This window comes from Agrilactobacillus composti DSM 18527 = JCM 14202 (assembly GCF_001436375.1).
In the GTDB taxonomy this organism is placed as follows: domain Bacteria; phylum Bacillota; class Bacilli; order Lactobacillales; family Lactobacillaceae; genus Agrilactobacillus; species Agrilactobacillus composti.
The window spans coordinates 1-50514 of the sequence record NZ_AZGA01000018.1; the positions used below are offsets into that span (position 1 = coordinate 1).

The 50514-nt window shown below is 45.2% G+C and carries 53 protein-coding genes; 26 read left to right on the forward strand and 27 right to left on the reverse strand.

The features are described from left to right. The first annotated feature begins 188 nt into the window (after positions 1 to 188). Positions 189 to 1493: an RNA-guided endonuclease IscB gene (iscB, locus tag FC83_RS04960; protein WP_035451875.1), complete on the forward strand. Its 1305-nt coding sequence runs from the start codon at positions 189 to 191 to the stop codon at positions 1491 to 1493. Positions 1494 to 1622: 129 nt separating this feature from the next. On the opposite strand, the gene FC83_RS04965 is transcribed toward iscB (FC83_RS04960), so the two are convergent. The 3 genes from FC83_RS04965 to FC83_RS04975 form a co-directional block, all read right to left on the reverse strand. Further along, complete coding sequence (locus tag FC83_RS04965; RefSeq protein ID WP_035451874.1) at positions 1623 to 2498, reverse strand: diacylglycerol/lipid kinase family protein; 876 nt, start codon at positions 2496 to 2498, stop codon at positions 1623 to 1625. A gap of 121 nt (positions 2499 to 2619) precedes the next feature. Next, entirely contained in the window at positions 2620 to 4218 is a 1599-nt protein-coding gene (locus tag FC83_RS04970; protein ID WP_057002465.1) for a hypothetical protein, read from the reverse strand. Beyond that, the gene (locus FC83_RS04975) at positions 4211 to 4975 is read right to left on the reverse strand and encodes an ABC transporter ATP-binding protein (RefSeq protein WP_057002466.1); all 765 of its coding nucleotides are present in this window, start codon (positions 4973 to 4975) and stop codon (positions 4211 to 4213) included. The genes FC83_RS04970 and FC83_RS04975 overlap by 8 nt, the downstream gene beginning before the upstream one ends. Before the next feature lie 491 nt (positions 4976 to 5466). Here FC83_RS04975 and FC83_RS04980 point away from each other — a divergent pair, with 491 nt between their 5' ends. The 3 genes from FC83_RS04980 (at position 5467) to FC83_RS04990 (ending at position 8635) form a co-directional block, all read left to right on the forward strand. Further along, positions 5467 to 6330: a homoserine O-acetyltransferase/O-succinyltransferase family protein gene (locus FC83_RS04980; RefSeq protein WP_052004546.1), complete on the forward strand. Its 864-nt coding sequence runs from the start codon at positions 5467 to 5469 to the stop codon at positions 6328 to 6330. Further along, positions 6305 to 7582: an O-acetylhomoserine aminocarboxypropyltransferase/cysteine synthase family protein gene (locus tag FC83_RS04985; RefSeq protein WP_035451873.1), complete on the forward strand. Its 1278-nt coding sequence runs from the start codon at positions 6305 to 6307 to the stop codon at positions 7580 to 7582. Before FC83_RS04980 ends, FC83_RS04985 begins: the two co-directional genes overlap by 26 nt. Positions 7583 to 7807: 225 nt before the next feature. Next, complete coding sequence (locus FC83_RS04990; RefSeq protein ID WP_035451872.1) at positions 7808 to 8635, forward strand: ZIP family metal transporter; 828 nt, start codon at positions 7808 to 7810, stop codon at positions 8633 to 8635. A gap of 60 nt (positions 8636 to 8695) precedes the next feature. Here the strand turns inward: FC83_RS04990 and FC83_RS04995 are convergent, their stop codons facing one another. Both FC83_RS04995 and FC83_RS05000 read right to left on the reverse strand, forming a co-directional pair. Further along, positions 8696 to 9268, reverse strand: a complete 573-nt coding sequence (locus FC83_RS04995; protein WP_035451871.1) for a sugar O-acetyltransferase — start codon at positions 9266 to 9268, stop codon at positions 8696 to 8698. Between the two features lie 226 nt (positions 9269 to 9494). Further along, positions 9495 to 10043: a biotin transporter BioY gene (locus FC83_RS05000; protein WP_035451870.1), complete on the reverse strand. Its 549-nt coding sequence runs from the start codon at positions 10041 to 10043 to the stop codon at positions 9495 to 9497. A 164-nt stretch (positions 10044 to 10207) separates the two neighbouring features. Between FC83_RS05000 and FC83_RS05005 the strand changes: the two genes are divergently transcribed. After that, positions 10208 to 11176: a biotin--[acetyl-CoA-carboxylase] ligase gene (locus FC83_RS05005; protein ID WP_057002467.1), complete on the forward strand. Its 969-nt coding sequence runs from the start codon at positions 10208 to 10210 to the stop codon at positions 11174 to 11176. 147 nt (positions 11177 to 11323) lie between these two features. Here FC83_RS05005 and iscB (FC83_RS05010) read toward each other — a convergent pair whose 3' ends face one another. The 11 genes from iscB (FC83_RS05010) to dnaA all read right to left on the reverse strand — a co-directional run bounded on the left by iscB (FC83_RS05010) (position 11324) and on the right by dnaA (position 23960). Next, a complete protein-coding gene (gene iscB / locus FC83_RS05010) occupies positions 11324 to 12628 on the reverse strand; it encodes an RNA-guided endonuclease IscB (RefSeq protein ID WP_035451869.1) in 1305 nt (434 codons plus the stop codon). Positions 12629 to 12938: 310 nt separating this feature from the next. Next, positions 12939 to 13196: a helix-turn-helix domain-containing protein gene (locus FC83_RS05015; RefSeq protein WP_035451868.1), complete on the reverse strand. Its 258-nt coding sequence runs from the start codon at positions 13194 to 13196 to the stop codon at positions 12939 to 12941. A 262-nt stretch (positions 13197 to 13458) separates the two neighbouring features. Beyond that, a complete protein-coding gene (gene rpsR / locus FC83_RS05020; RefSeq protein ID WP_035451867.1) occupies positions 13459 to 13692 on the reverse strand; it encodes a 30S ribosomal protein S18 in 234 nt (77 codons plus the stop codon). Positions 13693 to 13783: 91 nt separating this feature from the next. Next, positions 13784 to 14329, reverse strand: coding sequence for a single-stranded DNA-binding protein (gene ssb / locus FC83_RS05025; RefSeq protein WP_035451866.1), 546 nt, complete (start codon positions 14327 to 14329; stop codon positions 13784 to 13786). Between the two features lie 34 nt (positions 14330 to 14363). After that, positions 14364 to 14657 (reverse strand): 30S ribosomal protein S6, encoded by a 294-nt coding sequence (gene rpsF / locus FC83_RS05030; protein WP_035451865.1) that lies wholly within the window; start codon positions 14655 to 14657, stop codon positions 14364 to 14366. Between the two features lie 238 nt (positions 14658 to 14895). Continuing rightward, positions 14896 to 17526, reverse strand: coding sequence for a DNA gyrase subunit A (gene gyrA / locus FC83_RS05035; RefSeq protein ID WP_057002468.1), 2631 nt, complete (start codon positions 17524 to 17526; stop codon positions 14896 to 14898). 29 nt (positions 17527 to 17555) lie between these two features. Next, positions 17556 to 19589 (reverse strand): DNA topoisomerase (ATP-hydrolyzing) subunit B, encoded by a 2034-nt coding sequence (gyrB, locus tag FC83_RS05040; protein WP_082622564.1) that lies wholly within the window; start codon positions 19587 to 19589, stop codon positions 17556 to 17558. 16 nt (positions 19590 to 19605) lie between these two features. After that, positions 19606 to 20721: a DNA replication/repair protein RecF gene (gene recF, locus FC83_RS05045; RefSeq protein WP_035451864.1), complete on the reverse strand. Its 1116-nt coding sequence runs from the start codon at positions 20719 to 20721 to the stop codon at positions 19606 to 19608. Between the two features lies 1 nt (position 20722). Further along, positions 20723 to 20944 (reverse strand): S4 domain-containing protein YaaA, encoded by a 222-nt coding sequence (gene yaaA / locus FC83_RS05050; protein WP_420805621.1) that lies wholly within the window; start codon positions 20942 to 20944, stop codon positions 20723 to 20725. Between the two features lie 338 nt (positions 20945 to 21282). Continuing rightward, positions 21283 to 22422 (reverse strand): DNA polymerase III subunit beta, encoded by a 1140-nt coding sequence (gene dnaN / locus FC83_RS05055; RefSeq protein WP_057002469.1) that lies wholly within the window; start codon positions 22420 to 22422, stop codon positions 21283 to 21285. Between the two features lie 176 nt (positions 22423 to 22598). Further along, positions 22599 to 23960 (reverse strand): chromosomal replication initiator protein DnaA, encoded by a 1362-nt coding sequence (gene dnaA, locus FC83_RS05060; protein WP_035451896.1) that lies wholly within the window; start codon positions 23958 to 23960, stop codon positions 22599 to 22601. Positions 23961 to 24493: 533 nt separating this feature from the next. Between dnaA and rpmH the strand changes: the two genes are divergently transcribed. The 14 genes from rpmH to FC83_RS05120 all read left to right on the forward strand — a co-directional run bounded on the left by rpmH (position 24494) and on the right by FC83_RS05120 (position 35548). Next, positions 24494 to 24634, forward strand: coding sequence for a 50S ribosomal protein L34 (gene rpmH / locus FC83_RS16850; RefSeq protein WP_081763026.1), 141 nt, complete (start codon positions 24494 to 24496; stop codon positions 24632 to 24634). A gap of 99 nt (positions 24635 to 24733) precedes the next feature. Beyond that, complete coding sequence (gene rnpA, locus FC83_RS05065) at positions 24734 to 25099, forward strand: ribonuclease P protein component (protein WP_035451862.1); 366 nt, start codon at positions 24734 to 24736, stop codon at positions 25097 to 25099. 38 nt (positions 25100 to 25137) lie between these two features. Further along, positions 25138 to 25980, forward strand: a complete 843-nt coding sequence (yidC, locus tag FC83_RS05070; protein WP_035451861.1) for a membrane protein insertase YidC — start codon at positions 25138 to 25140, stop codon at positions 25978 to 25980. A 31-nt stretch (positions 25981 to 26011) separates the two neighbouring features. Beyond that, positions 26012 to 26860 (forward strand): RNA-binding cell elongation regulator Jag/EloR, encoded by an 849-nt coding sequence (jag, locus tag FC83_RS05075; protein WP_057002470.1) that lies wholly within the window; start codon positions 26012 to 26014, stop codon positions 26858 to 26860. Between the two features lie 144 nt (positions 26861 to 27004). Then, positions 27005 to 28396: a tRNA uridine-5-carboxymethylaminomethyl(34) synthesis GTPase MnmE gene (mnmE, locus tag FC83_RS05080; protein WP_035451859.1), complete on the forward strand. Its 1392-nt coding sequence runs from the start codon at positions 27005 to 27007 to the stop codon at positions 28394 to 28396. 17 nt (positions 28397 to 28413) lie between these two features. Further along, positions 28414 to 30321, forward strand: a complete 1908-nt coding sequence (mnmG, locus tag FC83_RS05085; protein WP_057002471.1) for a tRNA uridine-5-carboxymethylaminomethyl(34) synthesis enzyme MnmG — start codon at positions 28414 to 28416, stop codon at positions 30319 to 30321. Between the two features lie 211 nt (positions 30322 to 30532). Next, a complete protein-coding gene (locus FC83_RS05090) occupies positions 30533 to 31003 on the forward strand; it encodes a helix-turn-helix domain-containing protein (RefSeq protein ID WP_057002472.1) in 471 nt (156 codons plus the stop codon). Then, the gene (locus tag FC83_RS05095; RefSeq protein ID WP_035451858.1) at positions 30993 to 31730 is read left to right on the forward strand and encodes an ABC transporter ATP-binding protein; all 738 of its coding nucleotides are present in this window, start codon (positions 30993 to 30995) and stop codon (positions 31728 to 31730) included. The genes FC83_RS05090 and FC83_RS05095 overlap by 11 nt, the downstream gene beginning before the upstream one ends. Then, positions 31714 to 32349 (forward strand): ABC-2 transporter permease, encoded by a 636-nt coding sequence (locus tag FC83_RS05100; protein ID WP_035451857.1) that lies wholly within the window; start codon positions 31714 to 31716, stop codon positions 32347 to 32349. The genes FC83_RS05095 and FC83_RS05100 overlap by 17 nt, the downstream gene beginning before the upstream one ends. An 84-nt stretch (positions 32350 to 32433) precedes the next feature. Next, complete coding sequence (locus tag FC83_RS17020) at positions 32434 to 32610, forward strand: hypothetical protein (RefSeq protein WP_156405566.1); 177 nt, start codon at positions 32434 to 32436, stop codon at positions 32608 to 32610. 98 nt (positions 32611 to 32708) lie between these two features. Continuing rightward, positions 32709 to 33026, forward strand: a complete 318-nt coding sequence (locus tag FC83_RS05105) for a hypothetical protein (protein ID WP_035451856.1) — start codon at positions 32709 to 32711, stop codon at positions 33024 to 33026. Between the two features lie 268 nt (positions 33027 to 33294). Beyond that, complete coding sequence (gene tnpA / locus FC83_RS05110) at positions 33295 to 33738, forward strand: IS200/IS605 family transposase (RefSeq protein ID WP_035451893.1); 444 nt, start codon at positions 33295 to 33297, stop codon at positions 33736 to 33738. A 10-nt stretch (positions 33739 to 33748) separates the two neighbouring features. Next, positions 33749 to 34927, forward strand: a complete 1179-nt coding sequence (locus tag FC83_RS05115; protein WP_057002473.1) for an RNA-guided endonuclease TnpB family protein — start codon at positions 33749 to 33751, stop codon at positions 34925 to 34927. A 264-nt stretch (positions 34928 to 35191) separates the two neighbouring features. Continuing rightward, positions 35192 to 35548 (forward strand): hypothetical protein, encoded by a 357-nt coding sequence (locus tag FC83_RS05120; protein ID WP_035451855.1) that lies wholly within the window; start codon positions 35192 to 35194, stop codon positions 35546 to 35548. A 130-nt stretch (positions 35549 to 35678) separates the two neighbouring features. Here FC83_RS05120 and FC83_RS05125 read toward each other — a convergent pair whose 3' ends face one another. Beyond that, positions 35679 to 36269 carry a DJ-1/PfpI family protein gene (locus FC83_RS05125; RefSeq protein WP_035451854.1) on the reverse strand — a complete coding sequence of 197 codons (591 nt, stop codon included), beginning with the start codon at positions 36267 to 36269 and terminating at the stop codon, positions 35679 to 35681. Positions 36270 to 36379: 110 nt separating this feature from the next. After that, positions 36380 to 36892 (reverse strand): isochorismatase family protein, encoded by a 513-nt coding sequence (locus FC83_RS05130; RefSeq protein ID WP_035451853.1) that lies wholly within the window; start codon positions 36890 to 36892, stop codon positions 36380 to 36382. Between the two features lie 222 nt (positions 36893 to 37114). On the opposite strand from FC83_RS05130, the gene FC83_RS05135 reads away from it, so the two are divergent. Next, positions 37115 to 37888, forward strand: a complete 774-nt coding sequence (locus FC83_RS05135; protein ID WP_035451852.1) for a TraX family protein — start codon at positions 37115 to 37117, stop codon at positions 37886 to 37888. 123 nt (positions 37889 to 38011) lie between these two features. Here the strand turns inward: FC83_RS05135 and FC83_RS05140 are convergent, their stop codons facing one another. The 4 genes from FC83_RS05140 to FC83_RS05155 form a co-directional block, all read right to left on the reverse strand. Then, the gene (locus FC83_RS05140; RefSeq protein WP_057002474.1) at positions 38012 to 38911 is read right to left on the reverse strand and encodes a quinone oxidoreductase family protein; all 900 of its coding nucleotides are present in this window, start codon (positions 38909 to 38911) and stop codon (positions 38012 to 38014) included. 1 nt (position 38912) lies between these two features. Then, entirely contained in the window at positions 38913 to 39347 is a 435-nt protein-coding gene (locus FC83_RS05145; protein ID WP_035451849.1) for a hypothetical protein, read from the reverse strand. A gap of 76 nt (positions 39348 to 39423) precedes the next feature. Further along, positions 39424 to 40245 (reverse strand): helix-turn-helix domain-containing protein, encoded by an 822-nt coding sequence (locus FC83_RS05150; protein ID WP_057002475.1) that lies wholly within the window; start codon positions 40243 to 40245, stop codon positions 39424 to 39426. A gap of 115 nt (positions 40246 to 40360) precedes the next feature. Further along, a complete protein-coding gene (locus FC83_RS05155; protein WP_052004542.1) occupies positions 40361 to 40741 on the reverse strand; it encodes a winged helix-turn-helix transcriptional regulator in 381 nt (126 codons plus the stop codon). Between the two features lie 184 nt (positions 40742 to 40925). On the opposite strand from FC83_RS05155, the gene FC83_RS05160 reads away from it, so the two are divergent. Together FC83_RS05160 and FC83_RS05165 are read left to right on the forward strand one after the other, a co-directional pair. Continuing rightward, complete coding sequence (locus tag FC83_RS05160; RefSeq protein ID WP_057002481.1) at positions 40926 to 41942, forward strand: zinc-binding alcohol dehydrogenase family protein; 1017 nt, start codon at positions 40926 to 40928, stop codon at positions 41940 to 41942. A gap of 127 nt (positions 41943 to 42069) precedes the next feature. Further along, complete coding sequence (locus FC83_RS05165; protein ID WP_035451848.1) at positions 42070 to 42261, forward strand: hypothetical protein; 192 nt, start codon at positions 42070 to 42072, stop codon at positions 42259 to 42261. 686 nt (positions 42262 to 42947) lie between these two features. Here the strand turns inward: FC83_RS05165 and FC83_RS05170 are convergent. Continuing rightward, positions 42948 to 43469 carry a sigma-70 family RNA polymerase sigma factor gene (locus tag FC83_RS05170; protein ID WP_057002476.1) on the reverse strand — a complete coding sequence of 174 codons (522 nt, stop codon included), beginning with the start codon at positions 43467 to 43469 and terminating at the stop codon, positions 42948 to 42950. A gap of 180 nt (positions 43470 to 43649) precedes the next feature. Beyond that, a complete protein-coding gene (locus FC83_RS05175; protein WP_156405567.1) occupies positions 43650 to 44447 on the reverse strand; it encodes a hypothetical protein in 798 nt (265 codons plus the stop codon). Between the two features lie 207 nt (positions 44448 to 44654). On the opposite strand from FC83_RS05175, the gene FC83_RS05180 reads away from it, so the two are divergent. Further along, positions 44655 to 45389: a hypothetical protein gene (locus tag FC83_RS05180; protein ID WP_035451846.1), complete on the forward strand. Its 735-nt coding sequence runs from the start codon at positions 44655 to 44657 to the stop codon at positions 45387 to 45389. A gap of 188 nt (positions 45390 to 45577) precedes the next feature. Here the strand turns inward: FC83_RS05180 and FC83_RS05185 are convergent, their stop codons facing one another. Then, a complete protein-coding gene (locus tag FC83_RS05185; RefSeq protein WP_057002478.1) occupies positions 45578 to 45934 on the reverse strand; it encodes a hypothetical protein in 357 nt (118 codons plus the stop codon). Between the two features lie 548 nt (positions 45935 to 46482). Here FC83_RS05185 and FC83_RS05190 point away from each other — a divergent pair. The 3 genes from FC83_RS05190 (at position 46483) to FC83_RS05200 (ending at position 49205) form a co-directional block, all read left to right on the forward strand. Then, on the forward strand, positions 46483 to 46902 hold the full coding sequence (locus FC83_RS05190) for a phage holin, LLH family (RefSeq protein WP_035451844.1): 420 nt from the start codon (positions 46483 to 46485) through the stop codon (positions 46900 to 46902). A gap of 8 nt (positions 46903 to 46910) precedes the next feature. Beyond that, positions 46911 to 47492 carry a GH25 family lysozyme gene (locus FC83_RS05195; protein ID WP_161633785.1) on the forward strand — a complete coding sequence of 194 codons (582 nt, stop codon included), beginning with the start codon at positions 46911 to 46913 and terminating at the stop codon, positions 47490 to 47492. A 231-nt stretch (positions 47493 to 47723) separates the two neighbouring features. Next, positions 47724 to 49205, forward strand: coding sequence for a polysaccharide deacetylase family protein (locus tag FC83_RS05200; RefSeq protein WP_035451843.1), 1482 nt, complete (start codon positions 47724 to 47726; stop codon positions 49203 to 49205). Positions 49206 to 49478: 273 nt separating this feature from the next. Here the strand turns inward: FC83_RS05200 and FC83_RS05205 are convergent, their stop codons facing one another. Together FC83_RS05205 and FC83_RS17185 are read right to left on the reverse strand one after the other, a co-directional pair. Next, on the reverse strand, positions 49479 to 50147 hold the full coding sequence (locus tag FC83_RS05205; protein WP_035451842.1) for a hypothetical protein: 669 nt from the start codon (positions 50145 to 50147) through the stop codon (positions 49479 to 49481). A 28-nt stretch (positions 50148 to 50175) separates the two neighbouring features. Further along, a partial coding sequence (locus FC83_RS17185) for a hypothetical protein (protein WP_162260643.1) occupies positions 50176 to 50514 on the reverse strand: 339 nt, incomplete at its 5' end.

Genomic DNA, 50514 nt, shown 5'->3' on the forward strand with positions numbered 1-50514 from the left:
TGTGCGGGCACTGTAAACAGTCCTAAGGTCAATGGGACCGTCAACCCGTGAGAAAATCACTGCTAGTCATTGGTTAAGCCTTGATAACATTGTCGAAGGGTAACCTCACGAACTCAAGTCCGATGAACTTGACGCCGTGGTCAGGTCTGTTATACCTGACAGAGAATTATTCATCGAAGGAGGGCATCATGCAAAATCGCGTATTTGTCATCAATCGTCAGGGCGAGCCACTGATGCCCTGCAAACAACAAAAATGTCGTAAATTATTACAGGGTGGTAGGGCCAAAGTTATCAAGAAAGAACCATTCACCATCCAATTGCTCTTTGGCTCAACTGGTTATAAACAACCTATCTCAATTGGTGTAGATTCTGGACAGCATCATATCGGTCTGGCTGTCACTTCTCAGGATAAAGTTTTATTCCAAGGAGAAGTCAGCCTGCGCCAAGATGTGAAAAAATTATTGGATACCCGACGAAGTTATCGGCGTGGTCGCCGGAATCGTAACACCAGATATCGGCCGCCCCGTTTCTTGAATCGGGCCAAGCCAGCGGGCTGGCTACCGCCATCGGTTGCCAACAAAGTCCAACACAACATCAACTGGATTCAGCGAATTCAAGCGGTCCTGCCTAAAGCAGAACTGCATATCGAAGTGGGCAAGTTCGACATGGCAAAGATGGTCCAGCCGGGAATAACCGGCTTGGGCTATCAGCAAGGCGACTTATATGGTTATGAGACTACAAAGCAATATGTCTTAGACCGGGATAACTATACCTGCCAGATCTGCCGGGGCAAGAACAAAGACCCAAAGCTCAAGATCCATCACATCATCTACCGGTCAAATGGCGGTACGAACCAAGTGAGCAACCTACTCACAGTCTGTGCCAGCTGTCATACCCAAGCCAATCATCAGCCCGGGGGCAAGCTTTTTGTCTTGCAAGCTAAGAAATTTCAAAGTCATCGTTCTTTAAAGGGCGCCACCTTCATGAATATCCTGCGCCGCCGGTTGTTTACCGCCTTTCCAGAGGCAAAGTTTCAGTATGGGGCCCAGACAACGTTAGACCGGGCCAAATTAGACTTACCAAAAGCGCATTACAATGACGCTGTAACTATCAGCGGCATCCAAAAAATCGCGCAACGGCCCACAGCTGTGGTGATGTTTCACCAGTTCCGCAAAAAGAAACGCTCTCTGCATGAAGCCACTGCCCGTAAAGGTCGTAAAACACCCAACCGAGCCAGCAAACGGAATGCCAAAAACACGAAAGCTGTCAGCGGGTTTCACCTCAATGACTATGTGCAATTACCTGATGGGCAAAAGGGGAATATCAGCGGGTTCAGTGGCAAAACAAAGTGTTTTGTGAAGGCGGGTGATGGCCACTACCTGGCCATAAGTTCCAAATATAAACACATCAGTCTAAGCAAGCTTAAAGTGATCCGGCACCAAAATAATTGGAACGTGACTGAGATAAAAGCTATGACTTATGAAATGGCGTGATTTAACTTTCTGCGAAAGTTAAGGCTATCCCTCCCCTGACTGAAGTCAAGGGGATTCCCGCCCATTCTCATTGAAAAGTGTAGATTGAACGTATCATAAAAGACGACCATGATGGTCGCCTTTTTTTGGTTATGGTTTCGGTGTAATCACCCGTAAGAATGCCGGATGCCACTGTAATTGGACTGGTAATTTGGGGCCAGCGTCGCCGTCGATACGGACTTCAACAGCTTGCTGATTTAAAGCAGACAACGTTAATTTTTCTGTGGCAAAGGCAGTGGTCCCCTTGAGGCGACTAAACTTACCAGAAAACAGATAGTAAACATAGGCGGGTATTTTTAAGACGGCAAAATTATGCAAGATTGCCACCGCAAAACCAGGCACGTTAGCTTGTAAATATTGGCGGCCCCCCACGTAATTGGTGGTGGTGATCAGACAAGACCAGACTTTGTAAGCGGCGTTATGTTGCGGGCTTTTGAACTGGATTGGATAAGAATGCCCCGTGAATAATCCCTTTAAACCCTTAAATACATAAATAATCGGCCCAAAACGGCGCTTTTCATCTTGACGGACGTTATTGGAGATATCTGCCAAAATACCAAAGACCAGGGAGCTGACCACCGCTTGATCATTGCAGGAACCGATGCCCACGTTTTGGACAGAACCGGTGCTGATATTGGCAATAGCCCGTTTAACATCCAAAGGAATACCCAATGATTTGGCAAAATTATTGATGGTACCATTGGGAATAATCGCCAACTGCGGCGTCGCCTTAGTCTGCAATAACGCCGTTACGGCTAGATTCAAGGAACCATCCCCGCCAATGCAGATCAGCCGTTCAGCGCTGGCTAGCTTCGCTTTCAGCAGTTTTAAAGCCGCCTCAGGCGTATCGGTATTAATGTCTTCATAATCTAAGCCCTGTTGCCGTAGATGGGCATGCACCAGCTCCGCCGTGTGGGCGGCTTGGCCATCCCCAGCTTTATCATTGTAAAAGACCAATTGTTTCACGTGAAACACCACCTTTTTATGAGATGGTTTTAGCATAACAGCTGGATTTAATTTAACGCAAGTCACAAGCGCAATCCGGTTCCTGGCTTGGCTTTAGTAGTCATTAACTTAATAACAGCTGTTATTTCAACTTTGCCCAAAAGGTCCACTGATAATGATGAATCAAAAAGAACGTGACGGCCACTAGTAAAATCACAAAAATTACATTAATGGCTAAAACGGCGAAGTTAAAGGTCATGGCAATGGCATAAAGGGCAATGATGATCCCCCCACCGAATACTTCCCCGGCTAATAAGAACATCACTGCAAAGTTCCCGCCGCTGCGGTTAAACAATTGGCTGATGTTGGTCCAATTCAATACCAAATTGCGATAGTCCCGGTAGAAGTAAAAGAGGCTCCCTAAGTAATTGCCCAGAGTCAAACCGGCTAATAACGCCAGGATCAAAGCCCAATTCAGATGGGCTACAAAGCCAATAACCACGCCGACAACTAGTAATAACGCCTCCTGTAACGCCGTTGCAAACTTAAATTTCAAACCCAAATACGTCCGCTGGGAGATGGGTAAGCTCTTAATGAAATTATAGTTGTCCCCGTCTAAAGAAATAATATTGGCCACAATGGCTGATTGATTCAAGGTCATTTGGGATAATACGATGCCAGTCAAAAACAGCACCCCCAAATATTTAGGTCCCAACTGGGATAAATTCAAGTTGCCGTTAATAGCAAAACTGAATAAAAAGATCCCGGGCATCAGTAAAGTGGCCACCAGGACTTGGCCCATCAAGGTGGCGTTTTTCAATAGACCCATATTGTAATGCAGTAATTGTTGGGTGAAATTTCGAGAAGCATGGGGGCCAGCTTGCCGATGTTTTTTAGCCGGCGCGGCCATGGTGTTCAATTCGGTGCGATACATCCGGGGAATGATTTGGGTTTTAATAAGGAAGAAGCCCAGGACGATCAACGCTAAAATCCCAATAATCCCACCGATGGCACTGTAAGATAACGGGTGAACTAAAATCTGGTGTAACGGTAAGAAAACGCCGATGACGGTTTGATCCACCAATTTCTTACCAGCATATATCGCATTTTGCCGGGAATTCACATACATGATCCCCACCACCATAGCAATCATGGTGATGCCAATCATCAAGAAGGTGAACATTTTACGATGGCGGTTAAAGGTCTTGGTTTGAGTCAGGCCAAAAACAAACAGACTGCAGACTAAGAAAATTAGCACAAAGAATAGGAGGAATAAAATCAAACCGATGATCACAGCGAGAATCATATTATAGCCGGAGCGGATAGCTGTCACCACGAATAACGCCAATAACGGTAGAATGAACGGTAAAACGGTGATGGCTACTGCCGTGAACTTCGCGGTGAAAACGGTGCTCTGACTGAATGGCAGGGGTAAATAATCCTTGAGATCTTTACTTTCGTAAAAAACGTTATTGATGGTGGTGACACTTTGGGCTAAGGCCATAATGGTAAAAATTGTCACATAGCTGGTGAAAAAACCTGGATATTTGGGGAAATCAATGGCCAGCATCATCCCCCCATAAATCACAATGAACAACACCCCTGTCAGGACATAATTCATTAAGAGGGATTTGACGATTTGATTGGAATCTTTATCCTTTTGGCGCTGCTTTTGGGTGGCCTGGGGATTGACGTAGAGCATATTGACACGAATCAACGTCCAAAGTTGCCCTTTATTCATCGTCATCACCTGCAATCGCATTGATCTGCTGGGCATCAGCTTGGCGGCCGGCCATCTTCAGGTAAATGGTCTCTAGGGATTCATTAGGTTCAGTGGCCAATAGATCGTCCAACGAACCGTTATAAATCAATTCCCCTTGGCGCAGGATGGCCAGTTCATCACATAACTGTTGGGCGGAGTCTAAAACGTGGGTGGAGAAGACCACGGTTTTGCCTTTTTTGGCATGGGCCTTCATCAAGGCCTTTAGATCATAGGCCGCTTGGGGGTCTAAACCTTGTAGGGGTTCATCCAAGATCCACACATCCGGGTCGGGCAATAAGGCCCCAATGATGATGGTCTTTTGCCGCATCCCATGGGAGAAGCCGTCTAAGGTATTGTCCACCACACTTTGCATGTCGAACAATCCCACCAATTCCCCTAAGCGTTTGGCCTTTCTCTCCGGGGTCAATTGGTAGGCTGAGGCGATTAGGTCCCAATATTCGTTCGCCGTTAATTGTAAAAACATATCCGGGCTATCGGGCACATAGCCAATTTTTTCTTTAATGGCCAGGCGGTCTGTTTCCAGATCCAAGCCATCCACTTTAATGGTGCCGGCGGTGGGTTCAATAATACTCACCAAACTTTTAATGGTGGTGGACTTCCCCGCCCCGTTATGGCCCAAAAAGCCAAATATTTCGCCGGATTTAATGGTCAAACTCAAATCTTTCAGGGCCGCTTTCTCACCATAAACTTTTTTCAAATGTTCGATTTCAATCATTTTCAATCAGCTCCTATCTACTTTTAAAACAATCAAACCTATGTATTTCCTGTGTTTCTACCCAGAATATACCATACATCCCCCTCACATTGATATGATTCTTCGCCAACCCATGATAAAATTATGGCAAAACAAAAGCTTGACATTCATTTAAAAATAGATATACTAATCAATAACTAATCTGAATTTAACTTTTAGACGTTGACGAGAAGAGTAATTAGACCAGTAACTGAACAAGCGACTACCGTTAGTGCGAGGGTAGCAGTGAAAACCTAATGAAGATGAGCTCCGAGTCTTGAGTGACAGTGCAAGCCGTCCCTCCGGAAGGATCCGATATAATCCCTTAGCCTACAGAATTATTTTCTGCGCGCTTAGAGGTAGTTTTCAACTACGAATCTGGGGTGGTACCACGACCACATCGTCCCCGTGTCTATTTTTTAGACATGGGGGCGTTTTTTTTTTACTTTTGAAAATCGGAAGGTGTGATTTTTATGACTGTTATCTGTACCAACGGCTTTAGCCGCCCAAACACTGACCCAACCGCCAGCCAGCAACGAACATCAATTTTGGTGCTGAACTTAATGCCTAACAAACAAGGCACTGAAGACCAAATCATCAGCCTGTTTGAAGAAACAAATTTACCCATCGCCCTCACATTCATGTACCCTAAGAGTCACGTTTGGCGTCATGGGGATCAAGCAGACCTAGCTGAAAATTACGTCAGTTTAGATGATATCAGCGACCAATATTTCGATGGTTTGTTAGTGACTGGCGCACCTTTGGAGAAGTTAGATTTTGACGATGTGGATTTCTGGTCGGAATTCAACGCCATCCGCGACTGGAGCCAAACCCATACCACCACCCAACTATTCACTTGTTGGAGCGCCCAAGCGGCGTTATACACCGATTTTCGCTTACCAAAAATCAACCTTGAAGACAAGATATTCGGCGTCTTTGAAAACCAATTACTAGGTACTTCTTTACCCCAATGGTTTCAAATTCCCCAATCCCGTTTTTCAGCTGTAGATCGCACCGACGTCTTGAACTGCCCGGCCGTTTCTATCTTAGGGGACAATCAAGCCACCGGGCCATTTATCTTAAAAGCCAACAACCAAAACACCCTGTACGTATTGGGTCATCCCGAGTATAACGCCGATACCTTAAGCACTGAGTATTACCGGGACTTAGAAAAGCACCAACCGGTTAAGGCCCCTGAAAATATTTCTTTAACGGCGCCACAATTCGCCTATGCCCATTGGCGGTGTTGCAGCCGATATTTGTACCAAGAATGGGTAAAACAAAGTTTTTTATTAAAGGAGAATAATTCACATGAGCAAAAACAACTACAATTTTGAGACGTTACAAGTACACGCTGGCCAAACGGTTGATGAAACCGGCGCCCGGGCAGTGCCAATCTACCAAACCACTTCTTATGTTTTCACCAGCCCAGAACAAGCCGCTGATCGGTTTGCTTTAAGAGATCCCGGCAATATTTACACCCGTTTGACGAACCCTACGACCGCCGTCGTAGAACAACGCGTCGCAGAATTGGAGGGGGGCACTGGTGGTGTTGCCCTGGCTACTGGGGCCGCAGCTATCACCGCTGCTATTCAAAATATCGCTGCTGAAGGCGACGAAATCGTCTCTGCCAGCACCCTTTATGGTGGGACGTATAACTTATTTAATGTCACTTTACCAAAAGCCGGCATTACCACCCATTTCGTCAACCCAGATGATCCCGCTAACTTTGAAGCGGAAATCAACGACAACACCAAAGCTCTTTATGTGGAAAGTATCGGTAACCCTGATATCAACTTGGTGGATTTGCCGAAAATCGCCGAAATCGCCCATAAACACCAGATCTTACTGATCGTGGATAACACCTTTGCCACCCCATACTTATATCGGCCTTTAGAATTAGGGGCAGATGTCGTCGTGGAATCCGCTACGAAATTCATCGGCGGCCACGGGACGACCATGGGCGGCATTATCATTGAAAATGGTGAATTTGATTACCGGGCTTCTGGCAAGTACCCTGAATTCACCACACCAGATCCCCAATATAACGGCTTAGTCTTCGCAGACTTAAAGGGTGGTGCCTTCACCACCAAAGTTCGGGCTGAAGGCTTACGGGACACCGGGGCAGCCATTAGTCCTTTCAACTCCTTCTTATTATTACAAGGTCTTGAAACCTTGTCCTTACGTTTGGAACGCCATGTGGCCAACACCCGTAAAGTCATCGATTTCTTAAAGGCTTCGCCAAAAGTTGCTTGGATCAAATATCCTGAATTAGAAGACAGCCCTTACTATGATTTAGCTAAACGCGATTTTCCTAAGGGTGTTGGGGCAATCTTCACCATCGGTTTAACCGGCGGTGAAGCAGCTGGTAAAGCGTTGATTTCTAACTTAAAGATCTTCTCCTTGTTAGCCAACGTAGGTGATGCCAAGTCCTTGATCATTCACCCTGCTTCCACGACCCATGCCCAATTAAACGAAGCTGAATTACGGGCAACCGGTATTACACCGGACTTGATCCGTCTGTCAATCGGAATTGAAAATGCCGATGATTTAATTGCCGATTTGCAACAAGCTTTAGCTAAAATCTAACTTAGTGAGCGTGCTTCAGTAACTGAAATCACATACGACCTTCTATTAATATAACCATACTTAAAAGACTTCAGAGATCACAGCCAATCTTTGAAGTCTTTTATCATGCCTACATTTTAGAATTGGGCAGACCTAACATTTATTGTTATAATTAACTATAGTAACTATCCAACCTTTTCCATAGCGACAAAAAAAACTATTCAAAAGCGAGGTTTAAAAAACTATATGAGTTTGATGACACATTTAGCACCTTGGCAAATGGCTTTGCTGGCCACCCTATTCACTTGGGGCATGACTGCCTTGGGGGCTGGCCTGGTCTTTTTCTTCAAGACCATTCGCAGCTATGCCTTAGCCATCATGTACGGCTTTGCGGCCGGTGTAATGATAGCGGCTTCATTTTGGTCGTTGTTAGACCCAGCCATCGCCCTGGCGGAAAAACAGGGGAAAACCGCCTGGATGGTGGTAGCCAGTGGCTTTGTCTTAGGTGGGGTCTTCTTGTATCTAGCTGACAAATTGATTCCTAGTCTTTGTCTCAAACGCAGTAAGCAATCTAGCAATTTTGGCACTGAAAATCAACTTCGCCGTACAATTTTATTAGTCTTTTCCATCACCTTGCATAATATTCCGGAAGGTTTAGCCGTGGGGGTGGCCTTTGGGGCCGCAGCCAATGCCGCCGGTGCCCAACAGGCAGGCATCATTTTAGCCGCCACCACCGTGGCCATTGGCATCGGTTTACAGAACTTCCCCGAGGGGGCCGCTGTATCGATTCCATTGCGCCAAAGCGGCATGAGCCGGTTTCGGGCATTTATGTATGGCCAAGCCAGTGGTATCGTTGAACCGGTGGCCGGTATTCTGGGGGCTGTTTTAGTTTCCAGTGTCACCAGTATCTTACCTTACGCCCTAGCCTTTGCGGCGGGGGCCATGATTTATGTGGCTTGTAAGGAACTGATCCCCGAAGCCCATGCCCGCACCGCTGAACAATCCCATTGGGCGATTTTAGGGGTCATGGCCGGCTTTACATTAATGATGATTTTAGATGTGGCTTTAGGCTAAAAACGATAAAAAACCCGATAACGCCGGAAAATTGACGTTATCGGGTTTTTAAATTGAAGCTTAATCGACTTCTTCAGGATCCAGTTCGCGAATAACTCGGGCGGGATTGCCAGCGATGACCAAATTGTCCCCAAAGGACTTGGTGACCACTGAATTAGCCCCCACCACCACGTTATTCCCTAGTGTGACGCCCGGAACTACGGCGGTACCGCCACCTAACCAAACGTTGTTGCCGATGGTCACAGGCTTGGCTTTGCCAATCATGGCCGCCCGGCGTTCTGGGTTAAAGGGATGATAAGCCGCATAGATCTGTACATGGGGGCCAAATAAAACATCATTCCCAATCGTAACTGGGGCAGAATCTAAAATCACCCCATCATAGTTACATAAGAAATTATCACCCACATGGATGTTATAGCCAAAATCACAATGGAAATCCGGTTGCAGATAAGGATTCTTGCCCACCGTACCAAATAATTGGCGAATAACATGGTCCTTTTGGGCATTGTCATTATCATCTAAATCATTTAATTGTTTGCATAAACGTCTAGCCCGCGTTTCATCAGCGGCCAGTTCTGGATCTAAGATTTGATAATCTTGACCCGCTAACATTTTTTCTTTATTTGTCGTCATAAGAATCCCACTTTCCAACAAGATATTGGGTAATACCGACCTAGCTTTGCGGCTAAAGCTTTATATACCCCATTATTTTATCACGTGGAAAGGCATTCATCAAATAAATATTGATTTTTAAAATTCATTCGTATAAATTTAACGGCTAAATTAAAAACACAACGCGCTTACTACTTTCACGTTGTGCTGTAACCGGTATCTCCAGATGAATTAACAAACTAAAAACTTATTGCATCAATTCTGCCAACCGATGATTCCGTTGTAATTGTTGGGCTAAGAAAACGGCTACCACGGCTTTAATGGTATCTCCAGGTAAGAAGACCACACTGGCCACCAAAGCATTGGTCAAGCCGATATGGCCTAATACAGCCATACCAATGGCCCCCACGAAATCAATAAAGCCCACGCCAATGACCCAAACCCAGATGTAACTTAACCACCATTGATGGCCGGGATTGAGATATTTCAAAAAGAAAGCAATCAAAGCTGGGGTAAAGGCATAGGCCAGTAAGTAACCCCCCGTTGGCCCCAGGAATAAGGCGTACCCGCCCCGGCCACCGGATAACACCGGAAGTCCTAAGGCAGCCATCAGCAGGAAAATAACCACGGCGGTGGTCCCCCGCTTGCCCCCTAGGAGAATACCGGCTAAAATAATGCCTAAGTTTTGCATGACAATGGGTGTGGGAATAAAGCCCACGGGAATCGGTGGAAATAAACCTAATAGAATAATAATAGCGGTCATCAGTGCTGTTTGTGTTAGATGTCTTGTGTTCATTGTGCGCCTCCCAAACTTTTTTTACCAAATCATTGAATAATTGTAGTATAATTATTGTTAACCAATAAGTCAACAACGGTTAACCATAAAAATATAAAATAGTTCTAAATCCAATCAGGACACCGATTAAATAGATTCAACATTTTTAAATGGAGGCGGATTTTATGTCTGAACAAGCTTTAAAGCAGTTATTTCTAGCCCATCCCCAGGAATATTTATCCGGTCAACAATTGGCCCAGGACTTAGGGATCAGTCGCACGGCGGTTTGGAAACAAATTCAACAACTAAAAAATCAAGGCTATCAGATTCATAGTCACGGTAAGTTGGGTTATCGTTACGAGGGGACTGATCATTTAGACAGTGTGGTGATTCAAGCAAACCTGGCCAATTCAGCGGACTGTGAAATTTTGACCTTCGCTAGTTTAAATTCCACCAACGATTACGCCAAACAATATCTCAGTCAACAGCCCGTTACCAAACCAGTGGTGATTTTAGCTGATGAACAAACGGCTGGCCATGGTCGCCTTGGCCGCAGCTTTTACTCCCCAAAAACCACGGGTTTATACTTGAGCATATTGCTACCTGTAACGGCGAACGGGTCAGTGATTCCCGGCCTGTTAACCACGGGAACCGGTATGGCTGTAGTGAAAGCACTGCAAAAGGTTTTGCCAGACTTGCCGTTGCGGTTAAAGTGGATCAACGATTTAGTGGTGCACCAGCGTAAATGTGGCGGTATCTTGACGGAAGCCATCAATGATTTAGAAAGCAATCAAATCAGCCACCTCATTGTGGGCATCGGCCTTAATTTGGTGACCCAAGATTTCCCCGCCGATCTCAAAGATATTGCTGGGGCCTTATCCAAAACGCCCTTAGACCGGAATAAATTAGCCGCTGATATCATCACTGAATTCTTGAAAATGTATGCCACTTACGAAACCGGTGACTTCCTACCGGAATATCGGCGTTATTCTGCGGTGTTAGGCCGTCAGATCCAAGCCAATACCCGGGGTAAAATTATCACCGGGGTCGCCCAAGACATAGACACCATGGGGCATTTATTAGTGGCCACCGACCAGGGTCTAACCACCCTGAGCAGTGGTGAAATCACCAAAGTTCAACTGGACCCTGCTTAACTAAAAAAAGCCAGCCCAATCGGACTGACTAATGCTCAACTCATAAATTTGCCTGACTCAATAACTTGGTTGTTCAATGAGAATGGGCGGGAATCCCCTTGACTTCAGTCAGGGGAGGGATAGCCCTAACTTTCGCAGAAAGTTAAATCACGCCATTTGATAAGTCTTAACTTCTATCTCAGTGACGTTCCAATTATTTTGATGTCGGATTACTTTAAGTTTGCTTAGATTAATATGTTTGTATTTGGAACTTATGGCCAAGTAATGGCCATCACCCGCTTTTACAAAACAAAGTGTTTTTCCGCTGAACCCGCTGACATTCCCTTTTTGTCCGTTAGGTAATTGCACATAGTCATTGAGATAAAAACCCTTTGAAAACTTCTTATTTTTAGCATTGCGTTTACTCGTAGTATTGGGTGTTTTACGGCCTTTACGGGCTGTGGCTTCATGCAGGGAGCGTTTCTTTTTGCGGAACTGGCGAAACATCACTACAGCTGTGGGCTGTTGGCTGATCCGTTGAATGCCGCTGATGGTCACGGCGTCATTGTAATGGGCTTTTGGCAGCTCTAACTTGGCTCGGTTTAAAGTCGTCTGGGCCCCATATTGAAAGCTGGCTTCTGGAAAAGCCGTGAATAACCGGCGGCGCAAGATATTCATAAAGGTGGCGCCCTTTAGAGAATGATGGCTTTGAAATCTCTTCGCCTGCAGGGCATAGAGCTTGCCCCCGGGCTGGTGATTGGCCTGGGTATGACAAGTAGCACACACCGTGAGCAGATTGCTCACCTGGTTGGTGCCACCAGTAGACCGGTAGATAATGTGATGGATCTTGAGCTTTGGGTCTTTGGTTTTGCCGTGGCAGATCTGGCAGGTATAATTATCTCGGTCTAAGACATATTGCTTAGCCGTTTCATAGCCATATAAGTCGCCTTGCTGATAGCCTAAGCCGGTGATACCTGGCTGTTTCATTTTTGCCATGTCAAACTTGCCCACTTCGATATGCAGTTCTGCTTGAGGCAGGACTGCTTGGACTCGCTGAATCCAGGTAATATTGTGTTGAACTTTACTGGCCACCGATGGCGGTAACCAACCTGCTGGCTTAGCCCGGTTCAGGAAACGGGGCGGCCGGTATCTGGTGTTACGATTGCGGCGGCCACGCCGATAAATCCGCCGGGTATCCAGTAATTTTTTCACATCTTGACGCAGACTGACCTCACCTTGGAATAAAACTTTATCCTGAGACGTAACAGCCAGGCCGACATGATGCTGTCCAGAATCTACACCAATTGAGACAGGTTGTTTATAACCAGTTGAGCCAAACAATAGTTGAATAGTGAATGGTTCTTTCTTGATAACTTTGGCTCTACCAGCCTGTAAGAGGTTACGACATTTTTGTTGTTTACAGGGCATCAGTGGCTCGCCCTGGCGATTGATGACAAATACGCGATTTTGCATGATACCCTCCTTTGATGAGATTTAATCGTCAGGTAAAGCAGACCTGACCACGGCGTCAAGTTCATCAGACTTGAGTTCGTGAGGTTACCCTTCGACAATGTTATCAAGGCTTAACCGCTGACGAGCAGCAGTTTTCTCACGGGTTGACGGTCCCATTGACCTTAGGACTGTTTACAGCGCCCGCACAGAGCTGGGAACTAGGGTATCATCTCCAGGTGTGATCACCAAGATAACGTAGTGTCCAAACGACACTGAGTCTAGACAACCAGACTTGAAGTAAGCACTTCAAGCCCCTTACTTTAGTGAGGGGTCACGGTTGACTCGACAGCTTAATGGTCAAGCCTAAACCTTTGGCGTAACGGGTTAACGTGCCTAACGTAGGTACTGAGTCCAAACGTTCGATTTTCGCTAATTGAGCAGGTTTCATCCCAATTTGCTCGGCAAAATCTTTTTGCTTGATACCACGCTTCAGGCGTTCGCTCTGCAAATCAGCTAACATCTCAATAACGGCTATGTTTTCTTTACGGATAGCTTTAATACCGCTTTTATAGTCATGCCAAGTTGTCATTTAATTGTCTCCTCGTATATTAAGTTTCCTACTTTCCAATTTAGCGGATTGGCGTAATTGCGTCAATCAAATGATCTTTTTGTTTTATCCAGAATCCATCTGAACCGCAAAAAAGCTCTTCTTAGCTTGAAAGGACGCCTCACCTTTAAAGACTGGGCTACCAACAACCCCCGCATCAGCCGCTATTTTTCAGCTGCCAATGCGGGGTTTAATTTTGCGTAAAAAAAAACTCCGGCTCAGCGGCCGAAGCTTTGAATCAGGTTTAATCTTCTACAACGAATGGTAAAAGACCCATGATCCGAGAACGTTTGATTGCAATTGTCAAACGACGTTGGTTTTTAGCGCTTGTCCCAGTAACCCGACGAGGTAAGATTTTACCACGTTCAGAAACAAAGCGTCTCAATAAATCAGTATCTTTATAATCGATGTATTCGATATGATTAGCGGCGATGAAGTCGACTTTACGACGACGACGGCCACGACGTTGTTGTGCCATAGATTTGTCCTCCTATTAGTTTTTTATATTTACGTTTTTAAGTTTACTTTTCGTTTTTAGTGATTTCCCATTAAAACAGGCTCATACTCTATTAAAATGGCAAATCATCATCGGAAATGTCGATCTGCTGACCATTATCTGCAAACGGATCTTGCATATCTGGCTGCTTAGGGGCATTGCCTGGATTGTTACTGTTTGGTTTTGATGTTGGGGCGTTATTGTTGTTATGAGACGAATAATTATTGTTTTGGTTATTTTGATTATAATTATTACCGCCGTTATTTTGGGACCCTTCACCTTCACGTTGTTGGGTTGTTGTTCTGGACTCTAAGAGTGAGAAGTTATCAACCACGACTTCGGTCACGTAGACTCTTTGGCCTTGTTGGTTTTCATAGGACCGAGTTTGTAAGCGGCCATCGATCCCAACCAAAGAACCTTTTTTAGTGAAGTTTGCAAAATTTTCGGCAGCTTTGCGCCAAATAACGCAGTTAATGAAGTCAGCTTCACGCTCACCCTGGGCATTGGTAAACTGGCGATTCACGGCAACTGTAAAGCTAGCCACGGCAGCACCATTGTTGGTATAACGAAGTTCAACATCCCGGGTTAATCGGCCAACAAGGACGACTCGATTAATCATTTATAACTGCTCCTTCCATACATCAGGTTTATCTTCACGGACGGACAACGATCATATGACGCAAAATATTGTCATCGATCTTAGCCAAACGATCGAATTCATCGATAGCTTTGGTATCATCAGCGTTAATGTTGACGATATGATAGACGCCTTCATTATAGTTGTTGATTTCATAAGCTAACCGACGTTTTTGCCAGTCTTTAGAGTCAATGATTTCAGAACCATTGTCCTTTAAGATATTGTCAAAACGGTCGATCAGTGTCTTCTTTGCTTCATCATCAATATCAGGTTTGATGATATAAGTAATTTCATAATGTGTTTTAGCCACTGTTCTACACCTCCTTATGGTCTTTTGGCTGCCTAGTATCTCTAGGTAGCAAGGAGCACCGACTTCCATCGGCCCGCCAAATTGGCGGTAACTCACAAATAACTATGCTACCATAATCGAAACTAGAATACAATTTTATTTCAAAAAAAATTGGTTGACCCAACCTAAAATGCTGACTTCGTTATGTCATATTCTAGATTACGTCGAACCAATTTTTAATTGTGTCACATTATTTCATTTATTCAGAATCAGAATCATTCGGATCATCTTGGTTGTCGTCGTCCGTCTGGTCATCAGTTGACTCGTCATCAGCTTGGGCCCGATTTAAGAGTTCGTCGACTTCTGGATGATCTTGATCCAGATCAACTGGACCAGCTTCTGCAGTTGTATCAGCTGCTGTTTTAGCGGCTGCTTCGGCTTCTTCTTTCTTCTCAGCTTCTGGATCCACCTTGGCCATGGTTGACACTAGGGCATCGTCATCCACTCTAATCAAGCGTACCCCTAAGGTAGCCCGACCTGTGGTGGAAATATTCTCAGCTTCAAAGCGAATCAAGACCCCGGTATTGGTCATCAACAAGATGTCCTCATTACCTTTAACCGTAGTGACACCGGCCAGTGGCCCATTTTTACTGGTGATATTGGCGGTCTTGATCCCTTTACCGCCCCGGCCTTTGATTGGATATTCCTTGGCGGGTGTGCGTTTGCCGTAGCCCTTTTCAGAGATGACAAAGACATCTTTGTCTGGGGTCAAGACATCACTGCCCACCACGTAATCCTTATCCCGCAGGCGAATGCCCCGGACCCCGGCTGCAGTACGGCCCATGGCCCGGATATCCGTTTCTCTAAAGGAAACGGCGTAGCCTAAGTGGGTCCCGATCAAAATGTTGGCAGTTCCGTCGGTCAACAAGACATTGCTCAATTCGTCTTCATCCCGCAAGGTCACAGCCCGCAAGCCGCTCTTACGAATGTTGTCGAATTCACCAACCAACGTGCGTTTTACCACGCCTAGGCGGGTGATGAAGAACAGGTAGTGTTCCCGATTCATTTCGTCTTTGGGGATATGGACCATGGTTTGAATGCGTTCATCGGAATCCACACCCAACAAGTTGATTACTGGGATTCCCTTGGCAGTTCGGCCGTATTCGGGGATTTCATACCCCTTGGAGCGATAGACCTTCCCGTGGTTGGTGAAGAACAGCACCGTATCATGGGTGGAGGTGATCACCAGGTGTTCGATGAAGTCATCATCATGGACGCCCATCCCCTGGATCCCGCGGCCACCGCGGTTTTGCGTCTTAAATTCACTGGACGGCATCCGCTTGATGTAACCGTTATGGGTCAAGGTGATGGCTGACTCTTCTTCTTCGATCAAGTCTTCGTCTTCAATGCTTAAGACTTCACCCACTAAGAGTTCTGTCCGCCGGTCATCCCCAAATTTCTTTTGAATCTCCAATAATTCTTCATAGATGATTTGGTTGATCCGTTCTGGCTTGGCCAAAATATCTTTGTAATCGCTGATATTGGCTTGCAGTTCATTATATTCTGACTCGATCTTATTGCGTTCCAAACCGGTCAGGCGCACAAAGCGCATATCCAAAATGGCTTGCGCCTGTTTATCGCTTAAATGATATTGGTTCATCAATTCATTTTTGGCTACGTCACCTGTTGGGGAATTACGGATCAAGGTGATGATGGCATCCACATGATCCAAGGCAATCCGCAAGCCCTCTAGGATATGGGCCCGGGCTTCAGCTTTACGCAGATCAAATTGGGTTCTGCGGCGAATGACGGATTCTTGGTGCTTTAAGTAATATTGTAAAATCTGCTTGAGATTTAAAACTTTCGGCGCCCCATCTACGATAGCCACCATGTTAAAGCCAAAGGTAGTTTGCATCGATGTCAATTTATACAGGTTATTCAAGACAACGGTGGCACTGACATCCCGCCGGATATCGATCACGATCCGCATCCCATCACGGTCAGACTCATCGTTTAAATCAGTGATGCCATCCAAACGCTTGTCCCGAGCCAATTCAGCGATTCTTTCCACCAATTTAGCCTTGTTGACCATATAAGGCAATTCTGTGACAATGATCCGTTCTTTGCCATTCTTTTGGGTCAAAACATCTACTTTAGCCCGTAAGGTGATGGTGCCCCGACCAGTCTTATAAGCCTTGCGGATACCGGATTTACCCATGACAATAGCGCCCGTAGGGAAATCAGGGCCAGGCACGGCCTCCATGAGATCTTCAATGGTGGCCGCTGGATCAGCCATCAAAATGTGAATCGCTTTAATAACTTCTGATAAATTATGCGGTGGGATATTCGTGGTCATCCCCACAGCGATACCGGTTGCCCCGTTAACTAATAAGTTTGGGAAGCGGGCTGGCAACACCGTGGGTTCTCTTTCAGAGCCATCGTAGTTGTCAGTGAAATCAATGGTGTCTTTATTGATATCCCGTAACATTTCCATGGCGATCTTGCTCATGCGAGCTTCGGTATAACGCATGGCTGCCGCGCCATCGCCGTCCACGGAACCGAAGTTACCATGACCGTCTACGAGCATATAACGGTAACTAAAATCCTGGGCCATCCGCACCATTGATTCATAAATCGCCGAATCCCCATGGGGGTGATACTTCCCCATGACATCCCCCACGATCCGGGCCGATTTCTTATAAGGCTTATCTGGGGTTACGCCCAATTCATTCATCCCATATAAAATCCGGCGATGCACCGGTTTTAGACCGTCACGCACGTCCGGTAAAGCCCGGGCAACGATGACACTCATGGCGTAATCTAGAAAAGAACTGCGCATGGTTTTAGATAAGTTGACATTGGTGATGCGCCGATCCTGTGCATTATCCATGTATTTTGTTTACTCCCTTCACATTGGTCTTAAACGTCCAAATTGTCTACAAATGTGGCGTTATCTTCAATGAATTCCCGTCTTGGTTCGACTTTATCCCCCATAAGCATTTCAAAAACCTGGTTGGCTTCTTCGGCATCGGAGACTTCAACCCTTAACAGGCGCCGGTTATCCGGATTCATGGTGGTATCCCACAGTTGTTCAGCGTCCATTTCCCCTAACCCTTTGTAACGCTGGATCACAGGTTTAGGACTGGCGGACAATTGGGCCATGGTGGTTTTTAATTCTTCGTCGGAATCAATATATTTTCGGAATTTACCCTGGCGGACTTGATACAACGGTGGCTGGGCAATATAAACATAGCCTGCATCCACGATTGGCCGCATGTACCGATAAAACAGGGTCAAGAGCAAGGTCCGAATATGGGCCCCATCCACATCGGCATCGGTCATGATGATCAATTTATGATAACGGGCCTTGGCCACGTTAAAATCAGAGCCAAAACCGGTGCCCATGGCGGTGAATAAGGAACGAATTTCTTCGTTGGCCAGGATTTTATCCATGCTGGCCTTTTCCACATTCAAAATTTTACCCCGAATGGGCAAAATCGCTTGGGTCAACCGAGACCGGCCGGACTTAGCCGAACCGCCGGCGGAATCCCCTTCGACGATGAACAATTCTGAGATTTCGGGATCTTTACTGGAATTATCAGCTAATTTACCTGGTAAATTGCTGATTTCTAACCCTGACTTCTTCCGGGTAACTTCCCGAGCCCGCTTGGCCGCGACTCTGGCCCGAGCGGCCAATAAACCCTTGTCTACGATCGCTCTAGCTGTGGATGGGTTTTCCATCAAGAACTTACTAAAAGTCTCTGAGAAGAGCCGATCCGTCACGCTGCGGGCATCTGAGTTGCCCAGCTTGGTTTTAGTCTGGCCTTCAAACTGGGGATCAGGATGTTTGATGCTGACCACAGCGGTCATGCCTTCGCGGACATCTTCCCCGGATAAATTGTCGTCATTATCTTTAAATAAGCCGGTCCTTTTAGCATAGTCATTAATGACTCGCGTTAAAGCCGTTTTAAAGCCCGCCTCGTGGGTTCCGCCTTCGTAGGTATGGATATTATTAGCAAAGGTCAAAAGCGTGCTACGGTAGCCTGTGGTGTATTGTATGGCCACTTCCACCGTGATACCTTTTTGTTCCCCCTCCACATAAATGGGTTCTGGGAACAAAACATCCTTGTCTTCGTTTAAAAACTCCACGTAACTCTTCAAGCCGCCCTCGTAGTGGAATTCTAATAATTCATGGGTGGCTGCCCGTTTATCCGTGAAGGTCAATTTCAAGCCTTTGTTTAAGAAAGCCAATTCCCGAATCCGGGTGGTCAACGTCTGATCATCATATTCAATGGTTTCTGTGAAAATATCTGGATCTGGCTTGAAGTGGACTTTGGTGCCATGTTCATGTTCTGGGGCATCCCCGATGACTTTCATCTCGGTATGGACCTTGCCGCGGCTAAAGTCCATGTAATAGCGCTTGCCATCACGAGACACCGTCACGTCCAGTTCTTCAGATAAGGCGTTGACCACTGAAGCCCCTACCCCGTGCAGGCCCCCGGAAACTTTGTAGCCGCCGCCGCCGAATTTACCCCCGGCGTGCAAGATCGTATAAACGGTCTCTAAAGCTGGCCGGCCGGTTTTTTCTTGGATATCTACAGGGATCCCCCGGCCATTATCAGTAACGGTCACCGAATTATCCGGTTCAACCGTGACATTGATCACGTCGGCAAAGCCTGCTAGGGCTTCATCGATCCCGTTATCAATGATTTCCCAGACCAAATGGTGCAGCCCTTGGGCGCTGGTGGAACCGATATACATCCCGGGCCGCTTACGAACGGCTTCTAGCCCCTCTAGGACTTGAATTTGGCTGGCATCATAGTCTTTGGCTAATTGTTCCAAATGTTCTTCTTTAGCTTCAGCTTCTTGTTGAGAGATGGGGTGTTCTGCTTCTTCATCTTTCGCCTCAGCTTCAGCAGGTAATTCAAAATCTTTACCGTGATCCTCTGACATATATTTACCTCCATTGCTATGCTTTGATTTGACCGTTTTCAATATTAAAAATCTTTGGTGCCTTGATAATATCTTGTTTCACATTATCGATGCTGGTGGTGGTTAGAAAAGTCTGGACTTTATCTTGAAAAGCCTTCAGTAAGTGGGTCTGGCGCACGTCATCTAGCTCGGATAACACATCGTCTAAAAGTAAGACGGGGTATTCCCCAGTTTGGGCTTGGATCAAGTCGATCTCGGCTAATTTGACGCTGAGGGCCGTGGTGCGCTGTTGGCCTTGGGAACCAAAGGATTGTACATTTTGATCGTTGACGAAAAATGCCACATCATCACGGTGTGGCCCAAACAAAGTCGTTCCTTGTTCAACTTCTCGTTTCTGATTGTCTTGATAAATCCCCTTGATTGCCTGATAAAGCTGCTCTTCAGAACCCGCAAGTATTTTTGGTGCAACCAACGTCTGATATTTGAAAGTTAAAACTTCCCGCTGATTGGTGATCTCCCCGTGGATCACCGCCGCAAACTTGGCCATTTGCGCCAGCAAGTCGTAGCGCAAGTGGATCACTTTGGCCCCAAAAGCCGCTAATTGATCAGATAAGACCTCCAGATAAACCAAGTCGTTAGCCTCTTTGTACTTTAATTTACGCAAATAGGCATTACGCTGTTTTAACACCAATTTGAACTGACTTAAATTAGACAAGTAATTGGCATTCATCTGGCCAAACTCCATATCAATAAAATGGCGGCGATTGGTGGGGGCCCCTTTGACGATTTCTAAATCCTCCGGGGCAAAGAGCACCACGTTAAAATGACCCAGATAAGCGGATAGTTTGGACTGTTCCAAATGATTCACCTTGGCACGCTTGCCTTGCTTGCTGATGATCAGCTCTAAAGGCAATTTGCCCGTGCGGCGAATCACGTCGCCAGACAACCGGGCAAAATCCTGATGCCAGCCGATCAAAGCCTTGTCATTAGAAGTGCGGTGACTGCGGGTCAAAGCTAGGGCATAAATAGCTTCCAGCAAATTGGTTTTGCCTTGGGCATTCGCCCCGATAAAAATATTGATGCCCTTATCAAAATCTAAAGCCAGGGCATCGTAATTACGAAAATGAGTTAATTCTAAATGTGCCAAATACATATTAAGCCTGCTTTTGAATTTCAAAAGTTTGATCTAACACTTGAAAAACGTCCCCAGGATATAATTTTCGACCCCGGCGATTGTCAACTTCTTGATTCACCAAAACTTCATTTTCTTGTAAGAACCACTTGGCTTGACCCCCGGTGCTGATCAGGCCTTCTTCTTTAAGCGCTTGGGCCAGTGTGATATATGGTTTTGTGATTTCAATGACTTTTTGCGACACGCGCATCACCTCCAGGCACGATTGGGTTTGCTTTCACAATTAAAAACCCTATAAAAACGGTAATCTTTCCCTATTATTATAGACTTTTTTATCTTAAAAGACAAACTTATTCCTAAAAAAACCACCCTATCAGCGCATTTACCCCCAATTAGTGTCTTTTAACTCAAAAGGGCGAAAAACTACTGAGACGGGAAAAAAAGCGGTTTTTAACAATTTGGTTCAATGATTTGCTGTATTATAACAGATGGTAACAAAAAAGGTACCAACGTCAATTAACAAGACGCTGATACCTTGATATCATGCTGATTTTAGCAAGTTGGTATACCAAATTTTAAGGCTTAAAATGTTCGAACTGGAGTAATCAGTTGTACGAAATTGGCCCCATCTTCTGACGGAATTAACGTGAAAGGTCGCAGGGCACTGGTGAAGGCCATTTTGATGTTGGTTTGGCCAAAGGACCGCAACGCATCTTTCATGTAATCTGGGTTAAAGGAAATATCTAACTTCTCCCCGGTTAAGCTTTCAAATTTCAAATCTTCTTGCACGTTCCCTAGTTCTGGGGAGTTACTGTAAATCGTCGCTTGCTGATTTTCGGGTTCGAAGACCAAGCGCACCACGTTGTTTTGACTGGCGTGGGATAACAGGGAAGCCCGTTCCACAGAGGCCAACAATGTGCCTGATTCAAATTCCACATTGGTGGTGGATTCCGTTGGGATCAGGCGTTCCGTATCCGGATAGCTGCCTTCCAACAAGCGAGAGTAAAACTTGATGACCCCGGCGGTGAAGAGCACTTGATTTTCCGTGATCCGCAAGGTGACAGATTCTAAATCGTCGGTGATAATTTTGGCCAGCTCGGTCAAACTTTTCCCGGGAATGATCACGTCATATTCCAGATCATGGGGATTTTCAATGGTCAATTTCCGTTGGGACAGCCGGTGACTATCGGTGGCCACGGCCAGTAGTTCAGTATCATGGACGGTCAAATGTACCCCGGTCAAGATGGGCCGGCTTTCCTGATTGGAGACGGCAATGACGGTTTGGGAAATGACTTGTTTTAAGATATCAGCGGGAATGGTGAGCTTTTCTTCCGCACTGATTTCAGGCAGCCGGGGATAACTATTGGCATCTAAACCATTGATGTTAAAAGAAGAGGCCCCAGAAGTAATGGTGGTCTGAAAGCCATCGCTAACGGCAATGGTCATTAATTGTTCCGGGAGTTTTTTAACGATTTCCCCAAAAAAACGGGCTGGTAAAACGATGGCCCCAGTTTCGTTGATTTGTAACTGGGCATCGGGATCGTCGTTGGCGATCATGGCTTCGATGGAAATATCGGCATCACTACCCGTCAAGGTTAAGCCTTCTTCACTAAGACTCATTTTCAAACCGGTCAAAATTGGAATCGTGGCCTTACTAGCAATGGCTCTTTGTACGTCATTTAAGGTTTTAATAAACCGAGAACGATTGATACTGAATTTCATGACATAATTCCTCCTGAATCCCAATTGTATTGGTGACTTATATATTAATTAATAAGGTAGTACTAGTAGTAGAGCGGTGAATTCTGTGGAAAAGCTGGTTTATGAATTGCTGTTAAAGTTTTCCACATGTGGATAAAAAAAGGATAAGTCCAGAATAACTCTGGCAGTTATCCACATTAGCGTTTTAATAGATTTTTCAATTCCGCCACATTATTCTTCAAATCCTGGTCATCGGTGATGCTTTGACTGATCTTTTCATGGGCATGGATCACGGTGGTGTGATCCTTGCCGCCAAACTCGATGCCAATTTTTGGCAACGACGCATCCGTGAGCTCTCTGGCCAGGTACATGGCGATTTGGCGGGGAACCACGATATTTTTGATGCGCTTTTTACCCTTGATCTCGCTGACGGTAATATGATAGTACTTCGCCACGGTTTCTTGGATCTTCACGATGGATAAGCCGTTGGTGGCGTCGTTTAGCTTCAAGCTCTTCAAGGCATCCGCTGCCAAACTAGTGGCAATGGGCGCATGTTTCATAGTGGCATAAGCTTGGACACGAATCAAGGCCCCTTCTAATTCCCGGACGTTGGAATCAATTTGCCCGGCGATGTAACTCAAAGTGTCATCGGGGATGTCCAAATTTTCAGCATCGGCTTTGTTGCGCAAAATCGCGATTCTAGTTTCCAGATCCGGTGGGGTAATATCCACGGATAAGCCCCATTTAAAGCGGGAAACTAGCCGATCTTGTAATTTGGGGATTTCGTTTGGTAAGCGATCAGAAGTCAAAACGATCTGCTTTTTATCTTCATATAGGTCATTGAAGGTATGGAAGAATTCTTCTTGGGTGGCTTCTTTATCGGCGAAAAATTGCACATCATCTACCATTAAAAGGTCAACGCTGCGGTATTCCCGGCGAAAACGTTCTTGGGTATTGGTCTGAATGGAATTGACCAAGTCGTTGGTGAAGGTTTCACTGGTCACATATTTGACCTTGGTATCTGGTTTATTACTGAGCAATTGATGACCGATGGCTTGCATCAAGTGGGTCTTGCCTAAGCCAACGCCCCCGTACAAGAATAGCGGGTTGTACAAAACCCCGGGTTCTTCTGAGACCACTAAAGCTGCGGCGTGGGCCATTTGGTTGCCGGTCCCCGTGACAAAGGTCTCAAAAGTATATTTGCTATTCAAATGGGAATTGGTTAAAAAGTCCCGCTCTTCAGCCTCAGAAACCTGATTGCTGCGCTTGGTTTTTGTCGGTGCAGCCGGTTCTTGTGGGGTATCAGCGCCTGTTCCGGCTACTGTTAAGACCGGGTTGACCTCAACGCCAAAGTGGGCGTACAAATTTTCCACGATTTTGGTTAAAATGTTTTTCTCCCAATATTCCTTATGTAATTGTGATGGGACTTCAATTGTTAAGGTATTGGCCGTTAGCGAAAGCGGCTTAGCGGAGTCGATCCAAGTTTGATAGCCGATGCGCGTAAATTGCGTTTGAAATTGTTCCTTGAGATAATCCCAGATCTCATCCAAGTTTGGCACATAAACTCCCCCTTCCAAAGTTTTTGTTTTTTTATAAAAAGAAATGTTGCCCCATGCATTTTGAGTACTTGAATAGTTTAGCATTTCTAAAAAAAGTTTTCCACAGGATTGTTCATAAGATTTTTTCGTATCAACAGCCAGTGAATTTCTAAAATTAAGCACCTGTGCATAATGTGCGTTTCTGTTAAAAATTCGAGTTATCCACAAAATAAAAGTGGATTCAAAGCTAGTACCCACCGGGGGTTCACGAGTTATGAACAAGCAAAAACACAACCTGTGGATTGGTGTTATCCACAGGTGTTTGTTTGTGGATAACTTTTGGATAACCTTGTGGAAGACTCGAAATCAGTCTTATAATATTTTTTTATATACCCAGGGCTGTGGGCCAAATGTGGATAAAAAATCGGCCCTTTTTCCAAAATTTTATTTGCGTTCATCTGAAAGTATGATATTATATCTAAGTGATTGTATTTAACGGTGTACTTTATTGACTAAATTAAATCAAATTCCACCGTATTAAGGAGGTGTTAAGTTTGACAACAAAACGGACTTATCAACCTAAGAAACGTCATCGTGAACGTGTCCATGGTTTCAAAAAACGTATGAGTACTAAGAACGGCCGTAAGGTATTAGCTAGACGCCGTGCAAAGGGCAGAAAAGTATTGTCTGCATAAGGCCACTGATGATTCAGTGGTTTTTTTATTTCATTTTTTTATTAAGCTTTTGTAGTTATTTCCTATTTATACGGAAATTAAGTTAGGATAAGGATAATTATGCGTAAATCGTATCGGGTCAAAAAGGAAGCGGAATTCCAAAAGGCCTTTAAACAAGGCGAATCAGTGGCGAATCGCAGTTTTGTGATCTATCGCTTGGATGTACCTGATCAAAAGCATTTCCGTGTGGGTATTTCAGTTGGGAAAAAGATTGGCCACACGGCCGTGATGCGTAACCGCATCAAGCGCTATATTCGTCAAAGCTTGTTGGAATTAAAACCTGATTTAAAACAGGATGTGGACTTTTTGGTCATTGCCAGAAAGCCCAGCAATCGCTTGGATTTCTTTGAGACCAAGCGAAATTTGATCCACGTACTTAAGTTAGCAGGGCTGTTAGCCAAGGACTTTGAAACAGCCAGTAAGTAAGACATACATCAAATCAAGAAAATGATGAGGGAAAGCATTTGAAGAAACGACAAGTTAAGCGTTTATTATTATTTGTGAGTTTGGCGCTCTTGGTGGTTGTGTTAGCCGGGTGTACGAACTTGAATACCCCGGTCAATGCCAATAGTACTGGCGTTTGGGATCGTTATGTTGTTTACAATTTCTCACGGTTTATCATTTGGTTGTCGCAAGTCTTCAACGGCAGTTATGGTTGGGCCATTATCGTGTTCACCTTGATCATCCGGATCATTTTGTTGCCATTGAATCACTTCCAGATGAAGAGCATGCGCAAACAAATGGATCTGCAACCAGAAATGAATGCATTGAAGAAGAAGTATTCGGCTAAAGATGCAGACACACAACGTAAATTACAAACTGAAACGCAAAAATTAATGTCCGAAGCTGGGGTCAATCCCATCATGGGCTGTTTACCGTTAGTGATCCAGCTGCCATTTATGTATGCTTTGTTCCAGGCGATTTCTAGAACGAAATTACTCAGTGAAGGGAGCTTCTTATGGATGCAGTTGGGGGCTAAAGATCCATACTACATCATGCCGATTCTGGCAGCACTATTCACATTTGCAACGTCTTATCTATCTAGTTTGTCGCAACCAGAACAAAATACCACGACTCGGATCATGACCTTTGGGATGCCGATCATTATCTTGATCACCTCTATCAACTTCGCGTCGGCCATCACCTTGTACTGGGTTATCTCTAACGCTTTTCAAGTTGGGCAGACCATGTTGTTGCAAAATCCTTATAAAATCATTCGTGAACGGGAAGCTAAAGAGCAAGCCGTCAAAGACAAAGCAAAAGCACTACAAAAAGCCCGCAAGAAGGCTTATCGCCGTAAACGTTAAGCTTTGCGGTCAATTGAGTTAGGAGGCTATTATGCCAACTTTTGAAGGACGGACCGTCCAACAGAGTATTGAAAAAGGCTTAAAGGCCTTAAAGTTATCCCGTGAAGAGGTCACTGTCGTGGTCTTAGACGAGGGTAAAAAAGGCGGGTTTTTAGGGTTTGGCCGCAAACCAGCGGTGGTGCAAGTCGATGCTACCCCAAAGCCGGTGAGCCTGGAAAAACCAAAAGATCAAAAACCCCAGCCCATCGCTGACACCCCTCGCAATGCCGGGGAAGACGCAGTGGCGCAGGCTGATAAAGCTGATCCTGAAACGAAACAAAAAACACCTAAGGCTACGGCTAAACCGGCGCCTAAGGCTAAAAAAGCTTCTGGAGCCAAGCAAGGCCAACAGCAGCGGCCAAGTCGCAAGGCCGATAATAAAAAGGTCTTAAAAGACTTAGAAGCCTATATTACGTCTATCTGCGCCACCTTAGAGACCCCGGTGCAAGTTAAAGTAGCCCACGCCCGTAATGAAGTGGTCTATCAACTAGACACCAATAAAGAGGGCCTGGTCATTGGCAAGCACGGCCGCACCATCAATTCCCTGCAATACTTGGCCCAAACCTATTTCAATCATTTTGGCCGGGGGAAATTGCGCATTGTGTTGAACGTGGGCAACTACCGGCAACGCCGGGAAGATACGTTGAAACACTTGGCTGACCGGGCTGCCCGGGAAGTCATTGCCACTGGCAAACCCTATTTATTAGATGACATGCCTTCTTTTGAACGGAAGGTGATCCACCAGCAGCTGGCCAATAATAATCACGTGGATACCACCTCTGAGGGCAAAGAACCCCACCGGTATGTGATTATTTCCCCTAGCAGCGTCACAAAATTTTGACAAACCCGTTAAAACTTTGTATATTGTAAACAGCTAAATATGAACGAGCAGTCAAAGTGCTTGGTCCCCGTCTTTAATTTGAGTTAAGGATGGGGACTTTGGCACTTTTTTTATTGGATTAGAATTCAAACAGGAGGTTTTTTCATGGGCAATACCATTACGGAATATGATACGATCGCTGCTATTTCCACGCCAATTGGTGAGGGTGCGATTTCCATCGTGCGCCTATCCGGAGAAAATAGTGTGGCCGTGGCCAACGAATTATTTAAAGGCAAAGATTTAACACAAGTTCCCAGTCATACGGTGCACTATGGCCATATCATCGATCCGGCCGATGGGGATGTGATAGACGAGGTCATGGTGGCGGTTTATAAGGCCCCTAAGACCTTTACCAGAGAAGACGTGGTGGAAGTTAACTGTCACGGCGGCTTACTGGCCACCAATCGCATTTTGCAGCTGATGCTGGCCTATGGAGCCCGGGCAGCGGAACCGGGGGAATTCACCAAGCGGGCCTTCTTAAATGGCCGCATCGACTTGACCCAAGCCGAATCTGTCATGGATCTGATCCGGGCCAAGACCGATAAAGCCATGCAAGTGGCCGTGAATCAGCTGGATGGTAATTTAGCCACCCTGATCCAAAACCTGCGCCAAGAAATTCTCCAAGTCTTAGCCCAAGTTGAAGTGGGTATTGACTATCCTGAGTACGATGAAGATGAATTGACCACTAAAATGTTGTTGGAAAAGGCCAAAACGGTGAGTGCCCAGATCGACAACTTGTTAAAGACCGCCCAACAGGGGAAAGTTTTGCGGGATGGCTTAGCCACCGCCATTATCGGCCGGCCAAATGTGGGCAAATCCAGCTTATTGAACTATTTGCTCCATGAAGACAAGGCCATCGTCACTGATGTAGCCGGGACGACTCGTGATGTCATTGAAGAATACGTCAATGTCAATGGCGTGCCCTTGAAGCTCATCGACACCGCCGGGATCCACCATACGGAAGATAAAGTGGAAAAAATCGGGGTGGACCGTTCCCGTAAAGCCCTAGCCAGTGCGGAATTGATTTTACTGGTGTTGGACCAAAGTGAAGCCCTAGCTCCGGAAGACCAGGAATTATTAGACTTGACCCAAGGTAAAAAACGCATCATCTTGTTGAATAAGACGGATTTGCCTAAAAAATTGGACCCGATCGCCCTGCAACCCTATTTACAGGCCGATGAAGAACCTATTACCATTTCTATTCTCAAACAGGCTGGGACCAGCAAATTAGAAGCCCACATCAGCAAGTTATTCTTTGCGGGCATTGAGACCAACCAAAATACGGTGATGGTCACCAACGCCCGGCAAATTGGCCTATTACGCCAAGCCCAACAATCCCTGCAAGACGTGGTCAAGGGTATTGATGCCCAAATGCCTGTTGATCTGGTACAGATCGATATGACCGCTTGTTGGGATAAACTGGGTGAGATCACCGGTGACAGTGCCCCGGATGAGTTGATCACCCAATTATTCAGTCAATTCTGCTTAGGCAAATAAAGGAGACAATTTAATTAATGAAAACATATGATTCAAAGTCCTACGACGTCATCGTTGTTGGTGCCGGACACGCCGGTTGTGAAGCTGCCTTAGCCGCAGCCCGCATGGGACAAAAAACCCTGTTATTGACCATTAATTTGGACATGGTGGCCTTTATGCCGTGTAACCCATCTTTGGGCGGCCCAGCCAAGGGCACTGTGGTCCGGGAAATTGACGCCCTGGGGGGCCAAATGGGTAAAAACATTGATGCCACTTATATTCAAATGCGCATGTTGAATACCGGCAAAGGCCCCGCGGTGCGCGCACTGCGGGCCCAAGCTGATAAAGCCCAATATCATCGGACCATGAAGGATACTTTGGAAAATGAACCTAACTTGACCCTGCGGCAAGGTATCGCCGACGCTTTGGTGGTTGAAGACGGCACCTGTCGGGGGATTGTTACCAATACCGGGGCCCGTTATTTGGCCAAAGCCGTGGTCCTCACGGCGGGCACCGCTTCTAGGGGCAAGATCATCATTGGGGAATTAATGTACTCCTCTGGTCCCAATAACTCCATTCCTTCCATCAAGTTATCTGAAAATCTAGAAACCCTCGGCTTTAAACTTCGGCGCTTCAAAACCGGTACCCCGCCTCGAGTTGACGGCAATACCATCGATTATAGTAAAACTGAAGAACAGCCTGGGGATACCACACCCAATGCCTTTAGCTTTGAAACCCCGGATTCAGCTTATTTAAAGGACCAATTATCCTGCTGGATGACTTATACCAATGCGACGACCCATCAAATCATTCGGGATAATTTAGACCGGGCCCCGATGTTTTCCGGCGTCATTAAAGGCGTTGGGCCCCGTTACTGCCCATCTATTGAAGATAAGATCGTCCGCTTTGCCGATAAACCAAGACACCAACTTTTCTTGGAACCAGAAGGTCGGGACACGGAAGAATATTACGTGGGTGATTTCTCCACCTCCATGCCTGAAGAAGTCCAACAAAAGATGATCCATTCCATCGCCGGCTTAGAACATGCGGAAATGATGCGGCCGGGTTATGCCATTGAATATGACATCATCGAACCTTGGCAGTTAAAAGCCACTTTGGAAACCAAAGTCATCGCCAATCTTTATACCGCTGGCCAAATGAATGGCACCTCCGGTTATGAAGAAGCTGCGGGCCAAGGTATCGTGGCTGGCATCAATGCGGTGTTGCGGATCACCGGCAAAGACCCGCTGATTTTAAAGCGTAGCGATGCGTATATCGGCGTTATGATCGACGATTTGGTGACCAAAGGCACCAACGAACCTTACCGACTGTTGACCAGTCGGGCCGAATACCGCCTGTTGTTGCGCCATGATAACGCCGATTTACGGTTGACCCCCTTGGGCCATGAACTGGGTTTGATTTCTGACGCCCGTTACCAAAAGTTCCTGGCTAAAAAAGCGGCCATTGAAAGTGAATTAGACCGCTTAAACACCGTGCGGGTCAAACCTACCCCAGCAGTTCAAGATTTCTTGGCAGCTAAAAATGTGGCCCCCTTGAAGGATGGCGTGTTAGCCATTGATTTCTTGAAGCGGCCAGAAGTTAACTACGCTGACCTCATTAGTTTTGTGGGCCCGGCCCCAGAACCCTTAGATGCCCGGGTGATTGAACAGGTTGAAATTCAAGTGAAGTATGAAGGCTATATTCGTAAAGAAGAAGCCCAGATCAGTCGCTTGAAGCGCATGGAAGCTAAAAAGATCCCTGATCGCATCGATTATGACGCCATCAGTGGCCTGGCTACAGAAGCCCGGCAGAAATTGCAAAAAATTCAACCGGAAACCCTGGCCCAAGCCAGCCGCATCAGCGGCGTCAATCCGGCGGATATCGGCATTTTGAGCGTGTATATCCAACAAGGTAAGATTGCTAAAATTAATAGTGATGCGTCTTAATTTATTAATATGTGCGGCAACGTCAAGTCTAAATTCGGCTTGGCGTTTTTTTGTGTTGAAATTTAAAAATGGCGCTAATCGGTTCTGGGTAAGGTATTTAGCGCTAAGGTAACTATTGTTAACCAAATATGGTAAGCTCCCTTGGTTGTACCTGCCTAGGGAGCAGGTATCATAAGAGTATGAGAAGTCAGAAGAAACGGAGGTATTCGCTATGTCAGAACAAGCACCATTTGCCGGCAATTTACGCGACTTACGGGCCCATTTTGGGTACACCTTGGAACAAGTCGCTGAAGGGGCTGGGGTCACCCGGCAATCCATTGCCAAATGGGAAAGCGGCCAATCCGTCCCGGATATTATCCACGCCGACGCCCTGGCGAAGTTTTACGATGTGGCGCTAGATGAGCTGATCAACCACGACACCGCCGCCAGCGGCGTTGGCATCCCTCCTAAAGGCAAGCACCTCTTTGGCACCATCCAAATTGGCGAGCGGGGACAAGTGGTGATCCCGAAAGCCGCCCGGGACTTATTTAAATTGAAAAAAGGTGATCAGCTGGTGGTCTTAGGGGATGAAGCCGGTCCCCTGCCCGGCTTGGCGCTGGTGAAAAGTGATGCTTTTTTGGCCCAGGCGACAGCCTATAGCCATATGCTGCAACAAGGAAAGGCGGATTCCCATGACCAATAAAAACTTGTTGGTGGTTGAACACCTGACCAAAAACTACCCGAAATTCCATTTAACTGATATTTCCTTTGCCCTGGCCCCGGGGACCATTATGGGTTTGATCGGCGTCAATGGCGCCGGCAAGTCCACCATCTTAAAAAGTATTGCTGGCCTGGTGACTCCAGACGAGGGCACCATTGTTAACGCCGCTACTGACAATTTGGCAGTCATGCTGGGGGAGACGGTTTATTACCCGGAAAAGCGCCTAGCCACCATTACTGCAATAACGCGGCGGTTTTACCCCACCTGGGATGCGGCCCAGTACCGTTATTACCTGGATTTCTTTAAGCTGGATGACCACCAGCGGGTCAAAACCCTGTCAACGGGGATGCAGATCAAATACCAATTGGCCGTGGCTATGAGCCACCACGCCCCCGTCTTGATTTTAGACGAACCCACCAGCGGCATTGACCCGGTTTCCCGGCAGGCCATTGGCCAGGTGTTGCAACACTATGTGGCAGACGGCCAACACAGCATTTTATTTTCCACCCATATCACCACGGATCTGGCCGCCGTGGCGGATACCATTACCTATATCCATGATGGCAAATTGCTGTATACCGCGCCCAAAGCCGCTTTCAGCGCTCACTTCAAACAACAATTTGGCCTCAAAGCTACTGACCCCCTGAGTTTTGATGAGATCATGCTAAAAATTGAAAGGCAGGTGTTAGTTGATGCCATTCCTGATTAAAGAGTACGCCCTAGCCGCCCATCCCACCACCTGGTTCTTCCTCTGGCTGGGGGCCTTGGTCCTAGTGCCCACTTATCCCTACAGTGTCATCTTCTTTTTTGCCATGTTAGCCCCAACCCTAGATTTGGTCTACGCCAAACAAACCCAAGATATTTTGTACACCGCCCTCTTGCCTGGGGGTAAAAACGGCGTGGTTTGGGGGAAAGTGCTGTATACCTTTACGTTTCAAACGGGGATGTTACTGCTAACTATTCCCTGGGCCTGCCTGCGGACACTATATATTCAAAACAATCCCATCGCCCTCAACGCCAATGTGACTTACTTTGGGTTTGGACTATTGGCTCTAGCCTTGTTTGACTTTATCTTTTTGACCGGCTTCTTTAAAACCGGTACGAAAATCGGCTGGCCTTATTTTTGGGGCACCTTGGCCGCCCTACTGGTTTTAGGGGTCATGGAAACCCTCCCCCATTTACCAGGCTTTGCTTGGGTCAATTCAGTCCAGCCCCAAGACCTATGGCGCCAGTTGCCTTTTTTACTGGTGGGGTTAGTGGTCTTTGTGGCCAGTTTCTTTGGGACCCGCCACCGAAGCCTAAAGCGGTTTGAACAGGTAGACTTGTAGGCTTTATTCGAAAGTGGGCAGATAGCCCATAGAAACACTAGGATTACTAGGAAAATGAAAGCAGAATAAACTTTGAATTTTTAAATGAACCAGCCAAAATCAAGTTCTGATTTTGGCTGGTTTTTTGGGTTGTTGATCCGGATGCTGTGGAAAATTGCGGGCTATTTTGAAGAAAAACCGCGTTTACGGTCATTTTTCCAGCGTTCAGGACAAAGTTTCCCGCTGGCTGGAAAAGTGGGTTATCATATTGCCAAGGCATAATAAGGTTGGTTGGGCTGAGAATTTTAATGCTGCCATTCTTCTGAATCAATGCACGATATAGAAACTACCCCACTAACTTAGATTGGAATTGAATATTGATGAAAAATGTCATTGACTTGCGCTTATTAATTGCCGGCGTCGTTATCTTAATCGGCGCCATTGGATCCACAATTGTCCATAACCCCCAGTCTGCTTTGGGCTTTATAGTAACAGAGGCATTATTTATGTTTACGGAATTTATCCGGCATCAAGCTTTAACAAAACGAGATGTGGCCTGGGTGCTGGTGGCTATCTTGGCCATTGCGCTGTCGGGTGTCATTACAGGCTTGCTTAGACATGATTTTAAAGCAATGATATTAGTAGTTTTGATAAGTTTTTTGGCTGGGTGTGCCACCTATTTGAAAGGGACTGCTTAATATGGCGGCTGTAACAAACTAGTAAATCTCACAGTTAATTGGGGAGGACGGATAACAAATGATCAAAAAGAATATCATCACTGGTATATATCTAGGACTATTTATGGCAGTTAACGTTGTTATCTTAGCGCTGACCTATAAATATCAGTCAAAGCTGATTAGCTGTTTGATTTTTGAATAAAAGCGAGGAAACACAGTCTTTCAAGGCCGTGATGAATCGCTAAGCAATAGGCACCTATGGTACTTATTTGTATGCTATAATATGCCTATGAATAAAAGTGTTAATCCATTAACGCATGGTCGAACCTCGGTCTACAATCTCAACTATCACATTATCTGGGGCACAAAATATCGCAATAAGGTGCTGAAAGGGAACATCGAGACCGCCCTAAAGGAAATACTGATGCGGATAGCTCAGGATTACGACTTTCAAATCGACCACATGGAGATCGGCCAAGATGACCACATCCACTTGCTGGTAACGGCACCGCCTAAAATTTCGGTGACGAATATCGTGCGGGTACTTAAGGGTATCAGTGCTCGGCAATTGTTCCTGCGCTTCCCCGAATTGAAGTCGCGTTACTGGAAAGTGAAAAATCGTCATCTATGGTCACCAGGCTATTTTGCGGAATCAATCGGAACAACGAATCAGGATGCAGTTGCCAAGTATATTGACGATCAGCGTGAGAAAGAAAAGCAGTTACCGGAATGAGGTGCACCGCATGGTGTTGAAAGCATTCAAACTTCGAATCTATCCTAATCAGCAGCAACAGGACTATTTGGCGCGGGCCTTCGGGCACACCCGCTGGGTTTGGAACCAGATGCTGATGATGCTCTTGGCGCGCCGTGAGAACTTACCAAAACAATGGTATCTCAACAACTTTGCACTGAATTATCTGCTTACCCGACTCAAGGCAGAGACTCCTTGGCTGCGGGAAGTGGACGCCACCATGCTCATCAATGCGACCCGCGACCTGCATGACGGCTTTACGCGCTGGTTCAAGCATCAAAACCAAATGCCTAAAAAGAAGGTCCGGCGCTGGGCCCAAAGTGCCACCAGCAATGCGGTGAATGGTAATATCAAGATTCTGGACGATCATCACTTACAGGTCCCGCGCATGGGCGTCGTCTATTTTAGAGCCGGACGCCTACCTGCGGGTAAAGTCAAGCAGCTGACATTGCGCCAGAACGCAGCCGGTCAATACTATGTCGCCGTGCTATGCGAGTGCGAGAACCAAACACTCCCAAAGACTGGAAAAGTAGTTGGCGGCGACTTGGGCTTGAAGGCGCTGCTCAACCTATCCGATGGTCAGATCGAACCACTCTTCCGCTATGATAAACGACTGAGCAAGCAGCTGCACGAGTGGGAGAAGAAAATGGCTCGACGCCGAATTGGTGCGAAAAAAGCAATTGCCCGGGACAAACATGAGCATCCCGGCAATGTCCGTACCCTGGCAGATTTTGCCAATTACCAAAAAGCCCGGCGCAAAGTAGCTGCCATCAAAGCCCACATCGCCAACCAACGGGCGGATCAGCTGCAAAAATATACGACGTGGCTAGTTCGGGCGTATGATTTGATCGTCTTGGAAGACCTGAACGTTAAGGGCTTGCTTAAAAACCACAAGCTTGCCCGCGCCATCAGCAACGCCAGCTGGGGCAAACTGGTCACCATGATCCAGTACAAATGTGCCTGGTACGGAAAGCAACTTATTCTGGTGCCGCCAGCCTACACCAGCCAGGAATGTGCCGTCTGTCATGCCCGCAACCATCGGTTGGGCCTGAGCAAGGGGCAATGGCTGAAAGTGCGGGAATGGGATTGCCCTAATTGCGGTGCCCACTTAGACCGGGATGTCAACGCTGCCCAAAACATCTTAAGCAAAGGTCTTAAACAATCTGCCTAAAACGGCAACGGGTCTGGAACGAGTGCCCGCGGTTAAAAGCCATGGCCTCTACTCGGCTGAGTACCATTGCCGAGCAAGCGAGTGGTGTTCCCAGAAGCTCGTCCTTTCAAGGACGAGTAGTTCACGATAGATGATACTATTATAAGACGAATAGTAATTGACAGGAAATCGGTATTTACGTTACGGTCAGCACAAGGCTGATTTTTGAACATGGGTTGATCTATTTTCAATTGTGAGATTAACACAAAGTTTGGAGGGATAGCTATGACAATCCTGAACAAGATTCTTAGCGGATTTACCAAATTTCGGCAGAATCGTAAGCTGAATGCTACAACGGCCGGTGTGTTATTTTTAGCGGGTATCGTCGCTTCGCTGGTGGTGGGGGATGCCAAAACGGCGCTGTTGTTTATCTTAACTGGCGCGATGGTTATTTTCTTGGCTTATAATCGGGGCAGATCCTTTAGCCCTCAAGTGGTGCGGCTGATTGTGCTGGCTACGGTATTTGTACTGATTGTGGGCCTTGTTGCGGCTTGGTTGGTGGCAAATATGCGGGCGCTAATTGGATTGGTTCTGGCTGGTGGGATTATTATTTGGTTTACTTATGACCATAAAGTTGATTGATTATTTTCAAATTGCCCTAGGCATGAAGCTTGGAAAGACAAAAACGCTGGCGGCGTGCGACAAAACGGTAGTATAACCGTTTTGCGGCATTCTTCCAGCGTTTATTTATTTTTTTATTAAAAGAATAATTCTAGGCAAACGGATTGCCATATTGCTGGCAATACTTATAAAAGCCCAACGAATATAGCGCCGTTGCCTTGTCCACCCCTTGGTCAGGCAAGAAGTGCACCATTTTCAAAACCAAGTTGGTAAAAGGTAGTGCAGCGGTGCCATTGGCGGTGACCAGGTTGCGGTCAGCCACTGCTTGGGTGGCTACAAAATCGGCTGGATTTGTATAAGCTGAGTCTTGTTGCCACAAATATTGGGCATTGCCGGTGTGGCGATAGCCGGTCAACAAGCCGTTTCTGGCTAGGTAATCCACGGCACCGCAAATGGCTGCGACGGGTTGATGCTGGTTTAAGCGCTTGGTAAGTAGGGATTTGAGGGTCTGATTTTCCAAAGCCCAAGATTTACCGCCAATCAAAACTAATAAATCAGCATCTTGGGGGATGTCAGCCAGTTGGTAGTCCACGGTCGTCTGCAGGCCGCCTAAAGAAGTCACTTCAGGGGCGATTGAGGCCGTTTTGACGAGCCACTGGTCGGTTTGATTCAGGTAACTGGTTAAATAACAGCCCTCATAATCTGCGTAGTGATTCATCATAACAAAAACTGCTTGTTTCAAAACAAAACCTCCCAGCACATTTGAACATTTGTTCCATATTAATGGTACACTGGCAACCTTGAGAATGCAATATACTTCCAGCAGGACTAACATACGTTAAGCGTCTTGATTTATTGACTGTCGGCTTCCAGCACGGTCTTGGGCAGCACTTCGGCAAAGGTGCCAGCCCAGATATGTTCGTGGTGTTTGATGATTTGTTGGGCAGTCAGATCCGGTGCGTCCAACGTGGAATCTAGACCCTGAATAATAGCCATTTGAAAACCCAAGTCATGGCCCACCCGAAGGCTAGAATCAATGCAATATTCCGTCTGCAGGCCACAGACTTCCACGGTATTGGCCCCAAAGTCATGCAACACAGCGGCTAAACCCGTTTGGAAAAATGGATCAGAATGATATTTTAAAATAACCCGGTCATTTGCTTGGCGTTGTAAGTTAGCCACCAACTGCCAATCATGGTTGTCATAAATCATCGTATCGTCGTTATGCTGGACGAAAATCACAGGATGGTGGGCTTGATGATAGGCGGCGATTCGCTGATTGATAGCACCTACGAGTTGGTCGAAATGATAAGCTTTCTGTAACCCATATTGCACGTCAATGACCACTAAAACATCTTTGAGCATAATTGATTACTTCCTTTTGTTCTATTGTAACTGTTAGCAGGCAATTTAACCATCGGTGACACTATGGGGTTTGCCCGCTTGTTTTAAAGTACGCTGAACACTGGGGCGCTCACCCTTGCTTGAACCCGGCCAAACTTACAAACAGATGACAAAGTTGTTCGTTGAAAACACCCTCTAAAATTTATACAATATTTTCATGAAAATTTTTAGGAGGCTGTATTTTTGAATTTGCTAAAAAGAGGGTTAACGTCGTTTGATCTAAAAATGATTGGGATTACCTTAATGGTGCTGGACCATATCCATCAAATGTTTTACTTTGTCGGCGCCCCCGATTGGTTTTCAATGCTAGGACGCTTGGTAGCGCCAATTTTCTTATTCCTATCTGCAGAAGGGTTCCACTACACCCACAGCAGAAAACACTACATGATGAACTTATTAGTGGGCTTTTGGATCTGTAATATTTCCTTCACATTGATTGCCCGACTCTTGCCGAACCCCAAAGTGGTGTTAATGAACTCCATCTTTGGGACGTTATTTTTAGGTTTATGTTTTATGTGGGTTTTAGACGGATTCTTTGGAAAACGTAAGTATCCCGGTAAAGCGGTTTTGGGCTTATTGGGGTTAATTGCCTTAACAATACTGCCGTTGCTTTTGATGAGTAGTCTACATTTATCCGGCATGGGGCTGAGCGTTTTATTGACCCTGCTTCCTTCGCCAATGCTTGTGGAAGGCGGCCCGGTCTTTATTATCACTGGGGGTCTGTTATACCTATTTCGGGAAAAACGGTGGGCCCAATATCTGGTCATTATCATTTTAAGCGTGCTGTCTTTTATCACCAATGGTAAAGGAGATTATCAGTGGCTAATGGTCTTCTCACTGATTCCCATCGCCTTATATCACGGCCAACAGGGTAAAAAAGACAAATGGTTCTTTTATATTTTTTATCCCGTGCATATTTTGATTTTATATGCAATTTCCAGTCTTTTCTTTGTATAGTATACAAATCTCTGCAAAATACATTCAAGTTGTCAATATACTTTGCAGAAATCTGGATAGTTGTTCGTTCAATAAGCACAAATAAACAACCCCCGGTCAAATTTCCGGGGGTTGTTTATGCCATTAAGCAAATTGGACCAGGGTTCGGCCCCGTTTAGCGGCGCTTAAAACGTGGTGCTGGGCTATTTGAATGTCTTGATAGCTATAAGTGGTATCAATATAAGCTTTCAAATCACCATTTTGCAATAAGGCCAGGATCTGCTGGTAACTTGTTGGGGCCAGGGGATGATTGCTAAATTGCACCCGGATGTCGGCGCGATGGGCGGTGTAATCTGGCAAGCCGGCAACTAAAAGTTGACCGCCGGGTTTTAAGACGGTTTCTAACTGGGTCACCAGCGGGATATTGCTGGTGAGGTCGAAGAGATAATCCATAGCTTGTCTGGGGATGGCGGTCGCCTCTTCGTAAACAGTGGTCTGCTTAAAGTTAGTTTTGATAAAGGCCGCACTTCTTTTAGAGGCCAATATGTGGACTTGCACTCCAGCTCGAGTTAATAATTGCACCAGATACGTTCCCACGCCCCCAGAAGCACCGAGGATGACTGCCGAGTCGCCGGACTGAATGCCGGATGTCTGCCAAAATAGCCAGGCGGCGTCCGCTCCACCGATCACGGTGGCACCGGCGGCCAGAGACACAGATTCAGGTAAAACAAAGGTATACAAGGGAATGGTAGGCACCACATATTGTGCAAAACTACCCTGGGGTGTTACACCGATGACCCGTTGGCCAACTTTGTGGGTGTTCAAGGCCCCGGCTTGAACCACGGTGCCGGCAAAACCATAGCCAATAATGCGCGGTAGGGCCACTTGACCCAAGGTCCCTTGTTCACCCAGGATGTCGTAGGGCAAAACGGGATTATATTTAACTTGAATCAAGTTGGTCATGGGATTGGACTGGGGTTGGGGTAGCGTTTTTAGCGTAAGGCTGTCAATGCCGTTGAAATCTTGTTGGACGATGGCTTCCATGTTACACACCGCCTTCTGAAAACGAGCTGGTTTCTGCCAATTGGGCTAAGTTGGTCAAGTTGATATTAAAAGCGTGTTTGGCGATGGGGGCCAATAAGGTCAGCGGTAATTTTAACCTGTTTTCACCCACGAGATAAAAGCTCTCTTGAATCACAGTTTGCCCGTCTTCAGCTACCAAGGTGAAAATCAAATCATAAGCGATGCGACCGCCTGTGCTGCGATAGAAAATTTGGTTAGCTTGACTGCCGATGGCAATGTGTTCCCTTTGATTCAAAGCTGAGCCAGACCGCTGAAGCCAGAACCCATTAGCATCGTTGTTAACGGTACTGACTTCTGGATCCCAGCGTAATAGTTGTTGGGGATTGCTTAGGATCTGTTTGATAGTGGCAACGGTAGCGTGGGTGGCAATAGTATTAGTAAAAAAATCTTTGGTCATATTAAAAGACCTCCTTTATTTGATGGCCTTAGCTTACAAAAATTAGGGGGTCTTGAAAAATAAGCATACTAATATTTTAGAAATCTTTGAAAATCTTTTCGTGAAACAGGTCTTGGATAAAGGTTTGCCGTTGACTGGCCTCTAGTTGTAGATCGGATTGGGCACTGGCCTGGGCAACGCGAGCTAGTAAGTAGTAATAATTGGCTAATAAATAATGGGAATCATGGTCACTGGTAAACTCAATCCCTTGATTGACCCAATCCAGACTGGCCTGTAACTGATTTAGTTTAAAGTAGCCTAAAGCAATCAGGTAAAATAAAACATTTTGATTGGCGTCATAGTTTGTCTCAGCTAATGCCTTGACAGCGAGGGTGAAATTTTTGGCCGCAGTCTGGGGTAAATTTTCCGCCGCGGCGATATACCCCAGCGAAGCTTGACCTAACCGGGTCAAAGTCGTGGGATTTTGCGCTCCAGGTCCAGCCAAGGACAATTGCAGGGATTCTTTAGCAGCTGTTAAACCCTGGGTATGCAATTTGGCAACGCCTAGATAATAATAGTAGGCTTGGGTTTGTTGGTCAGTTTGAATGCTGGCTAAAACACTATCCTGGGCTAGAAAAGTCAATAACTGCTGATAGTGGTGCTGGTTACATAAGTCATTTAAAGTCTGATCGAAGTTTTGATTGGCACTGATATTGAAATTTTGCGCCAAACTAATTTGATCCAAACTTAGCTTCAAGCGCTGACACAACGCAATCAACAGCTGGGCATTGGGCATATAGCGGCCGTGCTCAATAGCCGATAACATGGGTTGCGAACAGATACCTGATGCCAGCTGTTTTTGCGTTAAATGTTGTTGGTGTCGCGTTTGTTTTAAAATTGCGCTGAAATCTGTGGCCATGGTGCCCATCTCCGTTTCTTGGGGTTACGCCATAAACTACCATAAAAGCTGACCGAAGGCAAAAGTGAATTGTCTGGGGTCAGCTTTTGGTCTGATGATAAGAAAGGGGATTAAGTTATACCTGAATAGATTGCCGGCAACTGGTGACTTTCGGATGCTGGGGGCCAATCACGTTGTTGTAATGGGTACCCCAGTTAACCATGGCTTGAATGACCGGTTCAAGGGTTTTGCCAAAATCTGTCAGGCGATATGCCGTCTTTGGTGGGGTTACTTGGTAAACTTTTTTATGGATAACGCCATCTGCTTCCAACTCTTTCAGCTGTAAAGCCAACATGCGTCTAGAACAGTCGTGTAAAGACCGCTGCAAGTCCCCAAAGCGACAGGTCTTTTCTTGAAGTAAATGGTATAGAATGACACTTTTCCATTTGCCGGAAATGATTTGTAAGGTACTTTCAACCGGACAACCAGGTTCACAATCATAAATATGTCGTTGCATGGCGATATACCTCCTTCATTAAAAGTTGAATATGGATAAAGCATAACTGGTTCTGTCTTACCATAAGGTTGCTGATTGGGCAAGGGAAGAAGATGTAACTAGTCACTATAATTTCAGTATTGGCAGTTTCGGCAATACTGCTACCATGGAAGGTGTTAGGGGGAAATTAAAGATGACAAAATATATGGAAGCTATTGGTTTTACCAAACACTTACCAATTTCGCAAGCAGATAGTTTAGTGGCATTTGAATTACCTATGCCTAGTCCTGAGGCGCATGATTTGTTGGTTCAGGTGACCGGTATTTCAGTGAATCCAGTGGATGTAGGGGTTCGGCAAAGTGGCTCAGCTGTTTTAGCCCAACCTAAAGTGATTGGCTGGGATGCAGTGGGGACTGTGGTGAAAACTGGCGCTGACGTCACATTGTTTCAACCCGGAGACCGGGTCTTTTATGCCGGGTCCTTTAAGCGTCCCGGCAGCAATAGTGCCTACCAACTGGTTGACGAAAGAATTGTGGGGCACGCCCCCCAAAAGCTCAGCGATGCCCAAGCAGCAGCTATTCCCCTCACGGCTTTAACCGCTTGGGAGGGTTTGTTTGAACAACTAGAAATAGATCCCACTGCCAAAAAACGCAACGAACAAAAGACGATTTTGATTATCAACGGTTCTGGGGGTGTGGGCTCCATGGCCACCCAGTTAGCGCATTGGGCTGGCTTAAAGGTGATTGCCAGTGCCTCTCGGCCAGAGACCATTCAATGGGTCAAAGCCCATGGCGCTGATCAAACTGTTAATCATCGCCATGACTTAGTGCAAGAGGTTAAAAAGTTAGGCTATTCCTATGTGGATTACATTTTTGAACTGAATAATTTGGATGCCCACTGGACGGAAATGGCCCGTTTAATCAAACCCGGTGGCCGGATTGCGTCAATTACTGAGAATCGAAAATTAGTAGATTTAAAGCAATTAACTAAGAAACGGGCTAAGTTTGCTTGGGAGTGGATGTTTAGTAAGTCATATTTCCAAACAGAAGACATGCAAAGTCAACATGATATTTTGGAGAAAGTTGCTCACTTGTTGGATAGCGGCCAGCTGGTAACGACTATGACGCAAACATTCAGTCCAATCAACGTCGCTAATCTCAAAAAAGCCCATGCAATCGTTGAAAGTAATCACGAAATTGGGAAGGTTACACTGACGAACTGAGTGGAATGTAGCAAAAAGGCCACACGAAATCGAATTTAATTTCGCATGGCCTTTTTTAAATGAAGCTGTTAATATTTAATATAAATCAATCGAAGCTACTACGGCAGCATAGAAGGGATGAGGCGACATGGGACAGATTGGCACAACAATTTTAGGCATTTTATTAGTTATACTGGTTTATAGTGTCATCTGTTTCATCATTGCCCTCATCGCAACTTTATTCTGGAAATTAAAGGGTAAAGAATCTTTCACTGAAGATTTTTGGGGCAATTTCTGGGAACTATTTTCTAACATTATCAATCCCTTGAATTGGTTTTGAAACATTTATTTGAAATCAGAAGGTTTGTTACCTCTAATAAAGATATACCAGCCAAGATAAGAAATGAAAACTAAACCAACAATGCCAATGAGGACATGATCCATGATGATCAAAAGTATCTGGGTAACACGACACAAATAAGATAAATAATACCTAATACAATTTTTGCTGATTTGCTCATTTCAAAGCCCTCCTTGCATGAGAAAGACTAACGCTTAAGTGGCAGCACAGTTATTTAGCTACCCTAATTATACCACCATACAAAAAGACCACACGAAATCGAAATTGATTTCACGTGATCTTTTTTTCTCTGAGAAGTACCTGGCAACTAAATTGGACTAGGCGTGATGGTGCAGATTAAAGTGCGATTCGGCGCACAGTAATAATATTGATGAATCATTGACAATCCCATGGTGCAATCTTTATTGATAAGCTCATAATTGATATTGCAGCAAACTTATGCGTAAGATTTAAAGCGAGTCGAAACAACGAACATAATCCTCATTGTCTGTGCTATTGATGGTATCGCGGGCTTTAGCCTATCACGCCTAGTCCTCCCCCTGAAAATAGTGGCAGGTCTTCTAGATACATCTTTAAGTGTACCACCGATTAGGCGGGATTAATCTTAAGATTAATAAAAAAAGTTTAAGAAAGAGATAAGATTTAAGCGCTTTAATGTCTAAAAATCACCGCAACAGGCGTAAAATCTTATTGCGATCATACCGTAAAGTCCGGGCTGGACAGTCTAAATCCACCGCCAACTGACTCAAAGGCTCACCTTGCCACATATGCCGCACTAAAACGGCTTTTTGTCGTTGCGATAATAATTCTTGAATCTGCCCTAGGCGAATAGACAGGGCGATCAAAGACTCTGGGAAGTTATAAGCCAAGTGATCAGATTCCGGGGGTACTGTAGCATCTAAGCTGGCTTGGGTGTGGTCACTAAGCCACATGTCCCGGCGCAAAATATTGCGCAAATGCCAAATGATAGCTTGATAGGCATAGCAGTTAAAAGCCCGCTCACTAAAGGTCTCGTGTTCTTGACAGAAGCGGTGGTAACAGGTCACATAAACCAGCTGCCCCTCTTGGGCCAAATCCTCGTAATCCGGGCGATTGCGCCAAATATTGGCTTTCTTCAAAGCACCGTGAATCACGGCTTGGTTGGCCAGGGCCAATTCCCAGGCCCGTTGTGTTGTGGTTGAATCCATTGCGACATCCTCCAAAAATATGATGCCACAAGCGCTTGTGGTAAGGCTACTATAACAAGGCCACCAGCCCAGCGCTAACCCACACAAGTCGGGGAAAAGGCTGATAATTCAAGTCCTTCGTTGGGGGTGGTGCAGATTGGGACTGGTGGTGACGGGGATTTGGCAGACTTACGTCGGATTTTAACAACGGGATTTTTTTCGTAAGTTGGTATGAAATGCGGCCACCCGATCAGTGTAGTCAACTGAGTCGTATTCACTTTTTGGAAAGGCACAACTTAGAAACACCTCAAGTTGCGCAGCCTGGTAGGCCGGTACTAAGGGTTCAGCCTGGGCTAGCCGCCGATGGTTTGGACAGTCACAATTGTTATAACGGCCCAAGATTTCATTATCTGCCTCATGGAGGTAGCCACTTTCATACATTTCCTTAAGAATCTGAATGGAGTACTGACAGATGAGCACAGCATCATGTATTTTAGTTTCAAAATCGTGATAATCGAAAACCTGCGCTTTGATACCCTTGTCCCACAGTAGTTCGGTGGCTTTATCTAAGTCCCGTATCGTATGGATATGGCGGCCGTTGATCCAGTCGCAATTACCGCGGAAGGGGCTGGCCATGGGGATGAAGAGACTGCGGCCATAGACCAAAGGGACAACGCCATTGGCGATATGTAGCATGTTCCGATAAATTCGGGCTTCCCGTATGGTTCCCAAGCTAGTATCTTGCAGGCGGGCAATGAGTTGCCGGGTCGTCTTTTGCGTGGCGATCAGCCCACGGTTTTGGTCCACCACCAGGGTGTTAAAAGCAACAGCTTCTTGGCTCGTGTCATAGAGCAGAAGGGTCGTTTGTTCAATTTGAACGGTTTCGTCGGCTTGAATATCGGCGTCAAATAGGCCTTGGACAATGCGATGCTTGGTCAACGTATCAGAAAAGTGAACTTGAATCACTGGTGATTTTGTTTTTATTTTGGATGCTCCCATTCTTTGTCGTTTTTATAGCAAGAAGAGTTTAACATTTCGTGTACGCAAAAAGCAAACTTTATTTTTATAATAATGATTTAAGTCATCATTTAGATACGAAATTAAATTATTTTAATATGCTAACAGCTAATAAAATTTGATAATGGTATACTTGGCTTGTGGTGGGAATGCGCAGTAATCAACAAAATAAGGGGAGGTATTTTGCAAATGAAAAAATGGTTGTTTTATATTTTATTAACATGTGGTGCTTTATTGCTTGGTAGCGTCACCAATATTAATCCTGCTCAGGCCAGCAATGCCGGTTTGACTATTGTGGCCAATCCAGACACAACAGCTGTCTTCAATTCTGGGCATCAGCCCACACCGATCTATTCGGAGCCGACGTTGACCAAACGCACTGGATTAGCGTTGCAGACGGAAATTGGTACATGGCCAATTGTGCGGGTCGCGAAAAGTGGGCGTGTTATTAAAGCCCTGGATTTAGGTAATAATCAATGGGTAGATCCGGCATACAGTCGCAAAGTCGTCATGGGTTCTGGGGATTATTTAGAGGTGCTCACCGCTGGCGCTTATAATCCAATTTATCGAGATTGTTTAGGCGTGAATCGTGCGGGCAGTCTAGATACGGATCATTACCACGAGTGGCGCATCAACAAAATTGCTTATGATGGCAATACTGGCGCCATTGCAGGTGTGGACCTTGGGAACAATCAGTGGTTGTTGGCGAAAACTAAGGGGCAATACCTCATTCCCAAAATCTTATACTTCCAAGCTGGTACACTAATGTTTACCCGAACGAACCAAGCTAAAGGCCAGCTCAGCGCCACGCTGCCATACAAAGTATTCGGCGCTACGATTGTGGGTTACCAAGGTGTCAGTGTTAAATTGGGTACAGAAAATCAATGGGTAGTCTATCAGCTAGGTTCAACAAGCCCGTTTTAAGCATTGTAAGCCTTGAACCTAGTGCTTCTTGAACGCAAAAGTGCCTTGGTATTCAGATGTTAGGTCTGGTTGCCAAGGCACTTTTTTAGGTAGGCCACGGATATTATTGGGTGTCATCGCTAACTGTCGCGGGGTGCAAGCGAAGATGTATTGCGCACGTATGTTCAGAGGCGAGTAAAAAAATAAACTTAGTGCTTACGCTTGGTATGATGCGGGACACGTTTACCGGCAAGGGCCAGCGCCAAATCCTTCTCAAATAACAGACGGTCTGCAGGCATCATATCAGAAACGTAGGCCAAAGCCTGATAACGGTACTTGGACAGGGTGGTTTGGCGCCCAGCAACTTTTTCTAATTTAGAAATATGATGAGTTTCCCAAGCATCGACACCACTATTGAGGGTTTCTTGTAGTAGCAACAGATCGCTGTGGGGTGCTTTTCGCAAGAAGGTCCGAGCTGTGGACGCTGTTGCTTGAGCTGTATAGCGATAAGCATGTTTTTGGCGGAATTTTTTTTGCGCTTCGTAGTTAATATTTTTGTTTGTCATGATAATAGATCTCCTTTATATTTTCTGTCAAGGTGCAGTTATTCATTGAATAACCTTTGATGGCGCATCTAAGCAATAAGTGGCGGCATGCTAATTAAAGTTGATAGGCCGACCCATGCTCTGTATTTGATATAAGGGCTATTTAACCAAGAATGCCGTCATATCGACCCGGGCAGAGTTTTGAGCAAGCCATCAAGCAAAGTGTCATATTGCTTTGATAAGTCCATCATAAAACTTTACGTTGAGCTTGTAAATAACTTTTTTCGCCTTTTTGTGTTTTCATAAGTTTACAAGTGATATTTAATGTTCAGAAGCAACTTATTAAAAATGGAATCCGGCGTCATATCAAGCTTTAATCGCCTTTTGAAAAATAAAAGGAAACTTTACATAAGCTGAAACGTAAAAAAAATACATGATAATCCGGCTAGTTAATTATCATGTATGGGCCATTAAGCTATTGCACCCACTGAAAGGTGTCGTTATGATTGGCATTACGCGCGTATTTCAATTTTGAGATCTCAAAAACTAATTTGAAAGGAGGGATTTCATTGAAAATATCATGGTATGTTATTTTTTATCAAGTTGTATTGCCCATTGTTATTCTCGTAATTAGCGGTTACGTTATTCCGCTGATTAGAAACTTCGCAAGGGCACAGAAGAATCTGACTAAGAAACAGGAACTGAATGCTTTAGCCGATATTCTGGACGTTGTCACTAAAATTGCGAATGCCCAAGTGATCCAGACAGAAGCCAGACAAACCACTGGGGCAACGGGTATTGATAAAAAGCAAGTGGCCGTCAAAGGGACTAAAGCACAGGCCCAACAATTAGGGTTAGATATTCGAAAAGTTGATGTGGCAAGTATTGTTGAGTCAGTTTTTTCAAGAAATAAGCAGGCGCTTCATAAAAATTATGCAGGCAAAGTACCAACTTTAACGCAACTGAAGCCGCTGAACGCTAAGAGGTGAGTATGATCATGGCCAATTTATTTGCAGACGTCAGTTCCTATCAAGCTTCGGATATTGCTGCCATCCAAACTTTGGGGGTCTTGGGAGTCGTTGTTAAGGCTACGGAAGGTAGCGCAACGGGAACGGCGTACCAGAACCCAAAAGCCCTAACGCAAACACAAAGCGCGCTAGCCGTTGGTTTGCAGACCCACTTGTATCACTATGCCCGATATACCAGTGGACAAGATGCGCGTAACGAGGCAGATTTTTTCTCAGAATATGCCCAAGCGCTGGGGTTCAATGGTGATTGTGTGCTAGTTGCCGATGTGGAAGATCCAACTTTAGTAACAACCGGTGTTTACAACAATACAGTGGCGTTTTTACAGCGATTAAGGGAATTAGGCTGGACCAAATTAGCGGTCTATAGCATGGCCAGCTGGTTTTGGGCAAATCGCTTACCCACCAATGATGCGATTTGGGTGGCCAACTATGGTGCAGCTAGTGTTGGGGTCGAAGGTGCCACTGCCTGGCAATTTACCAATAACTATCAGGGGTTACCTTTAGACATGTCCTATGACTATACCGGGCTGTTTACCACGCCGCAGTTTTGATTGCTAGCTATTTGATTTTGGAGTCATCTTCATCAGAAGATGGCTCTTTTTTAAATTACAAGGGGAAAATTCATTATTTATTATCATGTATCGTGACGTATTATCATGTACCGTCGCCAAACCTATTGTATGCGTCAACTTAATGATTTAATCTAATAATCGAACACGTGTTAGCAACAAACATCCCCGATCAGGATGACAACAAAAAAATAAATTACGAGGTGTTTTATTATGAATTATTTTAGTGACAACGGCGGCAGTGTAACTTTTGAAAACAAGACATTGGGTTGGCAGATTATTAGAGATGGTTTTGTACCTGATAAATCTTTCGACGCAACGGCATTTACCCCAGGTTTTACAACCAGTGCTTCTGGCACTGGGATTATTAAGTTTTATGAGCCTGGAACAACAATTGGAGCACAATATAAGGATGAAATTATGTCTGATGTGCTATTACCACAGATTGCGGCATATCAGACTGCTGATGATTTTTGGATTTTTAATTCTGATGCCTTGAATGATCCAACCAGCAATTTTACCGGTCGTCGAATTTACTGCTGGCAAGGTGAGAACGTTTATAATACGTTCAAATTTGGCCGTCATGTAGTGAAGCAGATTGATGCTAACGGCCCTTATACCATTCACAATCAAGGTTACGCCGGGATGGTCGGCGGTATTCAACAAATTGACAACGTCTATTTTATCAATGTGGGCGGTGATCAATGGGTTCGACGCTACGACTTATCACAAAATCAGACCGAGTGGTTTGGGAATGCTAACAGTTTTGACGATTACCAATTGGCCGAAAACCTAAACATTCCACAAGGTGCCAGCGTTCTGAGCAGTGTGTTTGTAGATGAGCAAAAAGTTGTGGGCACTTATGATGGCTCTGAGACAAAAAATTGCGTTGAAGTCAATGGGCGCAAATATGCTAAAGTGTCAGGGGGCTATGTGTCTGATCAACCAGTTTTTGCCAATATTCCGGATACTGGCAATAATTCTGGGAATGGTCAGTTTATCACTTTGGGGTACCACGATTTTAGTGCCACTGATACATCAAGTGATACGGTCTTAGACTATCCTGCTTTTAAAGCTGAAATGGATTGGATTCAAAACAATGGGTACCATACTTTAACCGAAGATGAAGCTTTAGGAGCTTTACTTGAAGGCAAAACAATTCCAGAAAAATCAGTTTTATTAACTTTTGACGATTATTATCCAAGCTGGAATAACCCTATTGGCGACAATCCAAGTATGATTGAAACTTTACAGGAATATGGATTTAATGCATTGTTATTTCTGACAACTAAGAAAGTCAGCGATGGCGGAGCCTGGGATTATCTACGACAATTGGATAAAACTCAATTTGCCATTGGCGACCATAACTATACCCACATTCCTGACGACATGCTATCTGATGACGATTTGGTGGCTCAAGTTTCGGATTCTAAAGATACGCTTGAACAACAGTTGCAAATTCAGGTACGATCTTACGCTTATCCGTATGGTAGTCGAAATGATAAGGCAAGATTACAATTGCGTAAAGCCGGTTATAAAGCAGGATTTAACTTTGGATATGGTAGCAATAAGATGGATCCAGCAGGTGATAATTATACCCATGGTGTCCGTGAAAACTTACTAGAAAAGTATAATCTAACTCGTGTACCAGTTAATAATGGAAATAAATATAGCTTTAATTCAATTTTTGGTTAAATATTCTAATATGTTAAATCAGGATTGAACTCAAAGGAGCTCCCACTCAAGGATGAAAAAAATTGAATGAGAGCTCTTTTTATTGTCAAAACCAACAATAAAAAGAAGCATTATCTAAATTGCCATATAAATAAAAAGTCGGGCTGGGACCAATATCAAAACAAAGGTCAGAATCATGGGGGGAAATAAGTGTGGTGAACAATCATAATGAAATAATCCAAAATATAGAAATCATTGTTTTTTTACAGTAAATCTTCTTAAATTAAAATAACATTATCTATTCCTGGTAAGCGTACTGTCAAGATAATAAGCAGGAATCCATTGGTTAGCACCGATGTCAAACCAAAGCCCTGAATCATAGGAAAAATAGACTTGATTCAGTGTAAAGGAATCTCCAGGATCAACCCATTGAGTGGGTGTTTGATAGGCTGGCGACTGCCATAATGCGACTGGGCCACTATTTTGTACAGTTGCGATATAGTCACTGCGATATACCATAGTCCAAGGTAAATCTGATGTAAAGCCTATGCCATGATACATACCTAATCCCTTAAAGGTAACTTCACCCACTGGTATTTTGATAGCTTGTTTATTGTTTAGAAATAAGTTTGGACCAACTTCATAAGACTCATCAGCGTAACCGATAGTATAATAATCGTTGTTAGTACTTACACTAGGAATGAACCAGTTTCCCTTATATGCATTTGAAACTTTCCATACAGAAAGACCTGGAACATATGAGTCCGTGGGTTCAGTATCAAAGTAATTTGTTGTATGGGCAAGAAACTTTGGGTAACTAGCGTCAGTTAATGCTAAAAATGAAGAATCTCGAATGGGAAATACTACTTCATCATCCGCAGCAGAAACGGACTTCGCTGGAATCAATGCGAATAATAATGCTGAAGCAACAAGTAAGATAAAGCCTAAAATTTTCTTCCTCATAATTAAATTCCTCCATAGTTTAAAAATATCAGCTGGTTGGCACTAGGGTATTATCAAGATAGTAAGCCGGAATCCATTGATTAGCGCCAATGTCAAACCAAAGTCCAGAATCGTAGGAGAAGTAAGCTTGATTGATGGTAAAAGTTTCTCCGGGATTAACTTGTTGTACGGGAGTTTGATAGGCCGGTGATTGCCAAAGGGTCACGGGACCGTTATTTTTCACTGTGACAATGTAATAACTATGGAAAATCATTTTCCAAGGTGAATCATCATTGAAGTCCTTGCCGCGATATACGCCAATTTCTTTGAACGTTATTTTATTAGCAGGAATTACAATGGCTTGATAGTCTGTTAGAAACATATCTGG

What these genes read in the sequence shown, in the direction of transcription:
- FC83_RS05200 (WP_035451843.1), top strand. Translation starts at nt 47,724, where the DNA reads ATGAATTATTTTAGTGACAACGGCGGCAGTGTAACTTTTGAAAACAAG.
- FC83_RS05145 (WP_035451849.1), bottom strand. Translation starts at nt 39,347, where the DNA reads ATGACCAAAGATTTTTTTACTAATACTATTGCCACCCACGCTACCGTT.
- rpsR (WP_035451867.1), bottom strand. Translation starts at nt 13,692, where the DNA reads ATGGCACAACAACGTCGTGGCCGTCGTCGTCGTAAAGTCGACTTCATC.
- FC83_RS05100 (WP_035451857.1), top strand. Translation starts at nt 31,714, where the DNA reads ATGCCATTCCTGATTAAAGAGTACGCCCTAGCCGCCCATCCCACCACC.
- FC83_RS05205 (WP_035451842.1), bottom strand. Translation starts at nt 50,147, where the DNA reads ATGAGGAAGAAAATTTTAGGCTTTATCTTACTTGTTGCTTCAGCATTA.
- mnmG (WP_057002471.1), top strand. Translation starts at nt 28,414, where the DNA reads ATGAAAACATATGATTCAAAGTCCTACGACGTCATCGTTGTTGGTGCC.
- FC83_RS05160 (WP_057002481.1), top strand. Translation starts at nt 40,926, where the DNA reads ATGGAAGCTATTGGTTTTACCAAACACTTACCAATTTCGCAAGCAGAT.
- FC83_RS05090 (WP_057002472.1), top strand. Translation starts at nt 30,533, where the DNA reads ATGTCAGAACAAGCACCATTTGCCGGCAATTTACGCGACTTACGGGCC.
- FC83_RS04975 (WP_057002466.1), bottom strand. Translation starts at nt 4,975, where the DNA reads ATGATTGAAATCGAACATTTGAAAAAAGTTTATGGTGAGAAAGCGGCC.
- gyrB (WP_082622564.1), bottom strand. Translation starts at nt 19,589, where the DNA reads ATGTCAGAGGATCACGGTAAAGATTTTGAATTACCTGCTGAAGCTGAG.
- FC83_RS04985 (WP_035451873.1), top strand. Translation starts at nt 6,305, where the DNA reads ATGAGCAAAAACAACTACAATTTTGAGACGTTACAAGTACACGCTGGC.
- FC83_RS05195 (WP_161633785.1), top strand. Translation starts at nt 46,911, where the DNA reads ATGGCCAATTTATTTGCAGACGTCAGTTCCTATCAAGCTTCGGATATT.
- FC83_RS05000 (WP_035451870.1), bottom strand. Translation starts at nt 10,043, where the DNA reads ATGAACACAAGACATCTAACACAAACAGCACTGATGACCGCTATTATT.
- gyrA (WP_057002468.1), bottom strand. Translation starts at nt 17,526, where the DNA reads ATGGATAATGCACAGGATCGGCGCATCACCAATGTCAACTTATCTAAA.
- FC83_RS05015 (WP_035451868.1), bottom strand. Translation starts at nt 13,196, where the DNA reads ATGACAACTTGGCATGACTATAAAAGCGGTATTAAAGCTATCCGTAAA.
- mnmE (WP_035451859.1), top strand. Translation starts at nt 27,005, where the DNA reads ATGGGCAATACCATTACGGAATATGATACGATCGCTGCTATTTCCACG.
- FC83_RS04980 (WP_052004546.1), top strand. Translation starts at nt 5,467, where the DNA reads ATGACTGTTATCTGTACCAACGGCTTTAGCCGCCCAAACACTGACCCA.
- jag (WP_057002470.1), top strand. Translation starts at nt 26,012, where the DNA reads ATGCCAACTTTTGAAGGACGGACCGTCCAACAGAGTATTGAAAAAGGC.
- FC83_RS05120 (WP_035451855.1), top strand. Translation starts at nt 35,192, where the DNA reads ATGACAATCCTGAACAAGATTCTTAGCGGATTTACCAAATTTCGGCAG.
- FC83_RS04970 (WP_057002465.1), bottom strand. Translation starts at nt 4,218, where the DNA reads ATGAATAAAGGGCAACTTTGGACGTTGATTCGTGTCAATATGCTCTAC.
- FC83_RS17020 (WP_156405566.1), top strand. Translation starts at nt 32,434, where the DNA reads ATGAACCAGCCAAAATCAAGTTCTGATTTTGGCTGGTTTTTTGGGTTG.
- FC83_RS05150 (WP_057002475.1), bottom strand. Translation starts at nt 40,245, where the DNA reads ATGGCCACAGATTTCAGCGCAATTTTAAAACAAACGCGACACCAACAA.
- iscB (WP_035451869.1), bottom strand. Translation starts at nt 12,628, where the DNA reads ATGCAAAATCGCGTATTTGTCATCAATCGCCAGGGCGAGCCACTGATG.
- FC83_RS05115 (WP_057002473.1), top strand. Translation starts at nt 33,749, where the DNA reads ATGGTGTTGAAAGCATTCAAACTTCGAATCTATCCTAATCAGCAGCAA.
- FC83_RS05170 (WP_057002476.1), bottom strand. Translation starts at nt 43,469, where the DNA reads ATGGATTCAACCACAACACAACGGGCCTGGGAATTGGCCCTGGCCAAC.
- FC83_RS05140 (WP_057002474.1), bottom strand. Translation starts at nt 38,911, where the DNA reads ATGGAAGCCATCGTCCAACAAGATTTCAACGGCATTGACAGCCTTACG.
- FC83_RS05185 (WP_057002478.1), bottom strand. Translation starts at nt 45,934, where the DNA reads ATGACAAACAAAAATATTAACTACGAAGCGCAAAAAAAATTCCGCCAA.
- ssb (WP_035451866.1), bottom strand. Translation starts at nt 14,329, where the DNA reads ATGATTAATCGAGTCGTCCTTGTTGGCCGATTAACCCGGGATGTTGAA.
- FC83_RS04990 (WP_035451872.1), top strand. Translation starts at nt 7,808, where the DNA reads ATGAGTTTGATGACACATTTAGCACCTTGGCAAATGGCTTTGCTGGCC.
- FC83_RS04995 (WP_035451871.1), bottom strand. Translation starts at nt 9,268, where the DNA reads ATGACGACAAATAAAGAAAAAATGTTAGCGGGTCAAGATTATCAAATC.
- FC83_RS05175 (WP_156405567.1), bottom strand. Translation starts at nt 44,447, where the DNA reads ATGGGAGCATCCAAAATAAAAACAAAATCACCAGTGATTCAAGTTCAC.
- FC83_RS05105 (WP_035451856.1), top strand. Translation starts at nt 32,709, where the DNA reads ATGAAAAATGTCATTGACTTGCGCTTATTAATTGCCGGCGTCGTTATC.
- rnpA (WP_035451862.1), top strand. Translation starts at nt 24,734, where the DNA reads ATGCGTAAATCGTATCGGGTCAAAAAGGAAGCGGAATTCCAAAAGGCC.
- FC83_RS05180 (WP_035451846.1), top strand. Translation starts at nt 44,655, where the DNA reads ATGAAAAAATGGTTGTTTTATATTTTATTAACATGTGGTGCTTTATTG.
- iscB (WP_035451875.1), top strand. Translation starts at nt 189, where the DNA reads ATGCAAAATCGCGTATTTGTCATCAATCGTCAGGGCGAGCCACTGATG.
- dnaN (WP_057002469.1), bottom strand. Translation starts at nt 22,422, where the DNA reads ATGAAATTCAGTATCAATCGTTCTCGGTTTATTAAAACCTTAAATGAC.
- FC83_RS05155 (WP_052004542.1), bottom strand. Translation starts at nt 40,741, where the DNA reads ATGCAACGACATATTTATGATTGTGAACCTGGTTGTCCGGTTGAAAGT.
- recF (WP_035451864.1), bottom strand. Translation starts at nt 20,721, where the DNA reads ATGTATTTGGCACATTTAGAATTAACTCATTTTCGTAATTACGATGCC.
- tnpA (WP_035451893.1), top strand. Translation starts at nt 33,295, where the DNA reads ATGAATAAAAGTGTTAATCCATTAACGCATGGTCGAACCTCGGTCTAC.
- FC83_RS05165 (WP_035451848.1), top strand. Translation starts at nt 42,070, where the DNA reads ATGGGACAGATTGGCACAACAATTTTAGGCATTTTATTAGTTATACTG.
- FC83_RS05095 (WP_035451858.1), top strand. Translation starts at nt 30,993, where the DNA reads ATGACCAATAAAAACTTGTTGGTGGTTGAACACCTGACCAAAAACTAC.
- FC83_RS05005 (WP_057002467.1), top strand. Translation starts at nt 10,208, where the DNA reads ATGTCTGAACAAGCTTTAAAGCAGTTATTTCTAGCCCATCCCCAGGAA.
- FC83_RS05130 (WP_035451853.1), bottom strand. Translation starts at nt 36,892, where the DNA reads ATGCTCAAAGATGTTTTAGTGGTCATTGACGTGCAATATGGGTTACAG.